General features: G+C 46.0%; 56 protein-coding genes, 1 tRNA gene, 1 riboswitch and 1 other annotated feature (1 of these 59 running past the window's edge). Of the genes, 15 read left to right on the top strand and 42 right to left on the bottom strand.

Annotation, left to right across the window (positions count from 1 at the left end; genetic code table 11):
* From proS to DW091_RS03180, 28 genes are all read right to left on the bottom strand, one after another.
* Nucleotides 1–1188, bottom strand: the 5' portion of a protein-coding gene (proS, locus tag DW091_RS03315; RefSeq protein ID WP_118517387.1) for a proline--tRNA ligase. It extends 264 nt beyond the left edge of the window; the window shows 1188 of its 1452 coding nt (coding positions 1–1188); it begins with the start codon at nucleotides 1186–1188; its stop codon lies beyond the left edge, outside the window.
* 136 nt (nucleotides 1189–1324) lie between these two features.
* Nucleotides 1325–1705, bottom strand: a complete 381-nt coding sequence (gene rplL, locus DW091_RS03310) for a 50S ribosomal protein L7/L12 (RefSeq protein WP_013381848.1) — start codon at nucleotides 1703–1705, stop codon at nucleotides 1325–1327.
* A 59-nt stretch (nucleotides 1706–1764) separates the two neighbouring features.
* Entirely contained in the window at nucleotides 1765–2292 is a 528-nt protein-coding gene (rplJ, locus tag DW091_RS03305) for a 50S ribosomal protein L10 (RefSeq protein ID WP_058695431.1), read from the bottom strand.
* 32 nt (nucleotides 2293–2324) lie between these two features.
* Nucleotides 2325–2461: a sequence feature (ribosomal protein L10 leader region), on the bottom strand.
* A 46-nt stretch (nucleotides 2462–2507) separates the two neighbouring features.
* Nucleotides 2508–3197 carry a 50S ribosomal protein L1 gene (rplA, locus tag DW091_RS03300; protein ID WP_058695432.1) on the bottom strand — a complete coding sequence of 230 codons (690 nt, stop codon included), beginning with the start codon at nucleotides 3195–3197 and terminating at the stop codon, nucleotides 2508–2510.
* A 62-nt stretch (nucleotides 3198–3259) separates the two neighbouring features.
* Nucleotides 3260–3685 (bottom strand): 50S ribosomal protein L11, encoded by a 426-nt coding sequence (gene rplK / locus DW091_RS03295; RefSeq protein WP_038352880.1) that lies wholly within the window; start codon nucleotides 3683–3685, stop codon nucleotides 3260–3262.
* Nucleotides 3686–3730: 45 nt separating this feature from the next.
* The gene (gene nusG, locus DW091_RS03290; protein ID WP_058695433.1) at nucleotides 3731–4270 is read right to left on the bottom strand and encodes a transcription termination/antitermination protein NusG; all 540 of its coding nucleotides are present in this window, start codon (nucleotides 4268–4270) and stop codon (nucleotides 3731–3733) included.
* A 15-nt stretch (nucleotides 4271–4285) separates the two neighbouring features.
* Nucleotides 4286–4660 (bottom strand): preprotein translocase subunit SecE, encoded by a 375-nt coding sequence (gene secE, locus DW091_RS03285; protein WP_013381853.1) that lies wholly within the window; start codon nucleotides 4658–4660, stop codon nucleotides 4286–4288.
* Between the two features lie 22 nt (nucleotides 4661–4682).
* Nucleotides 4683–4832, bottom strand: coding sequence for a 50S ribosomal protein L33 (gene rpmG, locus DW091_RS03280; protein WP_013381854.1), 150 nt, complete (start codon nucleotides 4830–4832; stop codon nucleotides 4683–4685).
* 203 nt (nucleotides 4833–5035) lie between these two features.
* Nucleotides 5036–5560, bottom strand: coding sequence for a GNAT family N-acetyltransferase (locus tag DW091_RS03275; protein ID WP_118517386.1), 525 nt, complete (start codon nucleotides 5558–5560; stop codon nucleotides 5036–5038).
* Between the two features lie 11 nt (nucleotides 5561–5571).
* The gene (locus DW091_RS03270) at nucleotides 5572–5757 is read right to left on the bottom strand and encodes a hypothetical protein (protein WP_058695435.1); all 186 of its coding nucleotides are present in this window, start codon (nucleotides 5755–5757) and stop codon (nucleotides 5572–5574) included.
* 89 nt (nucleotides 5758–5846) lie between these two features.
* Nucleotides 5847–6392: a hypothetical protein gene (locus DW091_RS03265; RefSeq protein ID WP_058695436.1), complete on the bottom strand. Its 546-nt coding sequence runs from the start codon at nucleotides 6390–6392 to the stop codon at nucleotides 5847–5849.
* Nucleotides 6393–6415: 23 nt separating this feature from the next.
* Nucleotides 6416–7276, bottom strand: coding sequence for an NAD(P)-dependent oxidoreductase (locus tag DW091_RS03260; RefSeq protein WP_058695437.1), 861 nt, complete (start codon nucleotides 7274–7276; stop codon nucleotides 6416–6418).
* A gap of 82 nt (nucleotides 7277–7358) precedes the next feature.
* Nucleotides 7359–7435: transfer RNA gene (locus DW091_RS03255), tRNA-Arg, on the bottom strand.
* 52 nt (nucleotides 7436–7487) lie between these two features.
* The gene (locus DW091_RS03250; RefSeq protein ID WP_118517385.1) at nucleotides 7488–8243 is read right to left on the bottom strand and encodes an AIR synthase related protein; all 756 of its coding nucleotides are present in this window, start codon (nucleotides 8241–8243) and stop codon (nucleotides 7488–7490) included.
* A gap of 46 nt (nucleotides 8244–8289) precedes the next feature.
* Entirely contained in the window at nucleotides 8290–9078 is a 789-nt protein-coding gene (locus DW091_RS03245) for a M15 family metallopeptidase (RefSeq protein WP_058695439.1), read from the bottom strand.
* A gap of 179 nt (nucleotides 9079–9257) precedes the next feature.
* The gene (locus DW091_RS03240; protein WP_058695440.1) at nucleotides 9258–9476 is read right to left on the bottom strand and encodes a hypothetical protein; all 219 of its coding nucleotides are present in this window, start codon (nucleotides 9474–9476) and stop codon (nucleotides 9258–9260) included.
* Between the two features lie 25 nt (nucleotides 9477–9501).
* Nucleotides 9502–9915 (bottom strand): DUF3842 family protein, encoded by a 414-nt coding sequence (locus DW091_RS03235; RefSeq protein ID WP_013381862.1) that lies wholly within the window; start codon nucleotides 9913–9915, stop codon nucleotides 9502–9504.
* A 1-nt stretch (nucleotide 9916) separates the two neighbouring features.
* Nucleotides 9917–10117: a CooT family nickel-binding protein gene (locus DW091_RS03230; protein ID WP_013381863.1), complete on the bottom strand. Its 201-nt coding sequence runs from the start codon at nucleotides 10115–10117 to the stop codon at nucleotides 9917–9919.
* Between the two features lie 160 nt (nucleotides 10118–10277).
* Entirely contained in the window at nucleotides 10278–10667 is a 390-nt protein-coding gene (locus DW091_RS20655; RefSeq protein ID WP_263422102.1) for a zinc transporter, read from the bottom strand.
* Between the two features lie 129 nt (nucleotides 10668–10796).
* Nucleotides 10797–12944 carry an acetyl-CoA decarbonylase/synthase complex subunit alpha/beta gene (acsB, locus tag DW091_RS03220; RefSeq protein WP_058695441.1) on the bottom strand — a complete coding sequence of 716 codons (2148 nt, stop codon included), beginning with the start codon at nucleotides 12942–12944 and terminating at the stop codon, nucleotides 10797–10799.
* A gap of 63 nt (nucleotides 12945–13007) precedes the next feature.
* Complete coding sequence (locus DW091_RS03215; RefSeq protein ID WP_013381867.1) at nucleotides 13008–13790, bottom strand: carbon monoxide dehydrogenase accessory protein CooC; 783 nt, start codon at nucleotides 13788–13790, stop codon at nucleotides 13008–13010.
* A gap of 39 nt (nucleotides 13791–13829) precedes the next feature.
* Entirely contained in the window at nucleotides 13830–15725 is a 1896-nt protein-coding gene (gene cooS / locus DW091_RS03210) for an anaerobic carbon-monoxide dehydrogenase catalytic subunit (RefSeq protein WP_058695443.1), read from the bottom strand.
* A gap of 205 nt (nucleotides 15726–15930) precedes the next feature.
* Complete coding sequence (acsE, locus tag DW091_RS03205) at nucleotides 15931–16716, bottom strand: carbon monoxide dehydrogenase/acetyl-CoA synthase methytransferase subunit (RefSeq protein WP_013381869.1); 786 nt, start codon at nucleotides 16714–16716, stop codon at nucleotides 15931–15933.
* A gap of 122 nt (nucleotides 16717–16838) precedes the next feature.
* A complete protein-coding gene (gene acsC, locus DW091_RS03200) occupies nucleotides 16839–18185 on the bottom strand; it encodes an acetyl-CoA decarbonylase/synthase complex subunit gamma (RefSeq protein ID WP_058695444.1) in 1347 nt (448 codons plus the stop codon).
* Between the two features lie 19 nt (nucleotides 18186–18204).
* Nucleotides 18205–19140, bottom strand: a complete 936-nt coding sequence (gene acsD / locus DW091_RS03195; RefSeq protein WP_013381871.1) for an acetyl-CoA decarbonylase/synthase complex subunit delta — start codon at nucleotides 19138–19140, stop codon at nucleotides 18205–18207.
* Nucleotides 19141–19460: 320 nt separating this feature from the next.
* Nucleotides 19461–20108, bottom strand: coding sequence for a DUF3786 domain-containing protein (locus DW091_RS03190; RefSeq protein ID WP_058695445.1), 648 nt, complete (start codon nucleotides 20106–20108; stop codon nucleotides 19461–19463).
* A 13-nt stretch (nucleotides 20109–20121) separates the two neighbouring features.
* Nucleotides 20122–22047, bottom strand: a complete 1926-nt coding sequence (gene acsV / locus DW091_RS03185) for a corrinoid activation/regeneration protein AcsV (protein ID WP_058695446.1) — start codon at nucleotides 22045–22047, stop codon at nucleotides 20122–20124.
* Between the two features lie 127 nt (nucleotides 22048–22174).
* Nucleotides 22175–22945 carry an AAA family ATPase gene (locus DW091_RS03180; RefSeq protein ID WP_058695447.1) on the bottom strand — a complete coding sequence of 257 codons (771 nt, stop codon included), beginning with the start codon at nucleotides 22943–22945 and terminating at the stop codon, nucleotides 22175–22177.
* Nucleotides 22946–23297: 352 nt separating this feature from the next.
* Here DW091_RS03180 and cls point away from each other — a divergent pair, with 352 nt between their 5' ends.
* Complete coding sequence (cls, locus tag DW091_RS03175) at nucleotides 23298–24776, top strand: cardiolipin synthase (protein WP_118517384.1); 1479 nt, start codon at nucleotides 23298–23300, stop codon at nucleotides 24774–24776.
* Nucleotides 24777–24816: 40 nt separating this feature from the next.
* On the opposite strand, the gene DW091_RS03170 is transcribed toward cls, so the two are convergent.
* The 8 genes from DW091_RS03170 to uvrC all read right to left on the bottom strand — a co-directional run bounded on the left by DW091_RS03170 (nucleotide 24817) and on the right by uvrC (nucleotide 32556).
* Nucleotides 24817–25212, bottom strand: a complete 396-nt coding sequence (locus DW091_RS03170; RefSeq protein WP_074616648.1) for a cation:dicarboxylase symporter family transporter — start codon at nucleotides 25210–25212, stop codon at nucleotides 24817–24819.
* Nucleotides 25196–25324 (bottom strand): cation:dicarboxylase symporter family transporter, encoded by a 129-nt coding sequence (locus tag DW091_RS20785; protein WP_243129323.1) that lies wholly within the window; start codon nucleotides 25322–25324, stop codon nucleotides 25196–25198. The genes DW091_RS03170 and DW091_RS20785 overlap by 17 nt, the downstream gene beginning before the upstream one ends.
* A 200-nt stretch (nucleotides 25325–25524) precedes the next feature.
* Entirely contained in the window at nucleotides 25525–26742 is a 1218-nt protein-coding gene (pepT, locus tag DW091_RS03165) for a peptidase T (RefSeq protein ID WP_118517383.1), read from the bottom strand.
* A 67-nt stretch (nucleotides 26743–26809) separates the two neighbouring features.
* Nucleotides 26810–27883 (bottom strand): peptide chain release factor 1, encoded by a 1074-nt coding sequence (prfA, locus tag DW091_RS03160; protein WP_074616645.1) that lies wholly within the window; start codon nucleotides 27881–27883, stop codon nucleotides 26810–26812.
* A 29-nt stretch (nucleotides 27884–27912) separates the two neighbouring features.
* Nucleotides 27913–28773: a DegV family protein gene (locus tag DW091_RS03155; RefSeq protein ID WP_118517382.1), complete on the bottom strand. Its 861-nt coding sequence runs from the start codon at nucleotides 28771–28773 to the stop codon at nucleotides 27913–27915.
* Nucleotides 28774–28913: 140 nt separating this feature from the next.
* The gene (locus tag DW091_RS03150; protein WP_058695452.1) at nucleotides 28914–29669 is read right to left on the bottom strand and encodes a phosphatase; all 756 of its coding nucleotides are present in this window, start codon (nucleotides 29667–29669) and stop codon (nucleotides 28914–28916) included.
* Nucleotides 29666–30661, bottom strand: a complete 996-nt coding sequence (gene hprK, locus DW091_RS03145) for an HPr(Ser) kinase/phosphatase (RefSeq protein ID WP_082669356.1) — start codon at nucleotides 30659–30661, stop codon at nucleotides 29666–29668. The genes DW091_RS03150 and hprK overlap by 4 nt, the downstream gene beginning before the upstream one ends.
* The gene (uvrC, locus tag DW091_RS03140; protein ID WP_118517381.1) at nucleotides 30658–32556 is read right to left on the bottom strand and encodes an excinuclease ABC subunit UvrC; all 1899 of its coding nucleotides are present in this window, start codon (nucleotides 32554–32556) and stop codon (nucleotides 30658–30660) included. Before uvrC ends, hprK begins: the two co-directional genes overlap by 4 nt.
* A 125-nt stretch (nucleotides 32557–32681) precedes the next feature.
* Here uvrC and DW091_RS03135 point away from each other — a divergent pair, with 125 nt between their 5' ends.
* From DW091_RS03135 to DW091_RS03125, 3 genes are all read left to right on the top strand, one after another.
* Nucleotides 32682–32963 carry a hypothetical protein gene (locus DW091_RS03135; protein ID WP_118517380.1) on the top strand — a complete coding sequence of 94 codons (282 nt, stop codon included), beginning with the start codon at nucleotides 32682–32684 and terminating at the stop codon, nucleotides 32961–32963.
* A gap of 114 nt (nucleotides 32964–33077) precedes the next feature.
* The gene (locus DW091_RS03130) at nucleotides 33078–33734 is read left to right on the top strand and encodes an HAD hydrolase-like protein (protein ID WP_118517379.1); all 657 of its coding nucleotides are present in this window, start codon (nucleotides 33078–33080) and stop codon (nucleotides 33732–33734) included.
* 92 nt (nucleotides 33735–33826) lie between these two features.
* Nucleotides 33827–34891 (top strand): DUF2776 domain-containing protein, encoded by a 1065-nt coding sequence (locus tag DW091_RS03125; RefSeq protein WP_058695455.1) that lies wholly within the window; start codon nucleotides 33827–33829, stop codon nucleotides 34889–34891.
* An 88-nt stretch (nucleotides 34892–34979) separates the two neighbouring features.
* On the opposite strand, the gene fsa is transcribed toward DW091_RS03125, so the two are convergent.
* Nucleotides 34980–35633 (bottom strand): fructose-6-phosphate aldolase, encoded by a 654-nt coding sequence (fsa, locus tag DW091_RS03120; protein WP_074616640.1) that lies wholly within the window; start codon nucleotides 35631–35633, stop codon nucleotides 34980–34982.
* A gap of 336 nt (nucleotides 35634–35969) precedes the next feature.
* Here fsa and malQ point away from each other — a divergent pair, with 336 nt between their 5' ends.
* From malQ to nrdG, 6 genes are all read left to right on the top strand, one after another.
* On the top strand, nucleotides 35970–37493 hold the full coding sequence (malQ, locus tag DW091_RS03115; protein ID WP_118517378.1) for a 4-alpha-glucanotransferase: 1524 nt from the start codon (nucleotides 35970–35972) through the stop codon (nucleotides 37491–37493).
* Nucleotides 37494–37608: 115 nt separating this feature from the next.
* Nucleotides 37609–39186 (top strand): ABC transporter substrate-binding protein, encoded by a 1578-nt coding sequence (locus tag DW091_RS03110; RefSeq protein ID WP_118517377.1) that lies wholly within the window; start codon nucleotides 37609–37611, stop codon nucleotides 39184–39186.
* 227 nt (nucleotides 39187–39413) lie between these two features.
* Nucleotides 39414–40688, top strand: a complete 1275-nt coding sequence (larA, locus tag DW091_RS03105; protein ID WP_118517376.1) for a nickel-dependent lactate racemase — start codon at nucleotides 39414–39416, stop codon at nucleotides 40686–40688.
* 180 nt (nucleotides 40689–40868) lie between these two features.
* Nucleotides 40869–42500, top strand: a complete 1632-nt coding sequence (locus tag DW091_RS03100; protein WP_118517375.1) for a hypothetical protein — start codon at nucleotides 40869–40871, stop codon at nucleotides 42498–42500.
* 319 nt (nucleotides 42501–42819) lie between these two features.
* Nucleotides 42820–45144 carry an anaerobic ribonucleoside triphosphate reductase gene (locus DW091_RS03095; protein ID WP_118517374.1) on the top strand — a complete coding sequence of 775 codons (2325 nt, stop codon included), beginning with the start codon at nucleotides 42820–42822 and terminating at the stop codon, nucleotides 45142–45144.
* Entirely contained in the window at nucleotides 45122–45586 is a 465-nt protein-coding gene (gene nrdG / locus DW091_RS03090) for an anaerobic ribonucleoside-triphosphate reductase activating protein (protein WP_118517373.1), read from the top strand. Before DW091_RS03095 ends, nrdG begins: the two co-directional genes overlap by 23 nt.
* Nucleotides 45587–45631: 45 nt before the next feature.
* Here the strand turns inward: nrdG and cysK are convergent, their stop codons facing one another.
* Nucleotides 45632–46564: a cysteine synthase A gene (gene cysK / locus DW091_RS03085; protein WP_118517372.1), complete on the bottom strand. Its 933-nt coding sequence runs from the start codon at nucleotides 46562–46564 to the stop codon at nucleotides 45632–45634.
* A 227-nt stretch (nucleotides 46565–46791) separates the two neighbouring features.
* On the opposite strand from cysK, the gene DW091_RS03080 reads away from it, so the two are divergent.
* The 5 genes from DW091_RS03080 to DW091_RS03060 all read left to right on the top strand — a co-directional run bounded on the left by DW091_RS03080 (nucleotide 46792) and on the right by DW091_RS03060 (nucleotide 52338).
* Nucleotides 46792–47925 carry a PLP-dependent aspartate aminotransferase family protein gene (locus DW091_RS03080; RefSeq protein WP_118517371.1) on the top strand — a complete coding sequence of 378 codons (1134 nt, stop codon included), beginning with the start codon at nucleotides 46792–46794 and terminating at the stop codon, nucleotides 47923–47925.
* A gap of 9 nt (nucleotides 47926–47934) precedes the next feature.
* Nucleotides 47935–49110: a MalY/PatB family protein gene (locus tag DW091_RS03075; protein ID WP_096918959.1), complete on the top strand. Its 1176-nt coding sequence runs from the start codon at nucleotides 47935–47937 to the stop codon at nucleotides 49108–49110.
* 188 nt (nucleotides 49111–49298) lie between these two features.
* Nucleotides 49299–50921: a putative manganese-dependent inorganic diphosphatase gene (locus DW091_RS03070; RefSeq protein ID WP_074616622.1), complete on the top strand. Its 1623-nt coding sequence runs from the start codon at nucleotides 49299–49301 to the stop codon at nucleotides 50919–50921.
* Between the two features lie 104 nt (nucleotides 50922–51025).
* A complete protein-coding gene (locus DW091_RS03065) occupies nucleotides 51026–51826 on the top strand; it encodes a hypothetical protein (RefSeq protein WP_058695467.1) in 801 nt (266 codons plus the stop codon).
* A gap of 140 nt (nucleotides 51827–51966) precedes the next feature.
* On the top strand, nucleotides 51967–52338 hold the full coding sequence (locus DW091_RS03060) for a helix-turn-helix domain-containing protein (RefSeq protein WP_013381903.1): 372 nt from the start codon (nucleotides 51967–51969) through the stop codon (nucleotides 52336–52338).
* Nucleotides 52339–52660: 322 nt separating this feature from the next.
* Here the strand turns inward: DW091_RS03060 and DW091_RS03055 are convergent, their stop codons facing one another.
* The 4 genes from DW091_RS03055 to DW091_RS03040 are packed head-to-tail and all read right to left on the bottom strand — an operon-like array spanning nucleotide 52661 to nucleotide 57324.
* The gene (locus DW091_RS03055) at nucleotides 52661–55036 is read right to left on the bottom strand and encodes a homocysteine S-methyltransferase family protein (RefSeq protein ID WP_118517370.1); all 2376 of its coding nucleotides are present in this window, start codon (nucleotides 55034–55036) and stop codon (nucleotides 52661–52663) included.
* Nucleotides 55037–55046: 10 nt separating this feature from the next.
* Entirely contained in the window at nucleotides 55047–55760 is a 714-nt protein-coding gene (locus DW091_RS03050) for a UPF0280 family protein (protein ID WP_118517369.1), read from the bottom strand.
* A gap of 2 nt (nucleotides 55761–55762) precedes the next feature.
* Nucleotides 55763–56164 (bottom strand): NIL domain-containing protein, encoded by a 402-nt coding sequence (locus DW091_RS03045; RefSeq protein WP_118517368.1) that lies wholly within the window; start codon nucleotides 56162–56164, stop codon nucleotides 55763–55765.
* A complete protein-coding gene (locus DW091_RS03040; RefSeq protein ID WP_118517367.1) occupies nucleotides 56164–57324 on the bottom strand; it encodes a homocysteine biosynthesis protein in 1161 nt (386 codons plus the stop codon). Before DW091_RS03040 ends, DW091_RS03045 begins: the two co-directional genes overlap by 1 nt.
* 61 nt (nucleotides 57325–57385) lie before the next feature.
* Nucleotides 57386–57489: riboswitch (SAM riboswitch) on the bottom strand.
* Nucleotides 57490–57671 lie beyond the last annotated feature (182 nt).

Raw genomic sequence — 57671 nt, 5'->3', positions numbered from 1 at the left:
GAACAGGTTCTGCTGAATTTCGTCCAGCAGGGTGCGGACAGCTTCTGCGATCCCCTCCAGCGCTGCCTGCACTTTTTCGCCGGTGTCGCGGCGGGCCAGGACGCACTGTCCGTTTTCAATATCACGCGGTCCGATTTCCAGTCGAATCGGCACACCTTTCATTTCCCACTGGTTAAACTTCCAGCCTGGGGAATTGCTGTCGCTGTCGTCCAGCTCCACGCGGAATTCTGTGCCCAAAATATCCTTGAGCTCATAGGCTTTGTCAAGGACGCCTTCCTTGTGCTGGGCAACGGGGATAATGACGAGCTGGGTCGGCGCGATGCGCGGCGGAAGAACCAGCCCGTTGTCGTCGCCGTGCACCATGATAATACCACCGATCAGGCGGGTGGATACACCCCAGGAGGTGTGGTATGGATAGGCCTGTTCATTATTTCTGTCCAGATAGGTAATGTCAAAGGCTTTGGTGAAGTGCTGTCCGAGGTTATGGGAGGTGCCGGACTGCAGAGCCTGCCCATCGTGCATCAGGGCTTCCATGGTATAGGTTGCGGCAGCGCCGGCAAATTTTTCTTTTTCGCTTTTCTGGCCTACGACAACTGGAATGGCCATAATGTCCTCTGCCACTTCACGGTAGATGTTTAACATCTGCATGGTTTCTTCCTGGGCTTCCTCTGGGGTTTCGTGCAGGGTATGGCCTTCCTGCCACAGGAACTCAGAGGTTCTCAGGAAAGGTCTTGTGGTTTTTTCCCAGCGCACGACAGAGCACCACTGGTTGTATAAAAACGGCAGCTGTCTGTAGGAGTGCAGCCATTTTGCGTACATGCTGCAAATGATGGTTTCGGAGGTTGGACGCACACAGAGGGGCTCCGCCAGCTCTTTGTCGCCGCCCTTAGTGACCCAGGCAACCTCGGGCGCAAAACCCTCGACGTGTTCTGCTTCTTTTTTCAGCAGGCTTTCTGGAATCAGCAGCGGGAAGTACATATTTTTATGACCGGTCGCTTTAAAGCGTTCGTCATAGGCTTTCTGAATGTTCTCCCAGATGGCGTAGCCATAAGGGCGGATGACCATAAACCCCTTGACTGGGGAGTAGTCACACAATTCTGTTTTAGAGATAACGTCTGTATACCACTGTGGAAAGTCAACTTCCATTGGTGTAATTTCTTTAACCTGATTATTTTGTTTTTTACCCATTGTAAAATCCTTTCGTATTCAAACTCACATGAAACTATTATAACACAATTGGCGTGGCTTAAAAATGCAGAAATTAAAAAAAGTGCCATGGAACAGGCCCATAGCACTTTGTTTTCTGTGTTTTATAAAAGTTAAATTATTTAACTTCTACGCTACCGCCAACTTCTTCAATCTTAGCTTTGATTTCGTCAGCTTCTTCTTTGGTAACGCCTTCTTTAAGCGGCTTTGGAGCTTCGTCAACAACTGCTTTAGCTTCTTTTAAGCCTAAACCTGTTAATTCACGAACAACTTTGATAACTTTGATTTTCTGGTCGCCAGCAGCAGCTAAAACAACGTCGAATTCAGTTTTTTCTTCAGCAGCAGGAGCAGCGCCACCAGCAGCAGGAGCAGCAGCTACAGCTACAGGAGCAGCAGCGCTAACGCCAAATTCTTCTTCTAAAGCTTTTACTAATTCAGATAATTCTAATACGGTTAAACCTTTTACGTCTTCAATTAACTGTGTTACTTTTTCACTCATTGTAATATCCTCCAAAATTGTTTAATTATTTTTAATTTTTTAAATCACGGTGCCTAGGCTTATGCCTCTGCGCCTTTCTGTTCTGCGATCGCGTTTAAAGCGACAACTAAACCCTTCAGGTTTGCGTTCAATACGTTTGCGAAACCAGAGATTGGTGCGTTTAAGCCGCCAAGGACTTTTGCAACCAATACTTCGCGTGGCGGTAATTCGGCTAATTCCTTAACGCCAGCTACATCTAAAACCTTACCTTCGACAACGCCTGCTTTAATTTCCAAAGCTTTGTGTGCTGCCGCAAAATCGTTGATCAGTTTAGCTGGAGCGACTGGATCGTCTTCACAGAATGCGATGGCTGTTGGTCCAACCAAAACATCCAGTAAGCCTTCTACGCCTGCTTCTTTCGCTGCAAAACGCATCATAGAGTTTTTATAAACTTTATAATCGATGTTGTTTTCTCTGGCTTTTTTTCTTAATTCGGTCACTTCTTCTACGTTTAAGCCACGATAGTCAACAACGACTGTACCCTGTGCATTTTTCATTTTATCGGCAATTTCCTGCACGATAGCTTGTTTTGCTTCAATATTTGGCATATTCTTTTCTGCACCTCCTTACGATGTGAAATTTAGTCATATAAAAAGCTCTCTCCACGCAGGTGAAGAGAGCCTATATCATCATGTATATAATGCTCGTGTCTCTTCAGCCTCGGCAGGATGTTTAAACCGCAGTCCCTGCTGTCTATGGATGAACGTTTTATAACTTTTTTACAACATCGAATATTGTATCATTAGTCTGTTTTTATGTCAAGTCAGATTTTTGCTGTATTAATTTTTACACCAGGACTCATTGTGCTTGCAATGGTAACACTTCTGAAGTACTGACCTTTTGCAGCAGCTGGTTTTGCTTTCTTGATGGTTTCCAGAAGGGTTGTCATATTCTGCATGAGCTGTTCTTCTGTAAAAGAAGCCTTACCGATGATTACGTGGATAATGTTTGTCTTATCCAGACGGTATTCAACCTTACCAGCTTTGGTATCCTGGACAGCTTTTGCGATATCCATGGTTACTGTACCGGATTTCGGGTTTGGCATTAAGCCCTTTGGACCTAAAACACGACCCAAACGACCAACCTTGCCCATCATATCTGGTGTAGCAATCATAACATCAAAATCAAACCAATTTTCTTTTTGGATTTTATCAATAATTTCATCTTCGCCAAAGAAATCTGCACCGGCTTCTTCCGCTTCTTTCAGTTTGTCACCTTTGGCGACAACTAAAACTTTTACGGTATTACCAGTACCATTCGGCAGTACAATGGCGCCACGAACCTGCTGGTCTGCATGACGGGAGTCAACGCCGAGCTTGATGTGCATTTCAATACTTTCATCAAAGTTAGCGGTAGCCATTTTTTTAACCTGCGCCACTGCGGCGTCAAGGTCAAATAATTCAGCTTTATCAAAACTTTTTAAATTGTCCTGATATTTCTTTCCTCGTTTCATATTTCCTCCTTGTGGTTTTAGCGGTTTCCCTCCCACTTAAGGTGTTTCTACCTTCTGAATTCTTATTCTTCTACAGTGATACCCATGCTGCGTGCTGTACCAGCGATCATTCTCATAGCTGATTCAACATTGGCTGCATTAAGGTCAGGCATTTTTAAGGTTGCGATTTCGCGGACCTGGTCCTGAGAAATTTTTGCAACTTTTGTTTTGTTTGGTACGCCGGAAGCTTTATCAATCCCTGCTGCCTTTTTGAGTAAAACGGCTGCCGGTGGAGTTTTTGTGATAAATGTGAAGGAATGATCCTGATATACGGTAATTACTACCGGGATAATCATACCTGCTTCATTTGCTGTTTTAGCGTTAAATTCTTTACAGAAACCCATGATATTTACACCATGCTGACCCAGAGCCGGACCAACCGGTGGAGCTGGAGTAGCTTTACCTGCAGGAATCTGTAACTTGATGAGACCAATTACTTTTTTTGCCATGCTAACACCTCCTTCATTTTTTCATAATTGAAGAATAGTTTTCCCTTAAGTGTTCTTAATTTTTTGTATTTGTTCAAATTCCAGTTCAGTCGGGGTTTCCCGTCCAAACATGGAAATATTGACCTTAACTTTTGATTTTTCCAGATTTATCTCTTCGATAACTCCGGCAAAACCTTCAAATGGTCCATCCACAACATTGACTTCATCACCGACCTCAAGGTCGATCTGAATGGCCTGCTGCTTGATGCCCATATTTTTGAGTTCGGCTTTGGTTAATGGAACGGGCTTGGAGGCCGGGCCGACAAAGCCGGTTACACCACGCGTGTTACGTACAACGTACCAGGAATCATCGGTCATAAACATCTTGACCATAACGTATCCCGGAAAGAGCTTTTTCTCTCTTACGACGCGCTTGCCGTCCTTTGTTTCGACAACTTCCTGTACAGGAACCTGTACTTCGAGGATCTGATCCTCCATATGTCTGTTTTCGACCGTTGCTTCAATACTCGCCTTTACCTTGTTCTCATATCCTGAGTAGGTGTGGGCAACGTACCATTCTGCCTGGCCACTGTTTTCATATTCCATGATTATCCCTCAGTACTATTTAAGTCCAATAAGTAGAGCGGCCAATGCACCAAGACCTGAATCAATAATCCAAATCAAAAATGTGAAGATTGCGACAAAGCCGGCCACAAAGCCAGAGCTCTTTGCCAATTCTTCTTTTGTCAGCCAGTTGACCTTTTTAAGCTCAGAGAAAACTCCCTTAACAAAGTCAAGCATGCGGACAAAGATATTTGGCTTTTTCTTTTTGTCAGATTTCTTGGTATTCTTTTTATCTTTACTGTCAGTGCTCTTTTTGTCATCCTTGGCAACACTCGTCTTTTTTGATTCAGCTACCTGTGTCTTTTGGATATTATCATTTTTAGTGTTTGTGTTTTTTGCATTTTTAGACTTTTTTTTCGTCTTAGCTGCCATGATTAATTCCTCTTAGCCAATCCTATTTCGTTTCTTTATGCAGTGTATGCTTTTTACAGAACTTGCAATATTTTTTTTCTTCTAAACGATCCGGATTGTTCTTTTTATTTTTCATTGTATCGTAGTTTCTTTGTTTACATTCCGTACATGCCAAAGTTACTTTAACTCTCAATTACAGCACCTCCTACATCCTTTATTATATACACGAATAACATCATATAGACACACGTTTCCTATTTTCATGGTCACCAGTATAGAATAGCATAAAACGGTGCCCCATGTCAATAAAACAATAAAAAAAGGCGTAACGCCTTTCACATCAAAACACTACAAGCTATTATAGCAGAATCGCCAGGAATAATCAAGCAATAATTCTCAAAGTTTCAGGCCCATTTGATAGCAGTCTGTGGTTCTGCCGTCGATCTCGACAATCTCTGGAAAAGTACCCCAGATTTTAAAACCATATTTAAAGGCCAGGCGCTGCGAACCCAGATTATCAGCAAAAATAACCGCCATCAGGTTTTTGAGTCCCCTTTTCCTGCTCTCGCAAATCACATGCTCCATCAGGCTTGAACCAATGCCGCTGCCCCGAAACTCTGGCGCGATATAATAGCTGATTTCGCAGGCATGTTTGAAGCCCTCCCTGCCGCAGCGGTAAGCGGTCACTGCCATCCACCCGGCTACGATATCGTCCTTCTCGGCCACGTAAATGGGGTGTACACCGTCGCTGTGCTCCTTGAACCAGCCTCTGCGGCTTTCCATGGTAACCGGAGTCAAAAGCGCTGTGACACGCCTTTCCAGAATGGCCGCATTCAGAATATCCAGTATTCTCTGATAATCCTTCTCCTTTGCCAGACGCACCGTGATGCGCTTTTCGGCCGTTTCCAACGTTCTTGTCAATAACAATTCTCCTATTTTCTTCCGATTTTATTTTTATAGGCAATAAAAACTGTCACGGCAAACAGGATCACGATAAATCCGATTGTCGTAATCACAGGTGACAGGACAATCCCCAGCAGAGCGATGATCACCGGCGCCACCAAAACAGCTATAAGCGCCAGTATGGCAATGATGATATATTTTTTAAATTCATCCACAAGCTTTCACCCCTTTACTGTAAGTCGACTTATTTTAGCACAATCCATCTTTGCCCGCAATGCAGAAATTGTTATAATTTTGTATGCTTTCAGCGCGGTATATCCTGCTTTAGCACGATTTGAAAGCCTTCGTCCTCTTTTCCCTTTTCAAAGCAGTAAACCCCTGTCCAGCTGCCGCTGCGGCCGTCGAAAAATTTATACACATAACCCGGATTCAGGATTTCCAGCACACTGATCAGGACATTGATCACCTGAACAGCGCTTCGGATATTTTCGCCGTGGACCGCGGCGCCCTTTTGCTCCTGGGCCAGCTCAAAGGCGTAGGCTGACAGGTGATGGTTCAGAAGCTGCAAAATACGGTCGGCCTGCACCTCATCCATTTTCGCCTCCGGGCTCAGCTCATACGAAAGCTCCAGAGGGTGTGCACTGTAATCCTGAAAAAAATTCAGCATGGCGCCGGCGCTTTGGAGTCGCCCTTCCAGAAATCCTCTCTGATAATTCAGATCCGCCAGCTCTACCGCGTCCGGGCTTCCAGACATGGCCTGGTTGATCTTTTCAATTTCTTGTTTGCAGATCTTATAGGTCCGCTCCAGCTGCTTGGTCTCGTTCTTCAGCTTCTCATCCCTGATTCTCATGTTTTACCTCAAATTCTATGGCTTTACTGCTCGTAATATTTAATCAGCGCCTGAGTCCCCAGATCGCCATAGCCCTCTTTTTCAAGGCTTTCGTACATTTCCAGCACCTTGCCCAGCACCTCTAAATGCGCAGAGGCCTCCTCGGCTTCCTCTCTGGCAATTTTCATATCCTTGATATAATGCTTCACAAAAAAGCCGGGCGCAAAATCGTCTTTCAGGATTCTCGGCGCAGTATTACTCATCTGGAAGCTCCCGGCCGCTCCTGCGCTGATACTGTCAAGCATGGTCTGTTCATCCAGCCCAACGGCCTTCGCATAGGCTAAAGCCTCGCAAACACCGGATACAGCACCTGCAATGGCGATCTGGTTGGCCATTTTGGTGTGCTGGCCTGCTCCCGGGCCGCCTTCATAGATAATATTGGTCCCCATGGCCTCAAAAACTGGCAGACAGGTTTTAAACACGTCTTCGTCGCCACCGACCATAATGGACAGGGTTCCCTTTTCTGCACCCACATCTCCGCCGGATACCGGGGCGTCCAGCGCTGCGATGCCGCGCTTGGCGGCCGCTTCATAGATGCGCTTGGAAAGCTTGGGGCTGGTTGTGGTCATATCGATCAGCACTGCGCCCTCTCTGGCGTTCTCAATAACACCTGTACTGCCGAAATAAACTTCCTCCACATCCTTTGGATAGCCCACAATGGTTATGACCACATCCTTATCTGCCGCGCAGTCCGCTGCGCTGCCGCACCAATGGGCCCCTTCCTGCACCACGGCGTCCGCCTTTGCCTTTGTGCGGTTATAAACCGAAACGTCATAGCCCTTTTTCATCAGGTTTCTGACCATGGACTGCCCCATTACGCCGATTCCGATAAATCCGATCTTCATTTTTATCTCTCCTTATTAAAGCAATTGCCGATATAAAAACCCCGACAAGCTCTGCTTTCGGGGCTGTTTCAACAAAATGAACTGGCGTCCCTAAGAGGATTCGAACCTCCGGCACGCGGTTTAGGAAACCGCTGCTCTATCCTACTGAGCTATAGGGACGCATTTTTCTATACTATTATAATAATCTTCTATGAAAAAAGCAAGATTTAATTTAACGAAGATTGTTTTTTATAAAGCTTCCCAGCTCTGTAATCTGCTTTCCTGTATATTTTTCGAGCTGAGCGATCTCCGCTTCTGGGATGGTTCCCACGCAGCAGGAAGCCGGGCCGCCAGACTGTTTCACGTCAAAGGGGAGCTGGTTCTCCCATTCAAATCCCAGCCCATTGTCCTCCGCGATTTTTAAAACCTCGTAGGCAATACCCTTTGAGCCCACGGGCACCATCTCCAAAAGCCCAGAAATTTTTCGGATCGCTGTAAAATCCGGCAGCTGCAGCGCTAAGTGCAGCTGCTTTGAAAAATTTTCTCCGTACAGCGGCCTTCCGAAAAGAACAGCCCTGTCGCCCGGCCTTGTGATCTGGTATTTTACCTGCTTTGCCTGTATAAGGCCGATCACGGTAATGCCCGCTCCAGTCTGGACTGTGGGCATATTGTCCTCACAGCTTCCAGTCAGGGCAATTTCATAATCCGGCAATTCTGCAATGGCTTTCTTAATACCGCTGATCATCCGTTTTCCTGTGGGGTCGGTCTCCACAGCCAGTCCGTCCGAAATCGCAATGGGCGCCGCCCCGAGGGCCAGCAGCTCGCCCAGGGCCACCTTGACCGTTTCATAGGCTGTCAGCTCGGGTGTTACCCTGACCACATCCATCTCCTTATCACCAATAGCGCCAATGGAATCACAGGTGATGACAATGGCTTCCTCTGTGTCTCTGTAAATCAGGGTACAGTCTCTGATTTTTTCTACGCGCATTCTTTCCTCCCGAAATCGAAACGAGGATGTGCGTTTCGGCACATCCTCAGTTTGTCTGTCCTAAATATTCCTCAAAGGTTTCATTTTTGCTGTGTATCTCTTTTGCCGCGTCCACACCCACATAGCGGATATGCCAAGGCTCATAGGAATAACCGGTGATATCAGTCTTCCCCTCCGGAAAACGGATAATAAAGCCATAATTCTGGGCATTATTGGCAATCCACTGGCCTTCGGCTGTATCGGCAAAGCTTTCCTGAAGGTCCATCCCCATCGACTCGCAGGTCAGATCCATGCAGAGACCGGTCTGATGCTCACTCTGGCCTGGCTTCGCGCTGACAAGGTTAGCCTGTTCTTCGCCGTAAGCAGCGACGTTCTCTGCAAACAGATCCTCCTGCATACTGTAGGAGCGGTACCCAGAGGCGCAGTAAAGAGTCACACCGTCGCTGTCCGCGGCCTCAAAAAGCTTGACCAGCGCATCTGAGGCCTGCTGGCGGAGCTGTGTCTCCCGGCTTCCCCTCAGGGGGACTGTCACTAAATCTGAAGGCTCGTAATCTGAGGGCAGCTCATGGGTTTTATTGACCAGAACCTGAATATCGCCCAGATTGGAAGGGTCAACAGTCGGCGCCGCGGGCGTCGGTGGCGCTGAAGGGGCCGGCGTTGCCGCCTGAGCGGTTGCTGTCGGCTCAGGCGTAACCTGCGGTTCATCTTTTTTGGTAAACAAACCAATGATTTTTCCCATCACTGTAAAAAAGCCGACGATGACAAAAAGCAATAAAAGCAGGGTAACGATCAATGAGATTAAAAATCTTTTTGGATTTTTAATTTTTAGCGACATTCCTTCAGCCTCCTGTTTCAAGATATCTCTATTATAACCGATTACTCTTTAATTATCAAAAGAAAAAAATAAGACCGCTTAAAATAAAGCGGTCTTACCCAGCAAATCAATAAAAAAAGACATGGTTAATAAACCCTGCCTTCAAGCAAATATTTTTCAATTTATTTTATTGTCTGCTCTCAGCTTTCCTGAAATTTAATTTTGGCTTCCATCAGCTTTCTGGCAGCTTTCTGCATATAGTCAATCGCCTTGTCTATCTCACCAGCCACCTCGGGTCTGACGCCCGCCATTTTTTCGGACCATTCGCGATAGCCCTCCACATGCTCACCGTTGTGATTAATCCAATGTACCAGTAATACCTGAAAAACTTCAGCGTCCTTTTCGGATAATTTTTCCATTTCAGTCACCTTCTAAGTATCTGTATTAAAGATTCAGCTCTTTTTTAATCAATGCAACGGCTTCACGGATCTGCAATAACAGTGGTTTTTCCTCAAGGGAAACAATATAGTTATTTTCCGGTAAAATCGGAATATAAATTTTAATGGCTTCGCTGGCGTTTATTGCCTCCACCATCCGCATTGTCACCTCGCCCATCATCTCATTGGGCATTGTCATGGCAATCGAGCCGATAATCACATCTGCTTTTCCCGCATTTACCACAATAGCATTTTCACCGGTCGCCCCTTTGTTGGCACCTTTTTTGAGCATCGCCGCTGTTGCCAGGGCATTTGTTCCCAAACCGTACACTTCAATATAAGGTGGGATCTCTTCTTTCAGGATGCCAACAATCCGGGACCCGATGCCGCCGCCCATTCCGTCCAACACAACAATATTCATCTTATACCGCTGCGTCCTCAATCAGAATCTTGTGGTTTAATAATTTTACTTCTTTTAAACGTCCGTTGACAATTTTAGTGCCTCCTAAAAGGTCTGAAAGTGTCAGGCTTCCGTCATTGTTAGGCACAATGTCGATGACATAGTCCATAATTTTTTCTTCTTCGCCTTTTTTATTCACTAAATATGCTGAAGATTCGCACATAACAAACATCTCCTTTCAATTTGAAAATTAGATTTTCGTTCTGGTATCCGGATGGATAACAAGAGCCCCGGATACCGGAGTTAATCATCTTTTACAATCTTAGTATATAATGTTCAGCCCGATTTATCAACCCATTTTATGGCAATAGGGGGCATAAACTTTACGATTTAACTAAAGCCTTTTTAGCTTCCATTAAATGTTCGTCGGCCTGGCCGATCAGGGCGATGGCTTCTTCAATGGCCTTTGACACTTCGGTCTTGCCCACTGCGTTCATTTTGTCCACCCAGTTTTTATATTCTTTAGCGTGCTCCTGGTTATGGTCTGCCCAATGGTCCAGCAGGAGGCCTAAAATTTCGATATCCTTGCCTTCTCCCCCGTGGGAATGGGCATGGTCGTGGTCATGTCCATGCTCGTGGTCATGAGGATGTGTATGTGTGTGTGTATGCTCGTGGTCATGCACTCCGTCATGGCTGTGTCCATGTTCATGATCGTGGCTTCCGTCGTGCGGATGGCTGTGTGTATGTATGTGTTCGTGGCTGTGTTCGCTCATTATAATCCCTCCATGCTTTTATAATATAATTATAACCTTTTTCCTTAAATTTGTCTTGCTCTTTTAGAAATATTCTTATTTAGAAAAAGAAAGCAGGACGGCAACGTCCTGCTTTCAAGCAAGTATTTATTACATAATTGGATCCATTTCCAGTGCTGGATGGCCTTTTTCTGTTAAAAATTCTAATACTGCTTCGGAGTCAACAGCGATTGTTTCATCACAAACCATGTCTGTGAAGTTTTCAATTCCGTATAATTCCTGTACAGATTTGTTTAATCTTTCAGCAACGTCGTCTTTCAGTTCCTTAGGCATCCATACGATTCTTTCGATACCACCTTCAGCAGCCATGAATTTCTTGGAGCTGATAAAGTGACGTCCGTGGCCCATGAAGCCAGGAGTCTGAACCCCGCCACCTGTCATGGAAGCTAATTCACCAAAAGTCATACCAGTAGGTGTCATGCCGCCGAATTCACGGTTAACAATAACAACACCGTTGGCTTCCGGCATAATACCACAGATACATTCGAAGCAGCCGCAGGAGGTCATTGGATCTTCGAGGATAGAGTATAAGGTAACTTTTTCAACTGCGCCCTGAGAGCACTTGGCAACAACGTCATTGACTTCTTCCCATGCGCCTAAGCGTTCGTCGATAACACCGTTCTTTTCGATTGGCTGTGCAGGACCTGTCGGGTCAAGTTCTTTGGTTGCTTTGGAGTCTAACCAGGAAACAGCACCGCAAAGACCTAAACGTTCAGGTGTTACAACACAAACGTGAGAAGGCGCGAAGGACTGGCACAGTGTACAGGTGTAGAATACATCGACACTTTCATCTGTCAGTGAGTTCAGTCTGTCGTCACGTACGTTGTAGATTGGTTTAACCAGTTCTTCTTCAAGACGTACAACATCTTCTTCTTTGGTGTAGATGGTAACTTCAACTTTATCAACTACCTTACCAAATTCGTCTAACATCTTAGCGTAAACTACTTCACCGAAGTGGCGCAGTCTGAAGCCAGCGTCAAATGCTTCTTTGGTTAAACGAACCCAGCAGATATTTCTCTGTCCAACGTGCATTGAACCTTCAATGTAGTTTAAGAAGTAGTGTAATCTTCTTTCAAGTACAGATTCAAAGTCGGACTGCATTGCTTTACCAGCAACCTTGATTTCCAGGCCAAATGGAATACGGACAACATCAACACCGTCAAACTGCGGATCGTCGATATCCGGGCCGACAACGGTGATCTTGTGATCTTCGATATCGCCCAATTCTACTGTGTGAACCAATTCCCAGGCTTTTGTTCTGTTTCCGCCAAATTCAGCTTTCATGTTGTCTTTACGGACACGTTCGCCTTCGAAAGCGGAGGATACGGATACAGGACAGTCAATTTCAGTAACCTTGATCTTGATGCCACGGGCTTCAAGAGAGGTAGCGTCTGTTTTTGACAGGTCTGGCTGGTTTAATAACAGGGTAGGAACTTCGTTGATGTACGTTTCTGTGATTGCCGGGAAGCCCATGTCGATTGCGCAGGCGCCAGCAGCGATGATCTTGTCATCCCAGTCGCCAAATACATTAACAAATGCGAATACACGGTCTCTTGTGTAAATTCTGTGTTTTTCCCATTCGCCGGCTGGTGTGTTACCGAACATGATAGAAGCACGAACAGCAACAGATACAACATTGATAACATCTTCGATTTCGTAACCGCATGGGATAACGCGAAGATCAACGCCCATTTTGATTTTCTGGTCTCTTGCCTGATCGATACATTTACCAACCAGATAAGTCTGAAGACCTTTATTCTGATAAGATTTGATTGTTTTTGCTAACTGTTCAGGATCCTTGTGTTCACCGATAATAACAGCAACACCAGGGATATCCTGGGTAACCAGAGCAACACCAAAGGAACGGACAACCGCATCGGTCAATGCGCCGTCTACCCATTCCGGATGTGGGTTGCCGTCTAAGTATTTGCAGGCCTGGATGATTTCACACAACATTGCAGCGGCTACACCGGCTTCTAAAGCGTCAGCCAGCATGTTTGTGCGGTTGATGTGTTCTTTTGCCATTTCAATACCGCGTTCCAGATCGCCCACTGTTAATAATTTTTCGCCTGTGATTGCGTAAATTGTAGCTAAACCATAAGCGGTATCCGGCAGTTTAGCTTCTGCATCTCTGCCTTTTTCTTCAATGGCCTTTGCAACATCTTTTTCAGCACGTTCAAGATATTTAGCAGTACCACTGTAAATTATATCAAAAAGATTATAAGTCTTACGTTCCATGTGATTTTCTTCCTCCGTATTTATATTTCAATATAAAGTTATGAATGTTTTAGGTGAATTGGACTATTTATTACTTTTTACAGTCGCTTCAATTTTTTCCCCGAGAGCTGCAATTTTTTCTCTGGTTTCAGGAACATCGTACGGTGACTTGTTATTTCTGTCTGAACCGGAAATCTGATCGCTGTAATCTAAGAAACCAAAAATATTTTCTGCTCCGATCCGTTCATTTAAGAAGTCGATGTCTTCCGGTTTGCGGATTTTATTACCAATGGCATAAACGTGTTTGACACCGATGTCGCCAGCCAGCTTGCTGATTCGTTTAAAGGTCTGGATGCTTCGGATACCCGGTTCCACAACAACGATAAACGCGTCGACCGCCGATGCAGTTCCGCGACCAAGATGTTCAATCCCTGCTTCCATATCCATGATGACAATATCCTTTTGGTATAAAACCAAATGTGTTGTCAGCATTTTTAACAGTACGTGTTCCGGGCAAACGCATCCGCCTCCGCCAGTATCGACTGTTCCCATTGTTAAGAGCTTAACACCGTTAAACTCGCGGCAAAATTTTTCAGGAATATCCGCAACTTCCGGATTCATTGTGAAAAAGGCGCCGTAGGTTCCTTTTTTTGCGTTTGTTCTCTCTTCGGCCAAGTCTTTCATTTCAGAAATAGGTGTGATGCTGTCAATCATTTCTTCGCTCATACCCAGTGCCAGGCCTAAATTTGCATCGGGGTCAGCATCAACGGCCAATACATTAAAACCTTTATCGGCGTAGTAACGGCTGAGGCAGGCTGTAATTGTCGTTTTCCCAACGCCACCTTTTCCAGTTAATGCTATTTTCATTTTATCACCTGTCCATTCTTAAATAATTATTCAGTATAATTAAATTCCCAGTTTTGTTCTCTTGTCTTCAATATCTGCCATGATTAATTCAGCAGCCTTGATTGGATCTGATTCAAAGACATAGGCAGCCCCAGTCCATTCTTTAACACCTTCGGTCATCAGTTTCATGAAGTTTTCACTTCCGGAAACATAAGGCATAACGCCAAGATAAGTATTTAAACCACTTGATACTACGTAAGACGCGATGGCAACAGCCTTTTCAGACATGTATTCAGGTGCGGCACCTACAACTGGAAGTTCTGCAATATCAACGCCTCTTTCGTTAGCTACTAAAGTAACCAGGTGGAGAATACGGCTGATATCAACACAGGAACCCATATGTAATACTGGAGGAATATTCGCTCTTTCGCAGGCTTCTTTCAAACCACGTCCGCAAAGTTCTTTTGCTTCCAGTTTTAAAAGACCAGCTTTAGCAGCAGCCTGAGCTGCACAACCAGTAACAACGCAGATAACGTCGTTTTTAATTAATTCTTTCATTAATGTGATGTGGGCATAGTCATGTTCGACTTTTGGATTGTTACAACCAACAATACCGGCAGCGCCTCTTAAAACGCCAGCCCAGACTAAGTCGCCTAAAGGTTTAACTGTGCCTGTTACGTCGGTCTGAGAGTTAACAACACGGTCTAAAGCGCCGATGGTTGTTTCTACAGAGTAACCAACAATGGTTTCAGCTTTCAGTTCTGGTACATCAACCTTGGAAGCGTCTCTGTTTTTGAAGTTCATAACAGCTGTTTTGATTACTTCTTCAGCACAGCTTAATGGATCTTCTTCATTAAATTCAATGTACATGTCGCCGGCAATTTTAGCTTTTGGAGATGTACTGATAAAACGTGTATGGTAGCTCTTAGCTAATTTTGGCAGTGCAGGGAAGATACACTGAACGTCTACAACAGCAACTTCAACAGCACCAGTGATAATGGCCATTTCCTGCTGGTAGAAGTTACCGGCGATCTTGATACCGTGACGCATGGTCATTTCATTACCGGTACAGCACATACCGACAACGTTAATCCCCTTAGCGCCCTGTTCTTTTGCCAGTTCGATCAATTCAGGATTTTTGGATGCGACTGCGATCATTTCAGCTAAGTTCGGATCATGTCCGTGGAGCATGATGTTTACCTGTTCAGGATCGATAACACCTAAGTTTGATTCAGAAGCTCTTTCCTTTGGAATACCGTACATGATGTCGGAGAATTCGGTACCGATCATGGAGCCGCCCCAGCCGTCAGACATACTTGTTCTTAAAGAACGTCTTAAGATAGATTCAGGATCACTTGCACAGCCCATATGTGTGGAGTGCATTAAGGTAACAACTTCCTGGTCAATGGCTCTAGGCGCAATGTTTTCTCTTTCCCAGATTTCCTGACGGGTTTTAGGAGCTCTCTTTAAGAAATTCTGTGTTCCGAAAGGTTTACCAAATTCCATCAATGCTTTTTCGGCCAGTTCGTGAGCCAGAGCGTAGGTTTCTTTGGTATCAGTATCTTCCAGACCCCATTCAGCAGCGATTCTTCTCAGCTTGCCTTCTTCTCTGATTTTGAAAGGACCATCTTCAGAAGAATGATACATTGCATGTACAATATCACGCGCATGGTCAGAGTGGGCGGATGTACCGCCACAGCACATTCTCGCAAAGTTTCTGGCGACGATGGTGTCTCTGTCAGCACCACAGATACCTCTCTGAGCGCCTTTATCCGGTGATGGGCTTACACGGCAAGGTCCCATAACACAGATACGGCAGCAGATACCGCCTTCACCAAAACCACACTGGGTTTTTAAGGCAGCTTTTCTGTCCCACATGGTTTCAGCGCCATCTTTTTGAGCTTTTTCGATTAAAGCTTCAGCTATAACATCAAATTCTAACAATTCATTGCTCATAATTTAATTTACCTCTCCTAATAATTTACTCACATTGCAGCAACTTTGTAAAAATTTCCACTTTACAAAAACACTTTATTATTGTAGAATAATAAAAGCGGCAACGCAAATCAGTCATTTATTCAATATGGGCTCCTAAAGCAACGTTCCCTTCCGGGTCTCGAAATGAGCGTTACTTTAGGGGCTTATTTTTTATTAACTTCTCTTAGAATTCCAGAACGGAGTCTGCGTATAAGATATTATTTTTGATAATATCGCAGGCCACTACAGTTTCCATCAAGCGTTTGTCGCAAGGGTTAATGATTGCGCTGGATAAGCCACAGCACATTGCCATTGCCATCATCGCGCTGTCAAGTAATGGTCTGATGTGTTTTGGAGCACCGTTGGAAACATTACTTAAACCACAAGTAGTCAGCAGACCCATGTCTGTGATCATCTTAACGGCTTCAAGCATTTCTTCCTGTTTGTCCTGCATACCCTTGATAACAAGCGCTAATGGGTCAAACAGCATATCGGTTGGTTCCATGCCATGTTCCATCCCTCTTTCAAGGAGTTCAGAACAGTAAGCGATACGTTCGTCATTGTCAGAAGGTACACCTTCTTTAGAACATAAGCAGATGCAGGCAGCATCGTTGGCAGCAGCTAAATCCAGGTAACCGATACGGTCGCCGGCGTCAGCGGAGTTAACGAGTGGCTTGCCTTTTTCACGGTTATAAACCTGAATACCAGCTTCAATCGCCTTCATGTTAGCGGTGTCAAGTGCCAGTGGAACATTGTCAAAGTTTTCCTGTAACAATTTAACGCCCCATTGCATTAATTCTTCACCGTCTTTTTCAGCAGGTCCGATATTCAAATCCAAATAATCTGCACCAGCATCTAACTGTTCTTTTGCTCTCTGCAGGATTGGTTCAGGATTACGAGTTTCAAATGCTTCACGCATTGCTGGAGAAATACAGTGAATTCTTTCACCGATAACCATAAATTTTGCCATAATGTTTCCCCTTTCGGATTATAAAATATTTTTGGATAAACCGCAGCCGGAAGCCCCCGCCTCCTGCTGCGGAAAAGTTTTAATTCGTATGAATTACAGATGTTCGCCGCAAAGCGCAGAGCTTAGGCAATACCCATTAAATCACGTAAGAATTTCGGGATCTGCATAGCTTCTGTCGGTCCGACAATAACTTCCCAATCTGGAAGCGCTTCAGCAACATCACCTTGTAATACAGCAACTTTACCTGGTAAGATAAGCTTTCTGCATTTAGTTTTGTCAGCAATACCGCTTTCCTTGATGAAATCAGAGATAACGGAAGCACCGAATTTACCGGCAGCCCATGCTGTAAGAACGGAGTAACCGCCAGCATCTGGAATAGCCAGGTAAGCAGGAACTTTAGAACGTTCGATTTCGCCGGAAACTACGAAGTAAGACAGAGCGAAGTCAACGGTAACCAGCACAGGTGCGTTATCGTCAGCTTTATTGAATTCGTAGATGGTTGGTTCGACACGCATTGGCTTCTGAGGATCGGTAAAGATGTTTTGTCTTAAACCGAACAGTGGCAGAGCCTGTTTGAAATCCATATCGCTCATTACGATGATGGAGCCATAGCGCAGAACAAAAGCAGAAGCTAAGGCAACTTCCATCTGTTCGCAGCAAGCAAGCTTGTTAACAAATACAACTGAAGGATAACCGAAAGTTCTGTCATCGCCCTTCAGAGTGTTGGTACGGATGGTTACAGCGTTATTGTAAGCTTCTTTGACAGAGCTGTCGCCAACGTTCAGCACCAGGTTCTTGTAACCAGCAGCTTCGATTTTTTCAACTGTGTCATGTAATTCTTCGATAGAGCCAGCGGAGACACCCAGCACAACGTCAGCAGCTTTGGCAACTTCTACCATTGCGTCAGCATTTGCAGGTGTAGCGCCCATCAAGATACCTTTAGCAGCTTTGATTGCTTCAGCAGCTTCCTTAGCGACTTCAACATCTTCAACAACAGCCATTGGCACACGGCCCAGTTCGATCACTTTAGCGATCAGGTCTAAGAATTTAGCTTTGTCAGCAGCATAACGTACGGAAGCAACTTCTACACACATTAATTCGCCGATACGGTCATATTTAACAGCTTCTAAATGAGCGACCTTCTTAGCAATTTCATCGTCAGAATCTGCGTCTGAGAATTCAACTGCGAATAAAGCTTTGTTGACATAAGTTTTTTCATGTCTGAATAATACGGTTTCGCCGCCCAGGGCACATTCTGTGTCGCCAGTTCCGATTTTGATTGTTTTCATCGGAGGGGCGGTAGCTTCAGATAACTGAGCTTTAGCTTCGTCTGTAATATACGGGCATTTATCAATTTCTGCAGCGCCAGCGGCTACTTTCATTGAGAATGCCATACATGTAGGGAATCCACATTCCTTACAGTTTTTCTTAGGAGTCAGTTTAAAAATATCTAAACCTTTTACTGCCATTTTTTTGCGCCTACCTTTCCTAACCTACTAACTCTTTGATAAAGTTTTTAATCACTTTAGCTGATTCCGGATGTTTAACAATAACAGCGTTTGAGCCGCCGATTAAGCAAGAAGCTGCAGTGGAAACTTCCATAGCGATACCACGTTCTTCCTGATTTCCCCATTCAGGAGCTTCTTCTTCTGTGAAAACAGCTTCTTTTACGCCCCATGCTTCGTCGCCAACATTGGTCATGATTGGCATCTGAAGGTCTGTATCGTTCTGGCCTAAAGCAGCTAAACGGATACGGTCCATTGTAGAAGCAACATATTCGAAACCATAGCCAACAGCAGCGGTTCCAACATCCATGATGATGTTTCCACCGTCAACACCTAACTGTGTCAACAGGATATTTAACTGTTTTGCAAGGTTGATATCAACAGCAGACTGGCCAGATACCTTGTGGCCGTCAGCATTACCTGCTACACCGACAGATTTGTAGTTATCTTCAACAGCTGAGAATAAAACAGCGTTTTTGCCAGACAATGCCTGAGAAACCTTAACCAGTAAATCACCGTCTTTTTCAGCGTTGTTGCAGCCTGCAACAACCAGTGGAAGATCGATTGCCGCTTCGACAGCTTTAGCGATTTCAACACATTCTTCAGATGATTTGTTAGCACCGTTAGGATCGGCACTGATTAATTTTAATGCGATAAACTGTGCGTCTGTATTGTCCTGTACATATTTTGCCCATGCTGCAGGATCCTTTACGACGTCACCATAAGCGTCAACCAGACATTTTTCCCAGTCTTCTGGGTAACTGTCTAAAATTTCGACACCAACAACCGGTGCGTTTCCTTCACCACTTAAAAATGGTAATCCTTTTTCTCCTCCGAGAGTAACTGCTGCATCTCCAACACCAATTACACACTCATTGATCTTGCCACTAAACTTTTGTTCTGCTTTTTTGAATGGCATTTCCTCGTTACCTCCTAACTCGTTCTTGTTAGTATTTTTTTATATTTCAAAGCCCGGAATCGTTTTATGAACATGACAAATTCCGGTTGCTTTAAAATTTCAATTGAAAATAAACCGGTGTACACAGACTTGTATATATAAGTATACACATATACTACTATCTTGTTATAAGTTTGTCAAACATTTTTCGACCAAAAACAAAAATTTACCCGTCTTTCTAAAGCTTTTAATTCGCAGTTATTCAGTAGGTTTAAATGATTTCATGAAACCCATGAAAACGACCCCGTAAATAAGCAAAATATTACTATATTTTACAGGTGTCAGTCTGCTTTTGCCAGCCGCTTCAGCGCGGGGATAAAAATATCTCCCATTACGGCGAGATCCTCCGCATCAAAGCCTGAGGTAATATTACTGTCGAAAAGAATCTGTGATTCCGGCGGGAACTCATCGTCCCCCAGCCAGAGGATTACAGTCAGATACATGTTGTTGATAAACTCAAAACGGTAGGACAGATCACCGTGTTTTTTAGGTTCTGCGCTCAGCTTTTCCATAGCGCGCTTCAGCCCTTCAACATCATAGTTGAAGGTAAAGGCAAAGCGCTTCAGGCAGCGGCCCTCAAAGCTCTTAAAATAATGGTTTCCCCCCGAGATATCCCGGTATGCGATGGTTGTGCCCATGGGCGGCACGCCCTGGGCGTTAAGCAGATAACGCAGGATCATGGTCATGGGCTTATAATCGTCAAAAGCAGTTCCGTCCTTTAAAAGCACGTCGCCCTCGGGGTATTTTACTTTGTATTCCTCACCCATCAGCGTTACCGTGAACAGCTGCGTTTCCAAGTCATAAGGACAGGTGGATTTCTCTGCCATCTCCAGAGGATCCTTATCCTTTATCAAATTTTTATAATGATCATAGGGCAGCTTGTCTTTTCTCTTCTCTTCAATGGCTGCTTCTATTTCAGAATTTAGCATTGGTTACCTCTGTCTATTTTTGCAGGCTCGGGAACAGGCTCATATCCGTGTGCGGAATAAAGCAGGCTGATATGAAGGCATCCATATAAGACGGATGAACGCTAAGTTCCATATAAGTCATATTCTGTCCGATTTCTGCGATTTTTTCTTTTCCCTCAGCCAGTGTAAGGGCCAGATAGCACCCCTGCATCGAGCTGTTTCCAATATAATAATACTTATCAACCGGTATATCCGGGAGCATACCGAGGGCAATGGCGTTTTCAATGCCAAGGTTGCTGCCGATTCCTCCGGCCACATACACATTTTCAAGCACTTCAATGGGCATATCCATGCTTTCCATCAGGGTGTGAATGGCTGAGAACACCGCGCCCTTTGCCTTGATGAAGCTATCGATGTCGATTTCTGTAATGTAGATATCCTTGGCGGTACTGTCCAGCTCCTTTGAACAGACAAAGTAACGCCCAATATCGTATTCGTCAAAGGCAATCCTCGGATTATCGATATCTTTGCTGATACGGCCCTTGCCGTCAATAATGCCTGTCCGTTTCATCTCGCAGATCAGGTCAATGATTCCGGAACCGCAGACACCTACCGGTATCTCTCCGCCAATGGTTGAGAAGCTTGCTTTTAACGTCGCGTCGTCAATCTTAACCTCTTCAATGGCGCCTGGAACCGCCCGGGTTCCGCAACTGATTTCTCCGCCCTCAAAGGCTGGTCCTGCAGAGCAGGCGCAGGTCATCATAAAGTCCTTGTTGCCAAAAACGATCTCGCCGTTTGTTCCCAGGTCTACCAGCATGGTAAACTCTTCCTGCAGCCAAACCGGAACAGCAAATACGCCAGCAGTGATATCGCCGCCGACATAGCTGGCCACCGAAGGCGCCAGATAGACACGGCCCTCTGGATTAATACGGATACCGATCTCGGTGCTCTTCATTTCTGGAATCGTGTTGACGCCTGGTATAAAAGGCTCACGTCTCAGGTGATCGGGGTTGATCCCAAGCAGCAGATGGGTCATGGTCGTATTTCCCGCCGCGCACATTTCATAAATATCATCAGTGGTAATACCTGCCGACTGAACCATCTGACCGATCAGCGGATTGATGGTTTCCTCTATAATCGCGTCCCGCAGCTTTTTAAGACCGCCTGGCTTTTCTGTATAAACGATACGGTTAATAACATCGCCGCCGTATTTAACCTGAGCATTCCCCATAGAAGCCTTAGAAACAATTTCATTGGTATCCATATTCACCAGGCAGGCAGAAACAGACGTTGTACCAATATCCAAAGCTACCCCATAAAGGGCACAGGCGCATTCCAGGCAGGAACGCACATCCATGATTTCGGCAATGTCACCGCGCTTCAGATAGACAACCTTAATTTTAAAGTTATTTTCCCTGAACGCGTCCGGGAATTTTCTGAGAACGTCCAGGCTCACCTGAATGTCCGAGTAGCCCAGTGTCTGGCGGAAATAACGTTTTAACCGATCCTCATCTGCGAGGTTATCGTCATTGGTAGGCTCTGGCAGCTGAATGATCTCACAGCACAGACGATTGGAATCTGTCATTCCCATCTTCAGCATTTTTTTCCGCACATAGCGGATATTTTTGTTTTCATTTTCAGACAGGTCGGTAATCTGCATTTCATTCTGGAATGCAGAGGCCAGATCAGGCACATTCACCTCAATATCCTCAACGATTTCCGAGCTGCAGGCCAGCACCCATCCTTCGGCAATTTCCTCCTCCGTCAGCCGGGTGAGCGACAAGGCGTCCACCTTGCCCTTTGTAATCTGAACCTTGCATTTTCCGCAGGTGCCATTACCATTGCACGGTGTGTCGATCATAATTCCGGCTTTCCGCGCCGCTTCCAGGAGATTTTCTCTTTGTCCCGCTAAAAACTCTACCTGCCGTTTTCCCTTAACGACAAACACTACTTTATGCATACACGCCTCCTTGTTCTGTTAACCTTTGCAAAATAATCATATGCATGATTTTATTTTCAAAGCAGAAACCGCCACTCCTCTTTGGCGGCTTCTGCCAGTGCACTTACACTTACCCAGGAAACCAGAACTACTTGATTTCCAGCTTGTCAATAATTTCACGAACAGCCTTGCGCGCTGCTGAATCCTCTGGAAGGGTAACAAGCGGCTTGCCGTATGCGTCATATTCGAATACCTGCTGGTCCATCGGGATAACTCCCAGAAGGTCCAGACCCTGTTTTTCAATTTCTTCCGCTGTGCCCTCGTTGAGTTCCCCGTTTGGCGCGCGGTTGACAATCAGCTTAATGACAGGAATTCTCAAATTGAGTTCCTCTGCCAGATCACGGATTCGGGCGACAGCCTGAATTCCACGGCGTGAGCAGTCGCTGACTAAAAGTAAAATATCCATTCTTCCCATGGTACCGCGGCTGATGTGCTCCATCCCTGCCTCGTTATCCATGATGACATAGTTATAATTTTCAGATAAACGGCCAACCTGAGTCTTTAACAGGCCGTTGACAAAGCAATAGCAGCCTTCGCCCTGGCTGCGGCCCATGACCAGAAGGTCATAGCCTTTTCCTTCGGAAACAGCCTGGTTTAAACGCAGGGTCAGGAAATCACCTTTGGTCATTCCCGGCGGCAGCTGATTACCGTCCATCTCCGCATGGTTGACCTCTTCCTTGATATGTCCGATGGTCAGCTCAACCTCTTCACCCAAAACCTCGTTCAGGTTTGCATTTGAATCAGCATCCACTGCCAGAATTGGCCCCTTGCCCTGTTCTACCAGATATGAAACCAGCATACCCGTAAAGGTTGTTTTTCCAACACCACCCTTACCGGCAACTGCAATATTAAAAGCCATAATACGCTCCTCCTTATTGAAATTTCAATTTCACTCAGCCTGTTCCACAGGCTTTTTAAAGCGTGAACTGATGGATTGTTATTTTTTTAACAAGCAAAAAAATCTTCAACTTGTATATATAGGTATTAACATGCCTATCATAACATATTGAGAACCATAACACAATGTAATATTTTGTCCTGTAAAGCCGGGCTTAAGGCTGCAGGTGTCCCGTAAAAAGAACAAATTAACACCTGCATTTCTCAATGAAAGCGCCTGATTTAAAATACTTTTATTATCGTCTTTTAACACCTTGTAAAAACCGCTGTGTATGGTATACTTTCAGTATCATTACAGCCATCGGGAGAATCATATGACTTTTTCTTTTTTTACCCTTGCCAGCCCTTTCTCGGTTTTTGTGTTTATTGTTAATATTCTGTTCAGCTTCACGATCATTTTTCTGGAGCGCAAAACGCCGCAGAGCACCTATGCCTGGCTGTTGTTTCTTTGGATCATTCCAGTTTTGGGATTTGTCTTTTACCTCTTCTTTTCCCAAAATCTGACTAAGCGGAAAATCTACCGCTATAACACACCCGAAAATGAGCAGTATCAGCTTCTTCTTCGCCGCCAGAAAAAGGCGCTGGTAGACCGCCAGCGGATCGCCAAAAACAAAACCATTGCCAAAAAATACCATTACAATATCGAGTATCACCTCAATGTCAGCCACGCCCTCTACACCGACAATAACAGTATTGATATTTTTACCGACGGACACGAAAAATTCGACGCCCTGTTTGAAGCCATTGAAAATGCCCGTTCCACCATTCATATTGAATATTACATTATCAAATACGACACCCTCGGCCGGAAATTTATGGAGCTTCTCACTAAAAAAGCCCGCGAAGGTATCGAGGTGCGGCTTCTTTTCGATGAAATGGGGGGGCGCTATATTCCCAGGAGCGCTTTAAAGGAGCTGGAATCCGCCGGCGGGCAGTATGGCATTTTCTTCCCCTCCCGGCTTCGTTTTATCAACCTCCGCCTGAACTACCGCGATCACCGGAAAATTGTCGTCATCGATGGTAAAACCGGTTTTGTGGGCGGGTTTAACGTCGGCGACGAATACCTGGGGCTTAAGAAAAAAATGGGCTATTGGCGGGATACTCATCTGAAAATTGAAGGCTATGCTGCCTACGAGCTCCAGATGCGCTTTTTTCTTGACTGGCGTACCAGCGGCAACAAGGCTAAGCTCAATATTAATTCCGAGAACATTCACCGCTATTTTCCTTATATGGAAAACTGTGAGGGCTCAGGTATTCAGATCGTCTCAAGCGGTCCAGATGATCCCAACCAGGTTATCAAACAGGGCTTTATCCGCATGATCACCAATGCCGAAAAATACATTTTAATCCAGAGCCCTTATTTTGTCACAGACGAGAGTATTATGGAGGCTCTTAAAATCGCGCTGCTGTCCGGTATCGACGTGCGGATCATGATTCCCAACAAGCCCGACCATATTTTTATTTACTGGGCCACCCTCTCCTATGTCGGGGAACTCATAAAATATGGGGCCAGGGTCTACATTTATGACAATGGCTTTCTCCACGCCAAGGTGCTGGTCGTGGACGACCAGATCGCCGCTGTCGGCTCCTGTAATTTTGACATCCGGAGCTTCAGCCTCAATTTTGAAACCAATGCTTTTATCTACGACCCAGAAATCGCTGTAAAGCTACGCGATATCTTTTACAGAGATATTGAAAAATCCATTTACTACGACACAATGGCTTACGAAAAGCGCAGCCGTGCCATTAAAGTCAAGGAATCTATCTCGCGCCTTTTTGCGCCGCTGCTTTAAAAAAGCAGGATGTACCGTTTGGTTTGGTACATCCTGTTTTTTATTTTTCGCGGTAAAACACCTGGCGGTTTACCGCCTTGTCTTGGGACGCGACAATGGTCGTGCAAACCGCGTCGCCTGTGATATTAACAGCGGTTCTGGCCATATCCAGAATACGATCGATCCCCATAATCAGGGCAATTCCCTCAATGGGAAGCCCAACCGAATTAAAGACCATGGACAGGGTTATCAGTCCAACCCCGGGCACGCCTGCTGTACCGATAGAAGCAAGCGTAGCTGTCGCAATAACAGTTACATAATCCGGTATGCCCAGAGGAATCCCAAAGGCCTGGGCCGCGAAAACAACAGCTACACCCTGCATAATGGCTGTACCGTCCATGTTTATGGTCGCTCCCAGCGGAATGGTAAAGGATGAAATTTTACGTGATACCCCCATTTCCCGCAAAGGTTTTGGCAATCAGGCAGAAAACGCCAATCGGCGCTACCTTCATGACCATTGTTGTCATTTCCATCATTATATCGTTAAACTGGGAAAAAATTGGAGACAATATCTGCTTTTTCTCCAAGCTTAGCCAGAATGATCCCAATAAGCAGCGCAAAAACAATGACCTGATTCTAACATTGCCACAGCTCCTTATCGCTTTTTATATTTTTTGTTTCTTAACTATAACACAGCTGCTGCTCAAAAAACAAGAGAACCCGGAAAGCATAGCCCTCCGGATTAAGTATCTGCGTATACCTTTTTTGCTTAACTGTAGATTTCTACCAGTCGTTTTAAAAGCGCAACCACCTTTTCCATAGACTGAACCGGAATATACTCAAAACGCCCATGAAAATTATGTCCGCCGGTACAGATATTCGGACATGGCAGCCCCATATAGGACAGGCGCGCGCCGTCGGTACCGCCTCTTATGGCCGTTACCTTCGGTTCTATGCCAACGTCCTTCATAGCTTTTTCAACATTGCGGACAAGATGAATATGCGGCTCAATTTTTTCTTTCATATTATAATAAGAATCTGAGAGGACATACTCAAAACTCCCCACACCGTACAGCTCATTGAGATAATCGCAGATTTTTACTGCCCGTTCCTTGCGTTTTTCAAATTTCGCCCGATCGTGGTCACGTATAATATAGATCATCTCAGCTTTCTCCACTGTCCCCTCAAACTGATCCAGGTGATAGAAGCCTTCATAACCCTCTGTGTGCTCGGGCGTTTCACAGGCTGGCAGCATCCTCTGGAATTCCATTCCCATAAGCAGGGCATTTTTCATTTTGTTTTTGGCTGTTCCCGGATGCGTGCTGACGCCGTTGACGGTTAATTTTAAACTGGCTGCGTTAAAATTCTCATATTCCAGCTCACCCAGCTCGCCGCCGTCCACAGTGTAGGCAAATTCTGCACCAAAGCCTTCCACATCAAAATAGTTAACGCCCCGTCCGACCTCCTCGTCCGGTGTAAAAGCTATTTTTATGGTTCCGTGGTCTGCCGGGTTGTGCATAAGGTAATCACACAGGGTCATAATCTCCGCCACGCCGGCCTTATCATCCGCCCCCAAAAGGGTGGTGCCGTCTGTCACAATAATATCCTGGCCTTTGTAATTCAAAATTTCTGGGTAATCCTCTGTCTTAAGGACGATATTTTGTGTTTCATTCAATAAGATATCGCCTCCGTCATAATTTTCGACAATGCGGGGGGTAACATCTTTTCCGCTCACTGCACTGGAGGTATCCATATGGGCGATCAGTCCGATGGCCGGCAGCGCCTTATCGATTGTTGCCGGGATGGTTGCGTAAACATAGCCATAACCATCCATACGCGCATCCTCCACGCCCATTCCCTTAAGCTCCTCAACCAGTATGGCGGCCAGATTCTTCTGCTTTTCGCTGCTCGGAAAGCAGTCTGCTTCTGGCACAGACTCTGTATCCACCTGAACATATCTTAAAAATCGGTCTACTACTGTTTTCATTTTTCCTCCTGTATACAAATGATAAATAAAAAAGGCATCATATAGAGATGCCTGTGTTCCGCCGTCTTTATTCTCCCTGCTGCTTCAGCTTTTCTGCCTGGTCGCTGGTAATCAGGGCGTCGACCATTTCGTCAATTTCGCCGTCCAGAAAAGCCTCCAGCTGATAAACCGTCATTCCGATACGGTGGTCGGTCACACGGCCCTGCGGAAAGTTATAGGTACGGATACGCTCACTTCGGTCACCGGTACCCACCTGGCTTTTACGGTTCTCAGCAATTTCACTCTGCTGTTTCTGCATTTCAATTTCAAAAAGGCGGGCCTTCAGAACCTTCATGGCCTTTTCTTTATTTTTCAGCTGAGATTTTTCATCCTGGCAGGTTACGACCATTCCTGTGGGCTCGTGAGTAATCCGAACCGCGGAGTCGGTGGTGTTTACGCACTGGCCGCCGTTTCCGGAGGAACGGTAAACGTCGATTCTCAGATCATTCGGATTGATGTCAATTTCCACATCCTCTGCTTCCGGCAGCACAGCAACCGTTGCGGTAGATGTATGAATTCGTCCGCCGGATTCTGTACTCGGGATACGCTGAACGCGGTGAACCCCGCTTTCATATTTCAGGCGGCTGTAGGCTCCGCGACCTTCGATGGAAAAGGTGATTTCCTTAATCCCACCGATATCTGGAATATTGGAGTTCATGATCTCTGATTTCCAGCCCTGTCGTTCCGCATAGCGGGTGAACATTCTGAAGAGATCACCTGCAAAAAGAGCGGCCTCACTTCCGCCTGCGCCCGCACGGATCTCAACAATTACGTTTTTGTCGTCGTTAGGGTCCTTCGGCAGCAGCAGAACCTTCAGTTCATCCTCAAGGGCTGCTTTTCTTTGGGTCAGTTCTTCCAGCTCAGCCTTGCACATTTCTTCAAAATCCTTGTCAATGCCTTTGTCAGACAGCATTTCCTTGCTTTCATCAATCCCCTCGAGGGTCTTTTTATATTCGTTATAACGGTTGATAATCGGTTCGATATGGGCATGCTCCTTCATGAGCTTCTGCCACTGTGCCTGATCGGCAATAATATCGGGATCTGCTATTTTTTCATTGAGTTCCTGATATTTACTTGATAAAAAATCTAACTTTTCTAACATTCTATTCTTTTGTTTCTCCTCTATTACACTTATTTCACTTCATCGAAGAAAAATACCGCCAGTGTTCCCGGCCCCGAGTGGGTGCCGATAATGGGTGCAAGCGGCATGATTTTAAAGTTGTCTGTCTTAAAATGCTTGCTGGCAATCTTCACAAAGCTTTCAGCCAGGGGCATATTGTCCGCATGGGTGATATAAATGGTCTGTTCACTCAGCTTATCGCCCTTTTCCTCAATGTATTCCACCATTTTTTTCAGCAGCTTTTTCTCCCCACGTGCCTTGTCCACTTGCCTGAGCTCGCCGTTTTCGTCTACATCCAGCAAAGGGCTGATCTTAAGCATATTTCCGACAATGGCCGTTCCCTTATTCAGACGTCCGCCCCGGTACAGGTACTCCAGATCTGTTACGGTGAACACGTGGCGGATATGGGCAGCATAATAGCAGCTCAGCTTTACCAGCTCTTCCATACTGGCACCGTTCTGGGCCGCTTCGGCTACCTCGCGCACAATCAGGCCGAGGCCGCCCGTCACAGCTTTGGTGTCAAGTACTTCGATATTCGCGTCGGGGTATTTTTCAAGCACGTCCCGCTTGGCCAGCATGGCCGCCTGATAGGTTCCTGACAGACCGCTTGAAAAGCTGAGGTACATAAAGGGTACTAACGCCTCGGCCAGCTCGGTAAACCGCTTCACAAAATCGGCATAGGGGATCTGCGACGTCTTGTAATGGACCCCCCGGCGCATTTTGCTGTAAAGCACCTCAGGGGTGATCTCAATCCCGTCCAGGTAAGTTTTTTCACCCTCAATGACGTATAGAGGCATCAGCTCGACATCATACTTTTCCAGCTCTTCCGCCGGCATATCACAGGCAGAATCGGTTAATATTTTTATACTCATTGCTTTCCTCTCTGCATTATTTTCCACTGTAACTGCCAACGCTGCCCGCATATTTGAGACACAGCGTGCTTAATCTGCGGACAGCGGCAGGTTTTCATTATTTTCTCAGTTTATTATTGTAACATAAAAGCAGCGTTTTGTTAAAACAATTCTTCAGCTTCTTTTCTCGGATCAGCAAAAAGCTTTCGTCCCTTGGCCTCCAGATAATCAGTCAGGCGTCTGGTGTCCAGATTAATGATCAGCTCATCGGGAAATCCTACCTCATCCAGCGCCCTGTCAGCGTAAGGGAAATAGCCGATATCGGTGCAGAAATGCGTGTCAGTTCCCAGAATAACTGGAATATCCAGCTCCTTACAGCGCTTTGCGATGGCCACACAGTTTGGCTTAGAGCCATGTCTTATAAAAAAGGAACCGTTATTGATCTCGATGAGGGTATCCTTCCGCTTCGCTTCCTGCAGAATAGCCTCGTAGTCAAGCTCGTAGGTCGGGTTGCCCAGATGACAGATAAAATCGACCAGCGGATTGTTAATAGCGCCCAGAACCGCGGAGGTATTATCTGCCTTTGAACCCGGCCTGATGCAGGGCTCATGCAGGGACGCGGAGACGATCTCAAGGCGTCCCGCAATCCGCTCGGGCACATCGATGGCGCCGTCCTTATCCATGATGTTAGACTCCATGCCTTTCAGCACCTTCACGTTATTGATCACCGGCGGAATAATCCGGTAGTTGGCAAAAAACATTTCACCCGAAGATCCTGGCATTTCAGGACCGTGCTCTGTCAGGCAGAACAGTTCAAGCCCCCTTCTGGATGCGGCTTCAACCAGCTCCATCAATGTGCAGTAGGCATGGCCGCAGGCCAGTGTATGTGTGTGTCCGTCCAGTACGTAATTTCTCACTTCTGTTCCTCCTTAAGCGCTTTCTGCTTTTCTTTTTCTTCCTGTTTTTTACGCGCTTCCGCAACCTCTTCGTTGTGCTTTGCGACCTTGTCGCAGAAGATCTGGGCAGAGCGGAACCCCAACGCCTTCATACGGTTGTTGATCGCAGCTGTCTCTATAATTACCGCCAGGTTCCGTCCTCCTGAAACCGGAATGGTTACCAGCGGTACCTCGATTCCAAGAATATCCTGTGTCTCCTCATCCAGACCAAGCCGGTCATAGGGAGAGGTCTCATCCCAGTTTTCAAGCTTTATGACCATATCCACCTCCACGGACTGCTTAACAGCTTTTGCGCCATACAGGGTTCTCACGTCGATAATACCAATTCCGCGGACTTCCATATAATACCGCAGCATTTCAGGCGCTGTACCGCTCAGCACACGATCCTGATGATTGCTGACCTCTACCACGTCGTCAGCAATGAGGGTGCTCCCCCGCTTAATAAGCTCCAGGGCTGTCTCACTCTTACCAATGCCGCTTGGGCCTGTAATCAGAACGCCCACGCCGTGGACCTCTACCAGCACGCCGTGCATACTGATCATCGGTGCGGTTTTACGGTCGATATAGTCAATTAAATGGTAAAAGAAAATGGATGTCTTTTCTTTGCTTCTCAACAGAATACGCCCATGCTTTTCAGCTGCCGCCTCAAAAATCTCTGCCTCCGGCAGATCCCAGCAGATAATCACACACGGAAAATCATAGGAGAAAAAGTCATCAATTCGTTTTTCACGCAGCTTGGGGTCGAGGCTCAGCAGATAGGAAGTCTCAACCTTCCCGATAATCTGGATACGCTTGGCGTCAAAATATTCATAATAGCCATGAAGCTGAAGTCCCGGGCGGTTCAGACCGCTGTCATAAAGATCAAACTCATCGACTGGACTGTAAATTTCCTCAAGATTCAGGTCTTTACAAAATTCCGCAAGATTCATACATCCTAAAGATTCTTCGTTCATTTATTCTCTCTCTTTTCTTCAGATTTTGTTTTATGCTCATCATCATTGAAATAGTCAAAAACTGCCTGAGCGGTCTTATCACTCATGCCTGGCAGGGTTTTAAGCTCATCCAATGTTGTCTTCTTCAAATTATTAAGGCTGCCATAGTGCCGCATAAGCAGCTCACGGCGCTTCTTTCCAATTCCCGGGATTTCTTCCAGCCGGGATTCCAGCATTCCTTTTTTCCGCAGCGTCTGGTGGTAGCCCAGGGCGTAGCGGTGAACCTCCTCCGAGATATCACTCAAAAAGGTGCACAGCGGTGTGGATTTTTTCAGAGGATACTCCTCATCCTTATAGATAATCCCGCGAATCCTGTGGTGATCGTCCTTTACCATACCACAGACCTCAATATGAACGTCCGGGTACATCTGTAAAATGCTCCGGACTGCGTCGACATGGGTCTTTCCGCCATCAATGCAGAACACATCCGGAAAGGGCAGAAAGCTGCTTTTTTTAGGGTCTTTCCCCTCATTCTGTTCCTTTATGCCGCGCTCGATACGCCTGAAAATCATTTCCTGCATACTGGCATAGTCATTCTGCCCATCCACTGATTTTATTTTAAACCGGCGGTAAGCTTTTTTGTCTGGCTTACCCCCCTGAAAGACAACCATACCGCCTACATTGTCGGTACCGCTGATATTTGAGATATCATAGGCTTCAATTTTCTCAGGCGTGTGGTCCATTCTGAGCAGGTCCTTGAAAGCGTCCAGGCGGCTTTTTTTCTTTTCCTCCTTCTGACGTTTTTCAAGCTCGTACTGCTTGAGGGTAAGCTCTGCATTTTCCTCCACCATCCGTGTCATTTTGGACTTCTGGCCCTTCTGAGGCCGTGTGAGAACCACCTTTGCGCCGCGCAGCTCAGCCAACCACTCAGCGATGGTCTCTTCTTCGTCCTTAAGCAGCGGCGCACCCAGAATAATTTCCCTGGGAATAAACGGTTTTGAGGAATAATACTGCTTGACAAAGGTTGTCATAATATCCTCCGGCGTGGATTCCTCCACCCCCTCGAGGAAAGTATGGTCCCTGCCCAGCATTTTTCCGTCACGAACGTTAAAGACCTGAACACAGGCCAGGTCTTCGTCCTTTGCAAACGCAATAATGTCCTGGTCCTGCTGGTTGCTTACGATAATTTTCTGTTTTTCTACAATATGCTGGATGCCGTAAATCTGGTCTCTCAGCTTAGCGGCCAGCTCATAATCCATATTTTGGGCCGCCTCACTCATCTTTTCCTCAAGAGTTGAAACCAGCTCTTTATCCTTTCCATTGAGGATGGACAGGATATCGCTGATGTAAGCCATATATTCTTCCTTTGGCACATCGCCCTGACAGGGCGCGCAGCACTGCCCGATATAATAATTGAGACAGGGCCGTCCGTTCTTTTCCCCAAAGGCTACCTTGCGGTTACAGCGCCGAAGAGGGTACAGCTTTCCAATGGCTTCGATGGTTTTCTTTACCGCAAAACTGCTGGTAAAGGGGCCGAAATACTTGCCGCCATCCTTTTTGTGTTCTCTGGTCATAATGACCTTGGGGTACTCATCCTCCAGTGTAACCTTGACGTAGGGATAGCTTTTATCATCCTTTAGCAGAATATTATATTTTGGCCGGTGCTCCTTGATCAGGTTACACTCCAGAATCAGCGCTTCCAGCTCACTGTCCACCACGATGGTCTCAATATCGCAGATATGGGATACCAGAGTGACCGTCTTCGGCGTCAGGTTCTTAGAGTTTTGGAAATACTGCCGGAGACGGTTTCTCAGATTGATAGCCTTTCCGACATATATTATATCCCCCGCGGCATTTTTCATCAGATAAACGCCGGGATTTTGTGGTATATCTTTTAGTTTATTGCGATCGTACATGTCTATTCCTGAAATTTTTTAAGATTTTTCTACTTTTTGCCAAGAAATACTTTTATTTTCCATTCCATTTGGTATAATCTATCTATAAATAATGCAGTTACTTATACACGAAAGGATGTGTTCCTATGTTTGAAACAGTTATAATTGATGGTCAAAACACCATTTTGTCAAACGGCAGCTTCGAAGTTAAGATCATTCCTAAAATATACGGCGGCTACACCTTAACCAAAACAGTCAAGGATGACCCGCTTGATATCATCGAAATTCGGGATATCCGTCTGCCACTCTCTGAAAAAGAAATCATCCGGGAAGCCAAAGCCCTTTTAAAGCAGAGCTATGATTCCGTAGACTTTAACAATTATAACATACAAACCATTCAAACAATACCCGACAGGGTTAAATTTTAAAATCTGAAAACGTCACAGGCCGCTGCACTCAGGTGTATCGGTCTTTTATTATCATTGCGCCTGTTCATTTTACTATGGTATAATTAAGCATCCCATAAGATAAGGAGTTCATTTATGAAAGAATACACTGCGATTATTTTCGATTTGGACGGTACGCTGCTCGATACTTCTGAGGGTATCTACAATGCTGTCCGTTTCACTGAAAAACGGATGCACTTTACACCAGTCGACGATACCACCCTTCCGGAGTATGTTGGACCGCCCACTCTTTTCTCTTATAAAAAGCACTACGACATCGACGATGACACCGCCAAAAAGGCCGTTGTCCACCATCGAAAATACCAGAGTGAGCAAGGCGTAAAGGAAGCCCGCCCGTATGACGGTATGCCTGATTTACTCGCAATGCTGAGGGAATCCGGTCACAAACTGGGGGTCGCTACCCTCAAACGTCAGGATATTACTGAGGCGACACTGGCCGCGGCCAGTATGCTTTCCTGTTTTGACTCTGTCAGAGGCATTGACATGGCCGAATCTCTGACCAAATCTGATATCGTCAATCTGGTTCTCGAGGACCTCGGTGTCAAACCAGAAGAGGCTGTTCTGATCGGTGACAGCGCCTATGACGCCACCGGCGCGGGGCAGAGCGGTGTAGATTTTATCGGCGTTGAGTATGGCTTTGGTTTTAAAAACGCTCAGGAAATTGAGGCCTACAACCCTGTTTTTATCGCCTATTTTGTCGATGATCTGATCCAGTTTTTCGACCATTGTTAGGACTTTAAGGTTTTTCCAAAAAAAGATACTCAGCTCCTCTAAAGGGTATATAAATTACCGTCATTCAACTTTATCCTTTGGAGGTTTTTATTATGAATTATTTTATGAGTATCTTTTTCAGGCTCATCCCCCTTTTAATGGGGGCAATCTGTTTTAGCTACGGCATCTATGTCACTACCCTCGGAACTGCTCTGGGTTCCAGCTATCTGGTGGCCGGCCATGTGCTGATCTCACTGACCGCGATCTGTATCGCACTGTACTGTACAGCCGCTACCATTATCCGCCAGCTCATCAACCGGTACAGCAGCTTTTTTAAATGGTTTCTGCCTGTTCTCGGCTATGCTGTCAGTCTTTTTACTGTCGGCATGGGCATCTACTACTGGAATCTTCATACCATCAACACTGCTTACTTTGTTTCTGGCAACATTATCTTTGGTGTAGGCCTGATTGCATGCTGTGTCACCACTGTGGCCACATCCTCTACCCGCTTTCTTTTTATCCCGGCCAATTCCAATAAGTTACAGCCCGGCGACAAGCCCCAGGGCGCCTTTAGTGAAAACACAGCCAAAATTCTCATTGCCATTCCGGCTTTCTGCGCCCTCGTGGGGTTGATCCGGAGCATTGTACTGATATCGGCTGGACTGAGCTCTGAATACTTTGTGGCCGGCCACGTTCTTTTTGGCACCTCCCTTGTCTGTGCCAGTCTGATCGCACTGGTAGCCTCGGTGGTCCGTCAGATACAAAATACTTTTACAGACAGAGAGCGCTGGAAATGGACGATTTTCGTTTTAATTTTAGGCTCCATCAACGTTGTTCTGGGCATTGGCATACTGCTGGTTCAAAAAACACCGGCGTGGATCGCTCCAGGCTGGGTATTGATCGGTCTTGGTTTTATCTGCTACAGCATCTCAAGCAAGGTTATTCTCCTCGCTTCCGTCTGGCGTCAGACCTTCTCCCTCGCCAAGCGTATTCCGTTGATCCCGATCATAACCACCCTTTTCTGCCTCTTTACGGCCGCCTTCCTGTTTGAAGCAGAGCTCTTCAATTCTGCCTTCTTTGTTCCCGCCCGCGTGATGGTCGGCCTCGGCGCCGTTTGCTTTACGCTTTACTCGATTGTTTCCATTTTGGAATCTGGCACCTCCGGTTCCAGCGAGTGATATAGTAAGAAAACCCCAGCTAAATATTCAGCTGGGGTTTTCTTATTATGAGGTTTAATATTAAAATTTAAAATGGGGTCGCAATTTACTATTCTCCGAAGACAGCTTTATAGTCTGCCTGGAATTTTTCAATTCCCTGATCGGTTAAGGGGTGTTTGGTCATCTGCATAATAACGCCAAACGGCACAGTCGCAATATCTGCCCCGGCTCTCGCACAGTCGATCACGTGGATCGGGTTACGGACGCTGGCAGAGATAATTTCAGTCTCAATTCCCTGAACCTCGAAAATTTCCGCGATGGTCTCAATCAGCTCCACGCCAGGTGTGGAAATATCGTCCAGACGTCCAAGGAACGGCGAAACATAAGCGGCGCCGGCTCTCGCGGCCAATAATGCCTGCGCAGCGGTAAAAATCAATGTGACATTAACCTTGATTCCTTCGGCGGACAATACCTTGGTAGCCTTCAGACCTTCTGCAGTCATTGGAATTTTGACAACCATATTTTTATGAATTTTAGCAATTTCCCGGCCCTCTGCGATCATTCCCTCAGCGTCGGTAGTAGTCGCCTTCACCTCGCCGCTGATCGGTCCGTCAACAATCGAAGCAATCTCTGCGATTACTTCATTAAAATCACGGCCTTCTTTTGCAATTAAGGAAGGATTGGTTGTAACACCGCAGATAACACCCATGTCATTTGCATTTTTAATATCTTCTACATTAGCAGTATCCAGGAAAAATTTCATTTTCAGCCTCCATTTTTACTTGAATTTCAAAATAACAGATTCCTACACAATTTCTTAAATAAACAAATTATTTTTACATTTTTAAAAATATTTCGCAACTTACAAGAAATCATTTCTGTTTACACATACAGTATATAACGATGTAATACCAATGTCAAGGTCTTTAAGCATTTTTGCTCATCTTTCAAATTACTTTTACTTTTGTAAATATAATGAAATAAAAATTATATTTCCGGATAAATACCACAGGTGTGCAAACATTTACAAGTGTTGACTGGTATGATAAACTATTAAAGTCTTAAATACATATATAACTTTATAACGAGAGGATTTATCATGAGCTTTAAACGATCAAGCGGTATCTTAATGCACATTTCATCACTTCCTGGTAAATACGGTATCGGAACCTTTGGCAAAGAGGCCTGCTCTTTCATCAATCTTTTAAAAAAAATGGGCTTTACCTACTGGCAAACCCTGCCGTTGTGCCCGGTAGACGAGTGCCATTCGCCATATAAAAGCCCTTCCGCCTTTGCGGGTAATCCCTTTTTTATCGACCTCGAAATACTGGCCGAAGAAGGCCTCCTGACTCAGGACGAACTGAGGGCCAGTGAGTACAGCCACCCCTACAGCGCCGCCTATGAATGGCTGGATGAAACCCGCCCCAGTCTTTTTCAAAAAGCTTTCAGCCGCATCAATGACCAGATAAAATCTGACATTAAAGCATTTGAGGATAAGGAACGACACTGGCTTCCAGATTACGCTCTTTACATGACACTGAAAAAACAATTTGGCGGGAAAGACTGGTACCTTTGGGAAGACATCGGTCTCCGAGACCACCACACCGAGGCCCTGAGGGAAGCCCGGGAGACCTACGCTGAAGAGATTCTGTTTCATGAGTTTCTTCAGTACGAGTTCACTAAGCAGTGGAATGCTGTAAAGTGCTGCGCCAACGACAACGGTATCCAGATTATCGGGGATATGCCCATTTATGTCTCCCTGGAAAGCTCCGATGTCTGGGCGCACCGGGATCTCTTTGATCTCGATCCAGAGGGCCGGCCAAACCATATCGCCGGGGTGCCGCCGGATTATTTCTGCTGCGACGGACAGCTGTGGGGCAATCCCCTGTACAACTGGACTGCCATGAAAACTTCGGCCTATAAATGGTGGATCGACCGTATTGGCCGCTCCCTTGAGATCTATGATGCGGTCAGAATCGACCACTTCAGAGGGTTTTCCGCCTATTGGGCCGTTGCCGGCACTGCTAAAACCGCGCGAAACGGTAAATGGCTGGAGGGTCCGGGCATGGACTTCTTCAACGCGGTTTTCAACGCTTTCGATTTTAAGGAGCCACGCATTATCGCCGAAGACCTGGGCGTAATGGATGAGGGCGTTTTTAATCTTCTTCAGGAAACCGGCTTCCCCGGTATGCGTGTACTGCAGTTTGGCTTTATCGAGGACGGCAACAACCAGCATCTGCCGCATAATTATGTGGAAAACAGCATTGCCTACACAGGAACCCATGACAACAACACACTGCTTGGCTTTTTGTGGGAACTCCCCCCTTACAAACGTGACTATGCTTTAAAATATATCAATTATCCCTGCGGCGGTAACGAATGGCAGGAAGGGGGCCCCGAAAGCCCATCCTGCCACCATTTCATCCGCTGTCTGTGGCAAAGCTGCGCCAGCCTTGCCGTTCTGCCCATTCAGGACCTCTGCGGTTTTGGCGGCGACACAAAAATGAACTGCCCTGGCTGTGCCGACGGCAACTGGAGCTTCCGGATTACCCACGACGCTCTGGATACCATTGATATCTCCTGGATACGCTCTATGAATGAAATTTACAAACGCATTCCCTGATTCGCTCTCTCGACAAAGAGCAGATTTTATGGTAAAATCGTTATCATACAGGGTGTGAATTGAGCATTTTCACCTTCTGTAAACAGTTTTCAATATTTTATAGAGGAGAGAGAATATGAAAAGTATGAAAAAACTGGCTGCTTTACTGTTGGTTTTAGCGCTTGTCTTTACCGTAGCTGGCTGCGGCGACAAAGGTGCTTCAAGCAGCAGCAGTAGCGGCAATACCCTGCGTGTTGTCATGCAGGACCCAAATGTTCCAATCGACACCAACATGGGTACTCAGGCGTACCTGATTATGGTATCAGACCAGGCTTGCGAAACACTCATCGGCCTGAACAACGACACAACCCTGGACCCACAGCTGCTTAAGCAGATGCCGACCGTTTCCGACGACGGCCTGACTTACAGCTTTGAGCTTAAAGACGGTGTTAAATTCCATAACGGCGAAACCCTGAAGTCTTCTGATGTTAAGTATTCCTATGAACGCTTAATCACAAAAGGTCTCATGGGCTCACTGTTTGACCAGGTCGTTGGCTTTAAAGCCCTTGAAGACGGCACAGCCGATTCTCTTGAAGGCTTTAAAATCAAAGATGATACGCACTTCGATATCGTTCTTCAGCAGCCCTACGCACCTTTCGAAGCCGCCTTATCCGCTCCATATGCTGTAATCTTCCCTGAAAAAGCCTGTGAAGAAGCTGGCGGAGACTGGGGACGTACTGTCCTGTACGGTACCGGTCCGTTCAAAATGACCTCCTATACTGCAGGCCAGGGCATTGAAATGGAACGCTTTGACGATTACCACGGCGATAAAACAAAGCTTGACGGTGTCAGCTTTAAGTTCGTAAACGACCTGAACACTCAGGTTATGGAATTCCAGAAGGGCAACTGTGATTTTGTCATGCTGGATACCGGACAATACGAAACCGTTACAAGCAACGATGCTGTCAAAGACAAAATGCACAGCTTCAACCCAGTCGGCCTTGTTTATTTAAGCCCGAACAATGAAATTTATACCGATTCAAGAATTAAAGAAGCACTGTCCTACGCGGTAGACCGCGAAGCTCTGTGCGACGAATTGTTATCCGGCGCCGCTACCCCGGCCAAAAGCTTTATTCCTAAGGGCCTGCTCGGATACAATGACTCCCTTCCAGCATATGAATACAATCCGGAAAAAGCAAAAAAATTACTGGCAGAAGCCGGTTACCCGGACGGTATTACCATTCCTGTAGTTGGTTCAACCAATTACCAGACACTGATCAAGGTGGCCACTGCAATTCAGGATCAGGCAAAAGCAGCCGGTATCAATATCGAACTGTCTCAGGTTGACCACGCAGGCTACAACGATATGAACAAGAGCGGTTCCCTCAATCTGACAGTCAGCAACTGGTATACCGATTATGTCGATCCAGACGGTATGATCTACCAGCGTATGTCTGCCACAACTACCCAGCAGGTATCCAACAAATACAACAATCCGGATTTCAACGATCTCATCAACCAGGCGCGTCAGACAAAGGACGAAAGCAAACGCCAGGAATTGTATGAAAAAGCCGATGAAATCCTGACACACAAAGATTATGGTGCTATTCCACTGTATAATGACACCATGTTCTACCTGTTAGGCGACAATGTTAAAAACTTCGAAGTTACCAGCATCTACCGTTACCATTTCTATGATGCCGAACTCCAATAATAATGCTCAGAAAGCTCCGCAGACGCGGAGCTTTTTTATTTTGGATGTCCTACTTTTGCTGTCCAAATCTCCAATTTAAAAAATTCTTTTTGAAAACGGTTTTTTTATCCTTGACTTTCTTTGAAAAGCGTACTACAATAAGAACATAACTGGTAAGACCACTTACCAATAATTTCGACCGAATTTATACTCGCATCATGCTAAATCATTTAAACTGGAGGATCATTATGATTTCAAAAATTCCCTATGGCAACACAGAACTGACCCTGGAGCTGCCTGATGAACAGGTCTCAGGCGTTTTAAATTCCAATATCGGTAACCTGCAGAACGACCAGACCGAGGATGACATTGTCAAAGCTGCAATGGCAAAACATTTGGGCAGCGCTTCCTTAAAGGAACTGGCAAAGGATAAAAAAACAGCGGTCATTATTATCAGCGACCATACGCGTCCCGTCCCAAGCAAACACATTATTCCATTTATGCTTGAAGAAATGCGCGAAGGAAACCCGGATATCGATATCACATTGCTGGTCGCCACAGGTTTTCACCGCGGTACGACAACGGACGAGCTGGTTTCAAAGCTGGGACAGAAAATTGTTGATGAAGAAAAAATTGCCGTACACGATTCTTCCAATGCTGACGAAAACGTAAAAATCGGTGTCCTTCCCTCTGGCGCTGATCTGATCATAAACCGGCTTGCCGCCGAAGCCGATCTTCTTGTCTCTGAGGGATTCATTGAACCTCATTTCTTTGCGGGCTTTTCAGGCGGACGGAAAAGTGTGCTGCCAGGCGTTTCTGACCGCGTGACTGTCTTAGGTAATCACTGCAGCAAATTCATCGCAAGTCCTTATGCGCGCACTGGCATTTTAGAAAACAACCCGATCCACACCGATATGAAATCTGCCGCGAAACAGGCGGGCCTCCAATATATCGTCAATGTGATCATCGACGAGGAAAAGCGTGTTGTCATGGCCTTTGCCGGCGATCCCTTCATTGCGCATGAGGCAGGCTGCGAATTTTTAAAGCAATACTGCCGCGTCAAGGCTGTTCCGGCCGATATTGTCATTACTGGTAACGGCGGAGCGCCTCTTGACCAAAACATGTACCAGTGCGTTAAGAGCATGACCGCTGCCGAAGCATCCGCCGGAGACGACGGCGTCATTATTCTCTGCGCAGAATGCCTGGATGGTACTGGCGGAGACGGTTTTTACCGCGCGATGCGGGACTGCGAATCTGCGAGAGCGCTTTTTGAAAACATTATGACCATCCCACAGAATCAGACACAGCCCGACCAATGGGAATACCAGATTCTTGCGCGGATTCTCTCAAAGCATACGGTTTTATATGTTACACGTCCGGAAATGAAAGATATCGTAACAGAAATGAAAATGACCTACGCGCCTGATCTTGACACTGCTGTCAAAATGGCAAAAGAAATTAAAGGTGAAAACGCCAGCTTTACCGTTATTCCAAACGGAATTGCCGTTATCGTCGAACAATAAAGCTCATTATCTACCTCTCTAAATAAATATATGAAAAGGGCGCCCACCAGGGTGCTTTTTTCGTGTATTTATCAATAAACAAGGTGCTTTTCATTGATAAACAGTTCACTCCCGGGCAATTTTGTGTTATAATAAATGCGATTGGCAATTTGACAATATTCGAATGCTCAAGGAGGGCTTATGAAGACCCGGAAAACCTTATTATTGATAATATTGTGTCTGCTCTTTACCGGTATGCCGGTATCTGCCCAGGCACCTGAAAATACGGCCGACAGCGCCGAAACCTTAATCTCCGCAGTCAGTGCGCTTAACGAAACCGGAGGTACCATTCATGTTACAAAAGACATTGTTTTAGGAAGAGACAGCAGTATCGGAGGCTTTGAGCCGGACAGCAGCATCACCCTGGATCTTGGCAAAAATACGCTCTATATCCAAAACAGCTTTTCCTTTAAGAACATAACCATTACCGGCCAGAAAACCTTGCTCATGCTGGAGAACAATGCTGACCTTCAGCTTGACCATTCCACTCTGACAGCTGAAGCCGAAAACAGCACAGCTATTAAAATCAGCGGAAACAGCTGCCTGTCAGCAAAGGCTTCAAAAATTGAAGCGGCTGGTACCAACACCTGTGGTATCAGCGCCGTCGGCACAGCCTATCTGTCCTTGGATACCACCTCTGTCCATACCACTGGCAGCAGCAGCACCGCCATTCAGACAAAGGGCAGTCTTGATGCCTATTTCAGTGAAATTACCGCTGATGGAACTGGCGCCACTGCTGTTGACGCAGGCGAGGTGCTTCTGAATACAAGCATTGTCTCTCCAGAGGTAGAAAACGCAGTTATTGCAGATACCACTGCAGTTCCCAAAAATGCAGGATACCACTATACAGAACTGAATACCCCGGGCAGTCTGCCCGGCAGTATGGTCTTTAAAATTACCGACAAGGATACCGGCGATATCCGTTACAGCCCATCGCTGCCAGTCTGCTGGAATACAGACACCGCAGATATTACAAAAGCTGGGATTTATTCGCTCAGTTATGAACTCTGCCCCGATACCTTTACGCCGGCCGGTGCTGCTGCTTTGCTGAAAAGTCAAAATCAACGGCTCGTCGTCATTGATCCTAAAAAACCATTTATTTATTACGACGCGCCTGTGACTGAAAGCATCGGCAGCTACAGTCTGCTTCTCCGTTTCCACCAGCCAATCCAAAGCTTTGGCACACCAACACTTTGGGTGGAAAAGGATGACAGCAGCACATGGCAGGCCTGGCCGGCTGAAAAGCTCACAGCCACAGCAGCCAACCAATACAGTCTGACCGGCCTGGAAGCCGGCCACAGCTATGTTTTCCAGCTCGAAGCTAAGAACGGCAGCATAAGCGGTGATTCCAACGCCATCCGTATTACCCTTGATCAGGAGGGAAACCCCACTGTTACACAGAGCGATAGGAACCACGGCAGTAATGAAACAAAAGTAGTGCCCACGGCAGTCCCCAAAGTCTCCGTCGAAAAAGAAACCTCATCACTTGCTGTTTCAAGCCCTAATGAAAATGTCAAAACGGGTACCAAAGAAAGCCTGAAATCCGAATCGACCCTTTATCTCCAGGAAATGGGCAATGCCTTAAAAACAGTATCCAGCTACCTGAACGGTACCGCCTCCGTGTCCGAGAATGTGAACACTGGGATTACAGGCGTTATAAAAAATAATGTAAAAGGTGGACTGCCTGCGGCGGCAGCACTCAGTCTGACTTTACTCTGCGCCGTGACCATGCTGCTCGTCCGCAGAGAAACATCCGATATAAAAGACGATTAGCAGCGATGGCGCCAAAACCATATATTGTATGTTATACTTGGCAAAAACAAATTTTTATCTAAATATAGCGGTATACGTTAAAACAGCGTACACCGCTTTTTTATATTGGTCAGCTGTTTTCATCTGTAAAAAATTGTCTTCTTTCACGCTTATTTAATAAAAATTTTTGTGCACATTTTTTATCCACAGGCCTCAGCCCTCTCATACGCTCATTTTAATCATTTTCACAAAATGTTGTCCACAAATTGACAGAGAGCACAATATATAGTATGATTTTCGAAGTAACCGACAATAACTAAGCATCCGGAGGAATGATGTAATGATCGACAATATTATTAAACGAAACGGAACTGCAGCGCCATTTGATGCCCGTAAAATCAGCAATGCCATTTACAAGGCGAATATCTCTGTGAGCGGCGAGTCTATGACAGAAAAGCACATTGAGTTTCTGACCAATGTGGTCACCTCAGCGGCTGAGCCTTTAGGCCGTCCAACGGTGGAGCAGATACAGGATATTGTGGAAGAAACGCTGATCAAAGCTGACTACGCCAAAACAGCAAAAGCCTATATTCTATACCGTGCCGAGCACGCTAAAACACGTCAGGCTGAGAGCGATTTGATGGAAATTTATAAAGATCTCACTTTCCGTTACGCTGAAGACGCAGACCTTAAACGTGAAAACGCCAATATCGACTCAGATACAGCAATGGGAACCATGCTGAAATACGGTTCTGAAGGATCAAAATATTTTATCGATAATTACATTCTTCCGCGCGAAATTGCTGATGCGCATATCTCCGGTGATATCCATATTCACGATAAAGATTTTTATATGCTGACTGAAACCTGTTGCCAGATTGACCTGCTTAAACTCTTTAAGGGCGGCTTCTCAACAGGACATGGCTACCTGCGTGAGCCCAACGACATCCGCAGCTACTCCGCTCTTGCCTGCATCGCCATTCAGGCAAATCAAAATGAAATGCACGGAGGCCAGAGTATTCCAAACTTTGATTATGCCATGGCGCCCGGTATTGTCAAGACTTTCAGCAAGCTATACCGCAAAGCGCTGATCAATGATCTCTGTGTCTGTTCCGGAAAGGAACGCGAAACAATCACCGAGATGGTTGTCTCTGCCTGTGAAAAAATTAGTGTCCCAGTTACTATGGATACACAGGAAACCTTCGGTCAGAAGCTGGCCGCATTTTTTAAAGGGTCTTCTTTTGATACCCAGATGATTAAAAAAAACCATGAGCTGGCCTGCCAGACCGCACTGCGCGAATCCGAGGAAGCCACCTATCAGGCGATGGAAGCCTTTATTCATAACCTGAATACCATGAACTCCCGGGCCGGTGCCCAGGTTCCTTTTTCCTCTGTAAACTATGGTACGGATACCTCCGCCGAAGGACGAATGGTCATCAAAAACCTGCTGAAAGCCACAATGGCCGGACTTGGCAACGGCGAGACGCCCATTTTTCCGGTTCAGATTTTTAAGGTAAAAGAGGGGATTAACTATGACAAGGCCGATCCCAACTACGATCTTTTTAAACTGGCCATCAAAACTTCCTCCAAACGCCTTTTCCCGAACTTCAGCTTTTTGGACGCCCCTTTTAATTTACAGTATTACAAAAAGGGCGATTATAATACAGAAGTAGCCTACATGGGCTGCCGGACCCGGGTTATGGGCAATCATTATGACCCTGAAAATGAAACAACCTGCGGGCGCGGCAATTTAAGCTTTACTTCCATCAATTTACCCAGGATCGCTCTTGAATCCGAGGGAAGTCTTGATACTTTTTACAAGCTTTTGGATGAGCGTGTCTCTCTGGTTGTGACCCAGCTGCTTCACCGTTTCAAAATCCAGGCCGCTAAACGGGGGCGTAATTATCCTTTCCTGATGGGACAGGGCGTCTGGATCGATTCGGAAAGCCTTGGCCGGGACGACCGGATCGAGGACGTTTTAAAGCACGGAACCCTCAGCGTCGGCTTTATCGGGCTTGCTGAGACCCTCAAGGCGCTTACGGGCAAGCACCATGGAGAAAGCGCGGAAAGTCAGACTCTGGGTCTTCAGATCGTTGGGCATCTGCGGCGCCTGATGGACGCTGAATCTGAAAAGACAGGCTTGAACTTTACCCTGCTCGCTACACCGGCTGAAGGGCTCAGCGGCCGTTTTGTCTCCATCGACCGCGAAAAATTCGGGACTGTCCCCGGCGTTACCGACCGCGAGTTCTATACAAATTCCTTCCATGTTCCGGTCTACTACCCCATACAGGCCTATAAAAAGATTCAGCTGGAAGCGCCTTACCATGCGTATACCAACGCGGGGCACATCAGCTATGTCGAGCTGGACGGAAATGCCAGCGCCAACCTCGCAGCCTTTGAAAAAATTGTCCGCTGCATGAAGGAAGCCGGTATCGGCTACGGTTCCATCAACCATCCCGTCGACAGAGACCCAGTCTGTGGCTACAACGGTATTATCGGTGAAGAATGTCCAAACTGTCACAGACATGAGGGTGATGGAAACCCTGATTTTGAGCGCATCCGCCGTATTACTGGCTATCTGGTAGGTACCATTGACCGCTGGAACAACGCAAAGCGCGCGGAAGAGAAAGCGAGGGTAAAGCATGGCGTTTCTGCAAATCAATAATTGTATCGAAGAATCCATTGTTGACGGCCCCGGGCTCCGCTTTGTCATCTTTACCCAGGGCTGCCCCCACAATTGCCCTGGCTGCCATAACCCTCAGACACATCAGCAAACAGGCGGCACTTTTATGGAAACAGAGATGCTTTTCGCCCGAATAATGGAAAATCCTCTTCTTCAAGGCGTTACATTCAGCGGCGGCGAGCCCTTTCTGCAGCCAGCCGCCTTGGCCGGCCTGGCTCATAAACTTCATGCAAAGGGTCTGGATGTGGTTACCTACACTGGCTACACGCTGGAAAGACTGAAAGCACTGAAAGATAACGGCGTCAAGGCTCTGCTTCAGGAAACCGATCTGCTCATTGACGGGCCATTCCAGTTTGAAAAGCGTGATCTGACCCTCCCCTTTCGTGGAAGCAGTAACCAACGTGTTATTGAATTACGACACTAAAAAAACGGGTGTGTACACGATATTCGTACACACCCTTTTTTTAATTTATTCCTCAAACAAGGCAGTTGATAAATAGCGTTCTCCGGTATCGGGTAACAGCACCACAATATTTTTCCCTTTATTTTCAGGACGCTTTGCAAGCTGCGTTGCCGCCCATAGCGCCGCGCCTGAAGAAATGCCGACCAGCAGGCCTTCCTCTTTTGCAACCTCGCGGCCTGCCGCAAAAGCGTCTTCATTATCAACTTTAATGATCTCATCGTACACACCGGTGTTCAACGTATCCGGTACAAAACCAGCGCCAATGCCCTGAATTTTATGCGGACCTGCTTTTCCTTCTGACAGCACCGGAGAACCCGTCGGTTCAACGGCAATCACTTTTAAATCTGGATTTTTAGATTTCAGGTACTCGCCTACGCCGGTAATCGTGCCGCCTGTACCAATACCAGCTACAAAGTAATCTACTTTTCCATCTGTATCTTCCCAGATTTCCGGACCCGTTGTGGCTCTGTGCACAGCCGGGTTTGCAGGATTGACAAACTGCCCTGGAATAAATGAGTCCGGTGTTTCCTTGGCCAGCTCCTCTGCCTTAGCGATAGCACCCTTCATACCAGCAGCGCCATCGGTCAGAACCAGCTCTGCCCCATAGGCCTTTAATAGCTTTCTGCGTTCCACACTCATGGTCTCAGGCATTGTCAGAATCACGCGGTAGCCTCTGGCAGCAGCAACACTCGCCAGACCAATGCCGGTATTACCACTCGTCGGTTCAATAATAACAGAGCCTTTCTTCAGCAGCCCCTTTGCCTCTGCGTCATCAATCATGGCTTTCGCAATACGATCCTTAACGCTCCCCGCTGGATTAAAGTACTCAAGCTTTGCCAGCACTGCAGCATCTAATGCATTTTTCTTTTCATAATTGCTCAGCTCCAAAAGCGGTGTTTTTCCAATTAATTCTATTAAACTCTTATAAATTTTTGCCATTTTGTTTTCCTCCGTTCAAAACATTATATTCTTTTGTTTTCATATATGATTACTATGATTTTTATTATATGCCGATGAGCCAATTCTGTCAAGCTTTTTTGAAAAATAATCCATATTTTTCATATATGTTTTAAAAAAAGTTGTTGACTTCCGGTATTTTTCGTACTATGATTATAAAAACATATCTATTGACTATGTCTTATATCATTTAAAAAGGAGACTTTCCTATGAACATTAATACCCTCTGCATTCACGGTTCTAACGTTTATCACAATGACACCGGAGCCATTTCTGTTCCTATTTTTCAAAATGCTACCTTTGCCCACCCCGGTGTGGGTCAGAGCACAGGCTATGATTATTCGCGTATTCAGAACCCGACCCGGGAGCACCTCGAGGAAACCATCGCCAGACTGGAACACGGAAACGATGCGCTGGCCTTCTCCTCTGGCATGGCGGCCATTACCGCTCTTTTTGAGCTGTTTAAAGGCGGCGACCATGTTATCACCTCTGATGATCTTTACGGAGGCTCACACCGGCTGTTTAACACTATTTCCTCCAATCATGGGCTGCATTTCACAGCAGTCAACACCTCAGATACAGCGGCGGTCAGGGAGGCTGTCACGTCTTCCACCAAAGCTATTTTTATCGAAACACCGACCAACCCTATGATGAAGGTTACCGATATAAAAGCAATAGCCGAAATTGCAAAGGCTCATGATCTTTTGCTGCTGGTGGATAATACTTTTTTAACACCTTACTATTTAAACCCTCTGGATCTCGGTGCAGATGTGGTGGTCCACAGCGGCACAAAGTATTTATCCGGGCACAACGACACACTTGCCGGTTTTCTTGTTACCAAAAACGAGGCTTTATCCGAGCGTCTCCGCTTTATTTACGGAACCACCGGCGCCTGTCTCTCCCCATTTGACAGCTGGCTGGTTCTCCGGGGTATAAAAACTTTAGCCATACGTATGGACAGCCAGCAGCAAAATGCGTTAGAATTATCTAAGTGGCTGTCACAGCACACTCGAATTAAACAGGTCTTTTATGTTGGTCTTCCAGATCATCCTGACTACGCGCTTTCCCAAAAACAGGCCAGAGGCTCCGGCGCAATGATCTCATTCAAGGTTGACTGCCCTCAGACGGCGGTAAACGTGCTTGAGCGTGTTTCCCTTATACTTTACGCCGAAAGTCTTGGCGGGGTTGAGTCCCTCATCACCTATCCAATGCTTCAGACTCACGCCGATGTGCCTGAAAGCATAAGGGAATCTCTCGGTATTGACGACTGTCTGCTGCGTTTGTCTGTAGGGCTGGAGGATATTAATGATCTCATTGCCGATCTCGATCAGTCACTGAAATAGGAGGAATTTATGTCTTACAATTTTGATGAAATAGTGGACCGGAAAAATACTGGTTCCATTAAGTATGATTTTGCTGCAGAACGAGGGATGCCTGAAGATATCCTTCCCCTCTGGGTAGCCGATATGGACTTTAAGACGCCACAGCACGTCATCGACGCCCTTGTAAAAACCAGCGCACACGGTATCTATGGTTACTCAGATGTAAAATACGATTATTTCGACACGCTGCAAGCATGGTACAGCCGGCGCTTCAACTGGGAGCCAGAGGCCTCCTGGCTCGTCAAAACGCCTGGTGTCGTCTATGCCATTGCCACAGCAGTGCGGGGCCTGACTGAAAAAGGAGACGCTGTACTGATTCAGCGGCCGGTTTATTACCCCTTCACACGCTGTATTGAGGTTAACGAACGCCAGCTGGTAAACAATCCATTGCTCTATCAAGACGGCCGATATACCATTGATTTTGATGATTTTGAGCAGAAAATTGTCGATAATAACGTCAAGTTGTTTATTCTCTGCAGTCCGCATAACCCTGTTGGCCGCGTCTGGACAAAAGATGAACTGACGCGGATGGGCGATATCTGCCTTGCCCACAATGTGACAATTGTATCAGATGAAATCCATGCTGATTTTGTATATGAAGGGCAGACTCATACCATTTTTGCCAGCATAAAACCAGACTTTGCGGACATCAGCCTTACCTGTACTGCTCCCAGCAAAACCTTTAATCTTGCCGGACTTCAGGCTTCCAATATCTTTATCCCCAACCGGACGCTCCGCCACACATTTAAAGCGGAAATGGAGCGTTCCGGTTTCAGCCAGGTTGGCCTCATGGGGCTTGTTGCCTGTCAGGCTGCCTATGCCCACGGCGAAGAGTGGCTGGAAGCATTAAAGCAGTATCTTGCCTCCAATTTATCCTTTGTCCGTGATTTTCTGAAAAAAAACTTACCACAGGTAAAACTTGTCGAGCCAGAAGGAACCTATCTTGTATGGCTGGATTTCAGGGAACTGGGCTTGTCCGAGGATGCTCTGGAGGATATGATTGTCAATAACGCCAAACTCTGGCTGGACCGCGGCGCCATGTTCGGTCCCGAGGGCGAGGGCTTTGAACGATTTAATATTGCCTGTCCAAAAGCGACATTGGAGAGAGCCTTTTCCCAACTCAAGACTGCCATTGACACTATTTAATCTCAAACGGTGGAAGCAGAAGCTTCTGCCGTTTTTTATTGCCAAGCTTAAATATTCCTTTTATTCCAACCACTTTACCAGAAGCTTAATTTCCTGCGTCTTATAATCTGATACCCTTTACAGAGATTATTAATGGATTTTTTTTTCTTATTATGATAGTATTACAAAAAAAGGAGAGAATTCGAAATATGGCTCAAGCTATTTATGTTTTTGGACATCAAAATCCCGATACGGATTCCATTTGCGCCTCTCTTTCCTACGCCTACCTGAAACAGGCTCTCGGAAACGAAAACGTTGTGGCATGCCGTCTTGGTAATATCAATAAAGAAACAAAATATGTACTGGATTATTTTAACGTGGAGCCGCCTAAGCTGATCAAAAGCGTTAAGCCCCAGGTTTCCGACCTTCATTTCAATAATTTTTCTATGGCGACAGAACAGGATTCGGTATTAAAAACCATGAATCAAATTATTTCAAACCCCGGCCGTTCCCTGCCCGTTGTTGACGCCGATAAAAAGCTTCTCGGTATCATCTCGCTTCCAGATATCATACAGGCCTACACAGACCCTTATGTTGAATCCATCCTTAAGGACACCAAAACACCTTATAAAAATATCATTGAAATTCTGGACGCCCGTATTATCGGGGAGATTCCATATGACTGCGTTACCGGCAACCTCTACACTAACACCGAGCTGACAGCCGGCCAGAAGCTCAGCGCTGAAGATTTTGTCGTCACAGCCCTTAATGACGGCTCACTTGAAAAGGCCTTTAAGGTCGGCGCAGAAAACATCATTATCTCCAATACACCGATTGGTACAACACCGCCGGTTCCTGAAAATTATAAGGGACTCATATTCCTCTCTAATCATTCTCCCTTTGAGGTCATCCGCCTTTTAACCCAGGTAATCCCAATTACCAACTTCGTAAAGCGAGAAAATCTGGAGTACTTTGTCACCTACGAAACGATCGACGACGTCAAGGAAAATATGCTCACCTCTAATCATACGCGGTTTCCAGTTGTCTCCGAAGACGGTATGGTTCTCGCCTCCATTACCAAAAGTAATTTGCTGGACTATAACCGCAAGCAGGTTATTCTCGTTGACCACAACGAACGCGGGCAGTCCATCCGAGGCGTAGAAGAAGCTGAAATTATTGAGGTTATCGACCATCACCGCGTAGCTGAAATACAGACGTCTACACCGCTGTATCTGCGGATTGAGCCCGTAGGCTGCACCTGTACCATTGTGTCAAAGATGTACCACGAACGGAATATTCCAATTCCGCGTCCCATTGCTGGCTTGATGCTCTCAGCCATTATTTCAGACACTCTGCTTTTCCATTCTCCTACCTGTACCGAGACTGACCGGAAAATCGCAGAAGAGCTTGCGGATATCGCAGGTGTTGATCTGAAAGCCTATGGCGAAAACATGCTGGTAGCCGGCAGCAACCTGGCGGACATGTCTCCCAGGGAAATCTTATCCGCAGACCGCAAGCGCTTTACCATGGGTAATTATAAAGTCATGGTTTCTCAAATCAACACTGGTGACTTTAAGGGTATGTTCAAGCAGCTCAGACCTGTATTATCTGAAATGGAAAAAGCGTGCGCCGAAGAGGGTTTTGACCTGGCTGTCCTGATGGTAACGGATATTATTATGGGCGGCAGTGAAATACTGGTCGCTGGCAAATCCAGAAAGCTTGCCGAGGCAGCTTTTGGTATCGGAGAGGATGACATCAGTAAATTTTTTCCTGGCGTTTACTCCAGAAAAAAACAGGTGGTGCCGCCGCTCATGAATGCTTCAGCGTTATAATTTAATAAACCTTAACAAAAGAGAAGGAGTTTCATTCTTTCTCTTTTCTTTTGTTTATATTTACTCTATAATGGTATAAAGAATTAAGATGAAAGGAGACCTGCATGCAACGAATTAAACAAAATATGATTTGTACCCTGATTCTTATTTTTGCATGTCTGCTTCTGCTTTCAGGATGCAGTAAAAAGGAACTTGTCAATAACAGTATTACCGGAGAAATTCTCGATTCAGAAAAGTCTGAAGCACTGATTGACGGCACCTATACCGCCACGTCCAAGTATTATGATCCCAGAGGCTATGGCCAAAAAATAACTGCCTCCGTGCACAAAGGCATTATCACAAAGGTCACTTATGAGGAAACCAACGCTCAGGGGACTAACCGCCTGTCTGTCCCTTCCCCCAAAGATGGCTGGACTGAAACAGACCTGAGTCTGAGCGCCATTTATTCAAAACTTTACACAAGTTTTATTGAAAAGCAAAACCCTTCAGTTGACTCGGTTACCGGTGCAACTCAGACCACCGAAAACTTTAAAAGCCTGGCTGCTTCTGTCTTTGACGACTGTAAAACCGGTGATACCACACCTAAGGTTATCAATGATTTTATCTGGACCTATACGGCCGAAAGTCCGGCTGAGGATGCCTTGGGATACAAAGGCAAGCTTTCGATAACCTTTGATAATGACGCCATCACTCAGGTAGTTTATGATGAATACAAAGACAATAATCTTAAATCCTCAAATGTGCTGATGAAGCAGTATTTTGCGTCGCTGACAAAGGAAACAATGCAAAAACAGACATTGGCTCCGGTGACTGTCGACCCGGTCAACACCCCTCTGGAAGCCGCTAAATACAATGAATTGCTTCAGATTATCGCCAATCAGAGGATGCTTTTTGGCTCGGTATAAAAAAGAATAAATGTAAAATCCCAATGGTTTGGCATAATTCCTTTTTGACTTGACAAAAATGCAACAAACATATATACTTGAATAAACTGGTTATGATCGCTGCGTCAAAAACTAACATATTTATTAGAGAAGGTGGAAAAATGGAGAATAATACATTTGGTTCACGTCTTAAGGCTTTAAGACTGTCTAAAAATCTAACTCAGGAGAAATTCGCAAATATTTTTTATCTTAATAAAAGTTCAATTTCTAAATATGAAAAAGATAAAAATTTGCCAGAAAATCAATTATTAATTAAAATCGCTGACTTTTTTGATGTATCTGTTGATTATTTATTATGTAGAACATCCCAGCAAAAATTATTGCCAAGCAATCCAAAACCAATGAGCGGTGAAGAATTTTTAAGCTCTTATGTTTTCTCTGAAGAAGAAACCGAAGCTTTTGCAGCTTATTTTTCTTTCCCAGACGACTTGAAAAAGGAAGTTTTAGACTATATTCGTTTTAAACAACAATAATTCAAAGCTTGGGAACCTCTCACTTTCCAGGTCATCAGTAAAAGGTTAATTAAAAACCCCGCTGTGAACACAGCGGGGTTTTTTATATTCATTTATACCAGTAACGAAATAAATATGCCTAAGAAGCTAATCATTCCGATACCCAACAATTTGTCATATTTCATTACGGTCACCTGTCTTTCTCTGATTTTTAACTTAATGCTATTATACCCGACACATGTATCAAGCCTACAACCATGAAGCTAAAAATTTTATGAATTAAGTAAACATAATGAAATCGCTTGTATCATTTTAATCCCGAATTGTTACAATCTTTACAAATCTATTTCTCAAAAATACTCTGGGCAATGTTAACGCCGGCTTTTGCATCCTTGCCGTAATAGTCTGCTCCGATATCGGCCGCATATTCAGCGTTGAGCACAGCGCCGCCCACCATCACAGCCGTTTCGGGACAGTGTTCATGGAGAAAGCTCACTGTCGCTGCCATATTTTTAACGGTTGTTGTCATCAGAGCGCTCAGGCCGACCAGCCGGATCTTTTCTTTTTTGACGGTCTCAAGAATCCTTGCCGTCTCGACGTCCTTACCGAGATCCAGTATTTCATATCCATAATTTTCCAGGATAACCTTCAGGATATTTTTCCCGATATCATGGACATCTCCTGAAACGGTCGCCAATACAATCCGCCCTTTTGTGATCTGCTGCTCAGCACTGAGATGGCTTTTGATGATCTCAAAGGATTTCTGCACGGCCTCGGCGGCGAAAATAAGGTTGGGCAAAAAGGCCTCCCCTGTCTCGAACGCCTCGCCCACAACATCAAGCCCGGGTATCAGATAGTCGTTAACCACGGTCATCGGATCCAGCGTCTTCAATAGCGCTTCCGTTGCCTCGGCGGCCTCCTCCTTCATGCCCTCAACGACCATTGTCTTGAGATCAGGCAGCACTTCACACTCATCTTTTTTTAACGGCGCTGACGCTTTACTGTTATATTTTGTGACATATTGGATACAGCTTTCATCATAGCCCCAAAGCCCTCTGAATGAAGCGACAGCATCCATCATTCCCTGATCAGAAGGGTTCATGATCGGAGTATTCAGGCCGGCGGTAAAGGCCATGGTCAGGAAGGTGCGGTTCATCAGCTCACGGTTTGGCAGTCCAAAAGAAATATTGCTGACTCCCAGCACAGTTGGAAGCTGCAGCTCTGAATGAATCAGCTCCAGCGATTTGATGGTTTCCTTCACCATTTCCTGCTGGGCCGACGCGGTTAGAACCAGGCAGTCAAGGAGCAGATTTTTTTTGGGGATTCCCATAGACTCTGCTTTATGAACGATCCCTCTCCCAATGGCAAGACGTTCCTCAGCTTTTTCGGGAATTCCCTTTTCATCCATGGTCAGTCCGAGAACGCAGGCGCCATATTTTCGGGCAATGGGCAATATCCGCTCCATTGAACCTTGTTCCCCATTTACAGAGTTAATAATCGGCTTTCCATTATACTGCCGCAGCACTGCCTCGATGACCTCAGGATCTGAAGAATCAATCTGCAGCGGCAGATCGACCAGATTGCTGACAGTCTCGACAGCTCTCAGCATCATTTCCTTTTCGTCAATATCTGGCAGACCGAGATTGATATCCAGGACATGGGCTCCTTCTTTTTTCTGTTCCATCGCCAGTTTTTTAACCAAAGAAAGCTCTCCCCGGCGCAGTTCTTCCTTTAACGCCGCGTTTGTCGTTGGATTAATACATTCTCCGATAATGTGGATATCCTGCCCAAGCGCAACGGTTCTGGTCCCTGTTGCCACCAGTGTCAGTTGCTGCTCGGGGGATAAAACACTGAAATCGGGCAACGGTGAGTCCTTTGTAGCCTCGATGGTTTTTTGGATGTATTCCGGGGTGGTTCCACAGCACCCGCCCAGCACAGACGCTCCTTTTTGCGCAATTTCCGCCATATAAGCGGCAAATTCGTCCGACGTTATATCATAGAAGGTTTTTCCATCTGCCACCCGGGGAAGGCCCGCATTGGGCTGAATAACCACAGGAACCGACGCGTACTTGAGCAGCGTCTGGATGACCGGCATCATTTTATCAGGACCAGTAGAGCAGTTAATCCCGATGGCGTCTACTCCTAATGCCTCAAGTATGGTTACCACCGTCAAAGGGTCGGAGCCTGTGAGCGTACGTCCGTTTTCCTCAAAGGTCATTGAAGCGATTACCGGCAGATCACTGTGCTCTTTCGCGGCCAGAACAGCCGCCTTCATTTCATAGATATCGGTCACAGTTTCGATCAGCAGCACATCTGCCCCTGCCTCGGCCCCGATTTCGACCATCTGCGCAAAATAATGATAAGCTTCGTCAAAGCTGATCTCCCCAAGCGAACCGATCAAAGCGCCCAGAGGACCGATATCCAGGGCGACATAGCCAGGCTTCAGTTCTTTCGCCAGCTTCACTGCCGCTGTAATGATCTCTTTCTGATCATACGCCGTATCCTTCAGCTTATAGCCGTTTGCTCCGAAGGTGCAGGTCGTGATAATATCGGACCCTGCTTCAATATAGGCTCTGTAGATATCCTGAATGATCTCAGGGTGTGTTAACGTCAGAGCCTCCGGCACAGGGCCGATATTTTGAAGCTTTTCCTGAAGCAGGCTGCCCATGGCACCGTCAAGGTAAAGTCGTTTTGTTTTTAATGCTTCTGTAAATTTCATAGTCCTCACTTTAGTCCAGTTCAATTTCTCCCCACACGCCCATCCGGTTATCGACAATGATCAGAACCCCTTTAATACCGGCGATACCTTTAATCCACTCAATGGCGCCGGCCATATCTTCATGTGTCCTGACCCGGTTTCCAAGAGCTGTGGCCGCAGCGTCAGCCAGATAGACATCCTCACTGATGACAGTGGCGGCATCTGCCCTTCCAAAGCTGAGAGAATGTCCAACGGTGCCTGAGGAGGTACAGATTCCTATAGGATGAGCCGCCGGTTTTATTTTTAATGCCAGATCTTTAAAAGCAGAACGGCCCGCTTCAATGGCGACGCGCCGAATTTTATCTGTCTTTATAAACAAATCGCCGCCGTTTTCGATGATGACTTCTTTGCTCTGTTTTAAAAGTGCCCCTCCGACACTGGCGGAGACAGCTCCCGCCACAGCCGCCATCGGGCCGACGCCTACGGTGGCAGCGGCTGTTTTCATGCGTTTGATCATTGTCGGATCACGCTGCAAAACAGGTATAGGTTCAAGCGCAGTGAAAAATTCCGGAACGGCCTCTCCATAATTCTCCAGTATTTTACGGGTTTCATGCACCTGACGCCGCATCAGATCAGTCTGGTCTGTCTCAGACGCAATCAGAAGATCTGTTTCATATTCCACAACGCGGTAATAGACCAGGCCGTCGGCCTGCATTTTATCCCGATAAACACGCTTTTCATACATTGTCAAATAAGGGTATGGATTGCGCGGACCGGGCAGGCTTTAATACAGAGTGCGCACTCCAGACATTTTTCCGGATGGTAGGTCAGGATCCAGTTCTCATCCATTTCCAAAGCGCCGACGACACAGGCTGCGGTACAGGCGCCACAGTCCACACAGCGCTCCTTATCTACCTCAATGACAGAAACGACATCCTTAACGTCAACGCCGCTCTTTTTAATAAAGGTGATCCCTTTCTCAATGTTATCTTCTGAGCCAGAAACTTCAAAAAGCAGGGTACCGTTCACGTCATCATCGACAAAGGCCTTTAAAATGTTCAGCTGTAAATCGTAATCCCGAATCAGTTGGCTTGCGATCGGTTTGCCGGTTGCTTCTTTTGGGAAGTTTAGAACAATTTTCTTTACCATTATTTGCTGCCCCCTTCTTTTATTTTCAGACTGTTAAGCGTGTTGCCAGCCGGGAATTTCATGACAGGTTCCTGAAGGAAAAACGCGCCTTTTTTTATCCATCCTGTCAGCTCATTCGCAATAGCTCTTGCTTTTGTGAGGCTGGAGAGCGGCGAGGTCCGGATTTTTTTACCGTCAATTTCGACAGACCCGCTGCGCAGCTCCGCATAGCTGACCTTTTTAATAACCGGACGGTCCTTATCGCTGTAGTCCATGATATTTGTATGGAGCTCTGCGTCGGTTACTGAGACAAAGGCCATCATTTCTTCATCTAAAATTGGAATTGGAATCCCGATCCCCACAAACATGGATACCCCATAGCGTTCAAAGACTGCCGGCTGGATGTATTTTGTGCTCATCTCACGCATTTCACCCATGACGGCCAGCGTTCCGGCTCCGCCGAGCGGATAGCCTTTTTCATCTCGGGCACAGCCTGAATTAAACTGAGTGCCCATCCACGAGACATACCCCTGAGTACCGGCCAGGAAAATGCGCGTGCCCATGCCAATGGTTTTATACATCGGATCGTTTAATAACGGGCTGAGCGCTCCGGCCGTGCTGTAGGTGATATTTCCCATATTGGGGTGTAAGATCCCCATATATGTGTAAATACGTTTCTTTGAGGTATTGATGGCCGCATTATAATTCTGATAACAGTTTCTCGGATTATATAGATAAGCTTCGTTCATATCCTGCAGCCCTACCCAGGTGTCAATTTCCTTTCTCGGATAACAGTCTGTCCCCGGCGAGGTGGCGTGGAGATGTACTTCTTTGCCGTCAATCAAATCACAGATAACATGCGCGCCGCCATATTCTGCGCCTTTATCTGAGGATGGCTGTGTCGCTCCAATGTAGGTATCAACAGCCGCGAGCCCGCCGTAAGCTTCAACGTTGTTCAGCTCAATCTCTGCCATACGGATTGGCGGATCAGCGTGGCCGAAATTCAAAAAGGCTCCGGACGAGCACATTGGCCCAAAGGTAGCTGTCGTGACGACATCCACATACTCTGCCGCTTCTTTTGTTCCGCGTTCCTTAACAATATCAATAACTTCTTCGGCTGTGACAATGACGGCCTCGCCTCTGGCGATTTTCTCATTAATTTCCTGATAGGTTTTTGCCATATTTACTCCTTCTCTTTCTATAAAAAAACTCATTTTCACCAAATGAAAATGAGTCTGCTTTAGATTATCTTTCATTTCATGAAAAGAAATGCTGGATTTGGCACCACACTTTCGCAGGTTGCCGGGCTTCATGGGGCCAGTTCCCTCTACCACTCTTGATAATTCGATTATTCAATTGTACGCTGTATACTAGTATAGCAAAAAACAAATTTAAATGCAATCACGATTTACAATTCATTTTTCAGTATTTAAACAGCCTTTTAAACAAATACAGGTATACGCCGTTTCGGCGTATACCGCAATATATAGCATTTTATTTCTTTTTTTATTCCATTTTATCCATATGT

Origin of the sequence: Eubacterium sp. AM05-23 (assembly GCF_003477535.1) — a bacterium.
GTDB lineage: Bacteria > Bacillota > Clostridia > Eubacteriales > Eubacteriaceae > Eubacterium > Eubacterium maltosivorans.
This window is presented reverse-complemented; position numbering and strand designations above follow the sequence as displayed.

Excerpts from the sequence above, each read along its gene's own strand:
- DW091_RS03070 (WP_074616622.1), top strand. The coding sequence starts at position 49,299 with ATGGCTCAAGCTATTTATGTTTTTGGACATCAAAATCCCGATACGGAT.
- DW091_RS03235 (WP_013381862.1), bottom strand. The coding sequence starts at position 9,915 with ATGAATATTGTTGTGTTGGACGGAATGGGCGGCGGCATCGGGTCCCGG.
- acsE (WP_013381869.1), bottom strand. The coding sequence starts at position 16,716 with ATGGCAAAATTTATGGTTATCGGTGAAAGAATTCACTGTATTTCTCCA.
- uvrC (WP_118517381.1), bottom strand. The coding sequence starts at position 32,556 with ATGTACGATCGCAATAAACTAAAAGATATACCACAAAATCCCGGCGTT.
- DW091_RS03110 (WP_118517377.1), top strand. The coding sequence starts at position 37,609 with ATGAAAAGTATGAAAAAACTGGCTGCTTTACTGTTGGTTTTAGCGCTT.
- cysK (WP_118517372.1), bottom strand. The coding sequence starts at position 46,564 with ATGGCAAAAATTTATAAGAGTTTAATAGAATTAATTGGAAAAACACCG.
- DW091_RS03050 (WP_118517369.1), bottom strand. The coding sequence starts at position 55,760 with ATGTATGAAAAGCGTGTTTATCGGGATAAAATGCAGGCCGACGGCCTG.
- nusG (WP_058695433.1), bottom strand. The coding sequence starts at position 4,270 with ATGGAATATGAAAACAGTGGCCAGGCAGAATGGTACGTTGCCCACACC.
- DW091_RS03230 (WP_013381863.1), bottom strand. The coding sequence starts at position 10,117 with ATGTGCGAATCTTCAGCATATTTAGTGAATAAAAAAGGCGAAGAAGAA.
- DW091_RS03180 (WP_058695447.1), bottom strand. The coding sequence starts at position 22,945 with ATGGCTTTTAATATTGCAGTTGCCGGTAAGGGTGGTGTTGGAAAAACA.
- DW091_RS20655 (WP_263422102.1), bottom strand. The coding sequence starts at position 10,667 with ATGAGCGAACACAGCCACGAACACATACATACACACAGCCATCCGCAC.
- DW091_RS03130 (WP_118517379.1), top strand. The coding sequence starts at position 33,078 with ATGAAAGAATACACTGCGATTATTTTCGATTTGGACGGTACGCTGCTC.
- prfA (WP_074616645.1), bottom strand. The coding sequence starts at position 27,883 with ATGTTAGAAAAGTTAGATTTTTTATCAAGTAAATATCAGGAACTCAAT.
- DW091_RS03045 (WP_118517368.1), bottom strand. The coding sequence starts at position 56,164 with ATGGTAAAGAAAATTGTTCTAAACTTCCCAAAAGAAGCAACCGGCAAA.
- DW091_RS03100 (WP_118517375.1), top strand. The coding sequence starts at position 40,869 with ATGAAGACCCGGAAAACCTTATTATTGATAATATTGTGTCTGCTCTTT.
- DW091_RS03250 (WP_118517385.1), bottom strand. The coding sequence starts at position 8,243 with ATGCGCGTAGAAAAAATCAGAGACTGTACCCTGATTTACAGAGACACA.
- DW091_RS03080 (WP_118517371.1), top strand. The coding sequence starts at position 46,792 with ATGAACATTAATACCCTCTGCATTCACGGTTCTAACGTTTATCACAAT.
- DW091_RS03170 (WP_074616648.1), bottom strand. The coding sequence starts at position 25,212 with ATGGGGGTATCACGTAAAATTTCATCCTTTACCATTCCGCTGGGAGCG.
- cooS (WP_058695443.1), bottom strand. The coding sequence starts at position 15,725 with ATGAGCAATGAATTGTTAGAATTTGATGTTATAGCTGAAGCTTTAATC.
- DW091_RS03065 (WP_058695467.1), top strand. The coding sequence starts at position 51,026 with ATGCAACGAATTAAACAAAATATGATTTGTACCCTGATTCTTATTTTT.
- larA (WP_118517376.1), top strand. The coding sequence starts at position 39,414 with ATGATTTCAAAAATTCCCTATGGCAACACAGAACTGACCCTGGAGCTG.
- DW091_RS03040 (WP_118517367.1), bottom strand. The coding sequence starts at position 57,324 with ATGGCAAAAACCTATCAGGAAATTAATGAGAAAATCGCCAGAGGCGAG.
- DW091_RS03055 (WP_118517370.1), bottom strand. The coding sequence starts at position 55,036 with ATGAAATTTACAGAAGCATTAAAAACAAAACGACTTTACCTTGACGGT.
- DW091_RS03215 (WP_013381867.1), bottom strand. The coding sequence starts at position 13,790 with ATGAAAATAGCATTAACTGGAAAAGGTGGCGTTGGGAAAACGACAATT.
- DW091_RS03265 (WP_058695436.1), bottom strand. The coding sequence starts at position 6,392 with ATGAGAATCAGGGATGAGAAGCTGAAGAACGAGACCAAGCAGCTGGAG.
- acsD (WP_013381871.1), bottom strand. The coding sequence starts at position 19,140 with ATGCCATTCAAAAAAGCAGAACAAAAGTTTAGTGGCAAGATCAATGAG.
- DW091_RS03125 (WP_058695455.1), top strand. The coding sequence starts at position 33,827 with ATGAATTATTTTATGAGTATCTTTTTCAGGCTCATCCCCCTTTTAATG.
- hprK (WP_082669356.1), bottom strand. The coding sequence starts at position 30,661 with ATGAACGAAGAATCTTTAGGATGTATGAATCTTGCGGAATTTTGTAAA.
- acsV (WP_058695446.1), bottom strand. The coding sequence starts at position 22,047 with ATGCATAAAGTAGTGTTTGTCGTTAAGGGAAAACGGCAGGTAGAGTTT.
- acsB (WP_058695441.1), bottom strand. The coding sequence starts at position 12,944 with ATGGAACGTAAGACTTATAATCTTTTTGATATAATTTACAGTGGTACT.
- DW091_RS03075 (WP_096918959.1), top strand. The coding sequence starts at position 47,935 with ATGTCTTACAATTTTGATGAAATAGTGGACCGGAAAAATACTGGTTCC.
- pepT (WP_118517383.1), bottom strand. The coding sequence starts at position 26,742 with ATGAAAACAGTAGTAGACCGATTTTTAAGATATGTTCAGGTGGATACA.
- DW091_RS03260 (WP_058695437.1), bottom strand. The coding sequence starts at position 7,276 with ATGAAGATCGGATTTATCGGAATCGGCGTAATGGGGCAGTCCATGGTC.
- nrdG (WP_118517373.1), top strand. The coding sequence starts at position 45,122 with ATGGCGTTTCTGCAAATCAATAATTGTATCGAAGAATCCATTGTTGAC.
- DW091_RS03135 (WP_118517380.1), top strand. The coding sequence starts at position 32,682 with ATGTTTGAAACAGTTATAATTGATGGTCAAAACACCATTTTGTCAAAC.
- rplK (WP_038352880.1), bottom strand. The coding sequence starts at position 3,685 with ATGGCAAAAAAAGTAATTGGTCTCATCAAGTTACAGATTCCTGCAGGT.
- DW091_RS03060 (WP_013381903.1), top strand. The coding sequence starts at position 51,967 with ATGGAGAATAATACATTTGGTTCACGTCTTAAGGCTTTAAGACTGTCT.
- secE (WP_013381853.1), bottom strand. The coding sequence starts at position 4,660 with ATGGCAGCTAAGACGAAAAAAAAGTCTAAAAATGCAAAAAACACAAAC.
- fsa (WP_074616640.1), bottom strand. The coding sequence starts at position 35,633 with ATGAAATTTTTCCTGGATACTGCTAATGTAGAAGATATTAAAAATGCA.
- cls (WP_118517384.1), top strand. The coding sequence starts at position 23,298 with ATGACTTTTTCTTTTTTTACCCTTGCCAGCCCTTTCTCGGTTTTTGTG.
- rplL (WP_013381848.1), bottom strand. The coding sequence starts at position 1,705 with ATGAGTGAAAAAGTAACACAGTTAATTGAAGACGTAAAAGGTTTAACC.
- DW091_RS03190 (WP_058695445.1), bottom strand. The coding sequence starts at position 20,108 with ATGCTAAATTCTGAAATAGAAGCAGCCATTGAAGAGAAGAGAAAAGAC.
- malQ (WP_118517378.1), top strand. The coding sequence starts at position 35,970 with ATGAGCTTTAAACGATCAAGCGGTATCTTAATGCACATTTCATCACTT.
- DW091_RS03245 (WP_058695439.1), bottom strand. The coding sequence starts at position 9,078 with ATGTCGCTAAAAATTAAAAATCCAAAAAGATTTTTAATCTCATTGATC.
- rplA (WP_058695432.1), bottom strand. The coding sequence starts at position 3,197 with ATGAAACGAGGAAAGAAATATCAGGACAATTTAAAAAGTTTTGATAAA.
- DW091_RS03240 (WP_058695440.1), bottom strand. The coding sequence starts at position 9,476 with ATGGAAAAATTATCCGAAAAGGACGCTGAAGTTTTTCAGGTATTACTG.
- acsC (WP_058695444.1), bottom strand. The coding sequence starts at position 18,185 with ATGGCAGTAAAAGGTTTAGATATTTTTAAACTGACTCCTAAGAAAAAC.
- rplJ (WP_058695431.1), bottom strand. The coding sequence starts at position 2,292 with ATGCCAAATATTGAAGCAAAACAAGCTATCGTGCAGGAAATTGCCGAT.
- DW091_RS03155 (WP_118517382.1), bottom strand. The coding sequence starts at position 28,773 with ATGAGTATAAAAATATTAACCGATTCTGCCTGTGATATGCCGGCGGAA.
- DW091_RS03095 (WP_118517374.1), top strand. The coding sequence starts at position 42,820 with ATGATCGACAATATTATTAAACGAAACGGAACTGCAGCGCCATTTGAT.